At 39.6% G+C, this 57,671-nt stretch carries 55 protein-coding genes and 1 riboswitch (2 of these 56 cut by a window edge); of the genes, 32 read left to right on the top strand and 23 right to left on the bottom strand.

All coding sequences use genetic code 11. The features are described from left to right. On the top strand, positions 1-325 hold the final stretch of the coding sequence (locus N523_RS0102415; protein WP_013463085.1) for a cation diffusion facilitator family transporter. The gene continues 569 nt to the left of window position 1, outside the view; the window shows 325 of its 894 coding nt (coding positions 570-894); its start codon lies off the left edge, out of view; it ends in the stop codon at positions 323-325. Positions 326-367: 42 nt separating this feature from the next. Here the strand turns inward: N523_RS0102415 and N523_RS0102410 are convergent, their stop codons facing one another. Further along, a complete protein-coding gene (locus N523_RS0102410; RefSeq protein WP_028834160.1) occupies positions 368-4,867 on the bottom strand; it encodes an EAL domain-containing protein in 4,500 nt (1,499 codons plus the stop codon). A gap of 158 nt (positions 4,868-5,025) precedes the next feature. On the opposite strand from N523_RS0102410, the gene N523_RS0102405 reads away from it, so the two are divergent. The 3 genes from N523_RS0102405 to N523_RS0102395 all read left to right on the top strand — a co-directional run bounded on the left by N523_RS0102405 (position 5,026) and on the right by N523_RS0102395 (position 7,685). Continuing rightward, positions 5,026-5,580, top strand: coding sequence for an isochorismatase family protein (locus N523_RS0102405; protein ID WP_016899612.1), 555 nt, complete (start codon positions 5,026-5,028; stop codon positions 5,578-5,580). A 130-nt stretch (positions 5,581-5,710) separates the two neighbouring features. Next, complete coding sequence (locus N523_RS0102400) at positions 5,711-7,177, top strand: methyl-accepting chemotaxis protein (RefSeq protein WP_028834159.1); 1,467 nt, start codon at positions 5,711-5,713, stop codon at positions 7,175-7,177. Further along, complete coding sequence (locus tag N523_RS0102395; RefSeq protein WP_028834158.1) at positions 7,161-7,685, top strand: DUF6436 domain-containing protein; 525 nt, start codon at positions 7,161-7,163, stop codon at positions 7,683-7,685. Before N523_RS0102400 ends, N523_RS0102395 begins: the two co-directional genes overlap by 17 nt. Positions 7,686-7,791: 106 nt before the next feature. Here N523_RS0102395 and N523_RS0102390 read toward each other — a convergent pair whose 3' ends face one another. Then, positions 7,792-8,349, bottom strand: a complete 558-nt coding sequence (locus N523_RS0102390; RefSeq protein ID WP_024601069.1) for a TMEM165/GDT1 family protein — start codon at positions 8,347-8,349, stop codon at positions 7,792-7,794. 83 nt (positions 8,350-8,432) lie between these two features. Beyond that, a riboswitch (yybP-ykoY riboswitch) is annotated at positions 8,433-8,535 on the bottom strand. Between the two features lie 178 nt (positions 8,536-8,713). On the opposite strand from N523_RS0102390, the gene N523_RS0102385 reads away from it, so the two are divergent. Continuing rightward, positions 8,714-9,025, top strand: coding sequence for a hypothetical protein (locus N523_RS0102385; RefSeq protein ID WP_013463090.1), 312 nt, complete (start codon positions 8,714-8,716; stop codon positions 9,023-9,025). A gap of 95 nt (positions 9,026-9,120) precedes the next feature. Here the strand turns inward: N523_RS0102385 and N523_RS0102380 are convergent, their stop codons facing one another. The 5 genes from N523_RS0102380 to N523_RS0102355 all read right to left on the bottom strand — a co-directional run bounded on the left by N523_RS0102380 (position 9,121) and on the right by N523_RS0102355 (position 12,814). Continuing rightward, a complete protein-coding gene (locus N523_RS0102380; RefSeq protein ID WP_028834157.1) occupies positions 9,121-10,746 on the bottom strand; it encodes a methyl-accepting chemotaxis protein in 1,626 nt (541 codons plus the stop codon). A gap of 450 nt (positions 10,747-11,196) precedes the next feature. Further along, the gene (locus tag N523_RS0102375; protein ID WP_028834156.1) at positions 11,197-11,826 is read right to left on the bottom strand and encodes a LysE family translocator; all 630 of its coding nucleotides are present in this window, start codon (positions 11,824-11,826) and stop codon (positions 11,197-11,199) included. 25 nt (positions 11,827-11,851) lie between these two features. After that, positions 11,852-12,022, bottom strand: a complete 171-nt coding sequence (locus N523_RS19455) for a hypothetical protein (protein WP_155949119.1) — start codon at positions 12,020-12,022, stop codon at positions 11,852-11,854. Positions 12,023-12,129: 107 nt separating this feature from the next. After that, entirely contained in the window at positions 12,130-12,372 is a 243-nt protein-coding gene (locus N523_RS0102360) for a hypothetical protein (protein ID WP_028834155.1), read from the bottom strand. A gap of 4 nt (positions 12,373-12,376) precedes the next feature. Then, complete coding sequence (locus N523_RS0102355; RefSeq protein ID WP_028834154.1) at positions 12,377-12,814, bottom strand: hypothetical protein; 438 nt, start codon at positions 12,812-12,814, stop codon at positions 12,377-12,379. Between the two features lie 61 nt (positions 12,815-12,875). Here N523_RS0102355 and N523_RS0102350 point away from each other — a divergent pair, with 61 nt between their 5' ends. The 4 genes from N523_RS0102350 to N523_RS0102330 all read left to right on the top strand — a co-directional run bounded on the left by N523_RS0102350 (position 12,876) and on the right by N523_RS0102330 (position 17,298). Next, a complete protein-coding gene (locus N523_RS0102350; RefSeq protein ID WP_028834153.1) occupies positions 12,876-13,313 on the top strand; it encodes a MarR family winged helix-turn-helix transcriptional regulator in 438 nt (145 codons plus the stop codon). A gap of 692 nt (positions 13,314-14,005) precedes the next feature. Next, a complete protein-coding gene (locus tag N523_RS0102340) occupies positions 14,006-15,469 on the top strand; it encodes a serine hydrolase domain-containing protein (RefSeq protein WP_036949680.1) in 1,464 nt (487 codons plus the stop codon). Between the two features lie 213 nt (positions 15,470-15,682). Further along, positions 15,683-16,450: a DUF1883 domain-containing protein gene (locus tag N523_RS0102335; protein WP_028834151.1), complete on the top strand. Its 768-nt coding sequence runs from the start codon at positions 15,683-15,685 to the stop codon at positions 16,448-16,450. 653 nt (positions 16,451-17,103) lie between these two features. Then, a complete protein-coding gene (locus N523_RS0102330) occupies positions 17,104-17,298 on the top strand; it encodes a (2Fe-2S)-binding protein (RefSeq protein WP_013463106.1) in 195 nt (64 codons plus the stop codon). Between the two features lie 107 nt (positions 17,299-17,405). Here the strand turns inward: N523_RS0102330 and bfr (N523_RS0102325) are convergent, their stop codons facing one another. Together bfr (N523_RS0102325) and bfr (N523_RS0102320) are read right to left on the bottom strand one after the other, a co-directional pair. Continuing rightward, positions 17,406-17,870, bottom strand: a complete 465-nt coding sequence (gene bfr / locus N523_RS0102325) for a bacterioferritin (protein ID WP_008112262.1) — start codon at positions 17,868-17,870, stop codon at positions 17,406-17,408. Positions 17,871-17,881: 11 nt separating this feature from the next. Beyond that, positions 17,882-18,355 carry a bacterioferritin gene (gene bfr / locus N523_RS0102320; RefSeq protein ID WP_024602407.1) on the bottom strand — a complete coding sequence of 158 codons (474 nt, stop codon included), beginning with the start codon at positions 18,353-18,355 and terminating at the stop codon, positions 17,882-17,884. A 381-nt stretch (positions 18,356-18,736) separates the two neighbouring features. Between bfr (N523_RS0102320) and N523_RS19510 the strand changes: the two genes are divergently transcribed. Continuing rightward, the gene (locus tag N523_RS19510; protein ID WP_013463108.1) at positions 18,737-18,898 is read left to right on the top strand and encodes a hypothetical protein; all 162 of its coding nucleotides are present in this window, start codon (positions 18,737-18,739) and stop codon (positions 18,896-18,898) included. A 135-nt stretch (positions 18,899-19,033) separates the two neighbouring features. Here the strand turns inward: N523_RS19510 and N523_RS0102305 are convergent, their stop codons facing one another. Continuing rightward, positions 19,034-19,888, bottom strand: coding sequence for a cation diffusion facilitator family transporter (locus N523_RS0102305; RefSeq protein ID WP_028834150.1), 855 nt, complete (start codon positions 19,886-19,888; stop codon positions 19,034-19,036). Between the two features lie 266 nt (positions 19,889-20,154). Between N523_RS0102305 and N523_RS0102300 the strand changes: the two genes are divergently transcribed. The 4 genes from N523_RS0102300 to N523_RS0102285 all read left to right on the top strand — a co-directional run bounded on the left by N523_RS0102300 (position 20,155) and on the right by N523_RS0102285 (position 23,195). Beyond that, positions 20,155-20,643 (top strand): GNAT family N-acetyltransferase, encoded by a 489-nt coding sequence (locus N523_RS0102300; protein WP_016899173.1) that lies wholly within the window; start codon positions 20,155-20,157, stop codon positions 20,641-20,643. Between the two features lie 70 nt (positions 20,644-20,713). Continuing rightward, on the top strand, positions 20,714-22,066 hold the full coding sequence (locus N523_RS0102295; protein WP_028834149.1) for a DNA-3-methyladenine glycosylase 2 family protein: 1,353 nt from the start codon (positions 20,714-20,716) through the stop codon (positions 22,064-22,066). Next, a complete protein-coding gene (locus N523_RS0102290; protein WP_028834148.1) occupies positions 22,063-22,530 on the top strand; it encodes a methylated-DNA--[protein]-cysteine S-methyltransferase in 468 nt (155 codons plus the stop codon). Before N523_RS0102295 ends, N523_RS0102290 begins: the two co-directional genes overlap by 4 nt. A gap of 80 nt (positions 22,531-22,610) precedes the next feature. Further along, positions 22,611-23,195 (top strand): thymidine kinase, encoded by a 585-nt coding sequence (locus tag N523_RS0102285; protein ID WP_028834147.1) that lies wholly within the window; start codon positions 22,611-22,613, stop codon positions 23,193-23,195. On the opposite strand, the gene ltaE is transcribed toward N523_RS0102285, so the two are convergent. Then, positions 23,178-24,182, bottom strand: coding sequence for a low-specificity L-threonine aldolase (gene ltaE, locus N523_RS0102280; RefSeq protein WP_028834146.1), 1,005 nt, complete (start codon positions 24,180-24,182; stop codon positions 23,178-23,180). The two genes, N523_RS0102285 and ltaE, sit on opposite strands and share 18 nt — an antisense overlap. An 18-nt stretch (positions 24,183-24,200) precedes the next feature. Next, on the bottom strand, positions 24,201-25,133 hold the full coding sequence (gene rlmF / locus N523_RS0102275) for a 23S rRNA (adenine(1618)-N(6))-methyltransferase RlmF (RefSeq protein WP_028834145.1): 933 nt from the start codon (positions 25,131-25,133) through the stop codon (positions 24,201-24,203). Between the two features lie 129 nt (positions 25,134-25,262). Here rlmF and N523_RS0102270 point away from each other — a divergent pair, with 129 nt between their 5' ends. Beyond that, the gene (locus N523_RS0102270; protein ID WP_028834144.1) at positions 25,263-26,171 is read left to right on the top strand and encodes an alpha/beta fold hydrolase; all 909 of its coding nucleotides are present in this window, start codon (positions 25,263-25,265) and stop codon (positions 26,169-26,171) included. Here N523_RS0102270 and N523_RS0102265 read toward each other — a convergent pair. The 3 genes from N523_RS0102265 to N523_RS19245 all read right to left on the bottom strand — a co-directional run bounded on the left by N523_RS0102265 (position 26,140) and on the right by N523_RS19245 (position 30,788). Next, complete coding sequence (locus N523_RS0102265) at positions 26,140-27,582, bottom strand: tetratricopeptide repeat-containing sulfotransferase family protein (protein WP_028834143.1); 1,443 nt, start codon at positions 27,580-27,582, stop codon at positions 26,140-26,142. The two genes, N523_RS0102270 and N523_RS0102265, sit on opposite strands and share 32 nt — an antisense overlap. A 144-nt stretch (positions 27,583-27,726) precedes the next feature. Further along, positions 27,727-30,297 (bottom strand): TonB-dependent receptor plug domain-containing protein, encoded by a 2,571-nt coding sequence (locus N523_RS0102260; RefSeq protein ID WP_028834142.1) that lies wholly within the window; start codon positions 30,295-30,297, stop codon positions 27,727-27,729. Positions 30,298-30,629: 332 nt separating this feature from the next. Continuing rightward, positions 30,630-30,788, bottom strand: a complete 159-nt coding sequence (locus N523_RS19245) for an oxidoreductase-like domain-containing protein (protein WP_076921669.1) — start codon at positions 30,786-30,788, stop codon at positions 30,630-30,632. 104 nt (positions 30,789-30,892) lie between these two features. Between N523_RS19245 and N523_RS0102255 the strand changes: the two genes are divergently transcribed. Beyond that, complete coding sequence (locus N523_RS0102255) at positions 30,893-31,315, top strand: hypothetical protein (protein ID WP_013463120.1); 423 nt, start codon at positions 30,893-30,895, stop codon at positions 31,313-31,315. An 83-nt stretch (positions 31,316-31,398) separates the two neighbouring features. Next, positions 31,399-32,760 (top strand): leucyl aminopeptidase family protein, encoded by a 1,362-nt coding sequence (locus N523_RS0102250; protein ID WP_013463121.1) that lies wholly within the window; start codon positions 31,399-31,401, stop codon positions 32,758-32,760. A gap of 39 nt (positions 32,761-32,799) precedes the next feature. Here N523_RS0102250 and gloA2 read toward each other — a convergent pair whose 3' ends face one another. Together gloA2 and N523_RS0102240 are read right to left on the bottom strand one after the other, a co-directional pair. After that, positions 32,800-33,186, bottom strand: coding sequence for an SMU1112c/YaeR family gloxylase I-like metalloprotein (gene gloA2, locus N523_RS0102245; protein ID WP_008464296.1), 387 nt, complete (start codon positions 33,184-33,186; stop codon positions 32,800-32,802). Positions 33,187-33,268: 82 nt separating this feature from the next. Further along, positions 33,269-34,348 (bottom strand): ketoacyl-ACP synthase III, encoded by a 1,080-nt coding sequence (locus tag N523_RS0102240; protein WP_028834141.1) that lies wholly within the window; start codon positions 34,346-34,348, stop codon positions 33,269-33,271. Positions 34,349-34,728: 380 nt separating this feature from the next. Between N523_RS0102240 and N523_RS0102235 the strand changes: the two genes are divergently transcribed. The 5 genes from N523_RS0102235 (at position 34,729) to N523_RS0102215 (ending at position 38,175) form a co-directional block, all read left to right on the top strand. Then, positions 34,729-35,967, top strand: a complete 1,239-nt coding sequence (locus tag N523_RS0102235; RefSeq protein WP_028834140.1) for a sensor histidine kinase — start codon at positions 34,729-34,731, stop codon at positions 35,965-35,967. Then, positions 35,964-36,488 carry a response regulator transcription factor gene (locus N523_RS0102230; RefSeq protein WP_028834139.1) on the top strand — a complete coding sequence of 175 codons (525 nt, stop codon included), beginning with the start codon at positions 35,964-35,966 and terminating at the stop codon, positions 36,486-36,488. Before N523_RS0102235 ends, N523_RS0102230 begins: the two co-directional genes overlap by 4 nt. A 23-nt stretch (positions 36,489-36,511) precedes the next feature. Beyond that, positions 36,512-36,931: a thiol-disulfide oxidoreductase DCC family protein gene (locus tag N523_RS0102225; RefSeq protein ID WP_013463126.1), complete on the top strand. Its 420-nt coding sequence runs from the start codon at positions 36,512-36,514 to the stop codon at positions 36,929-36,931. A gap of 78 nt (positions 36,932-37,009) precedes the next feature. After that, positions 37,010-37,288 (top strand): peptidylprolyl isomerase PpiC, encoded by a 279-nt coding sequence (gene ppiC, locus N523_RS0102220; protein ID WP_008464312.1) that lies wholly within the window; start codon positions 37,010-37,012, stop codon positions 37,286-37,288. A gap of 77 nt (positions 37,289-37,365) precedes the next feature. Continuing rightward, positions 37,366-38,175, top strand: coding sequence for a substrate-binding periplasmic protein (locus N523_RS0102215; RefSeq protein ID WP_028834138.1), 810 nt, complete (start codon positions 37,366-37,368; stop codon positions 38,173-38,175). Positions 38,176-38,212: 37 nt separating this feature from the next. Here N523_RS0102215 and N523_RS0102210 read toward each other — a convergent pair whose 3' ends face one another. The 5 genes from N523_RS0102210 to N523_RS0102190 all read right to left on the bottom strand — a co-directional run bounded on the left by N523_RS0102210 (position 38,213) and on the right by N523_RS0102190 (position 42,091). Next, entirely contained in the window at positions 38,213-38,872 is a 660-nt protein-coding gene (locus N523_RS0102210) for a DsbA family oxidoreductase (protein WP_016899162.1), read from the bottom strand. 119 nt (positions 38,873-38,991) lie between these two features. Continuing rightward, positions 38,992-40,212, bottom strand: coding sequence for a M24 family metallopeptidase (locus N523_RS0102205; protein WP_028834137.1), 1,221 nt, complete (start codon positions 40,210-40,212; stop codon positions 38,992-38,994). Between the two features lie 138 nt (positions 40,213-40,350). Then, positions 40,351-40,959 carry a flavin reductase family protein gene (locus N523_RS0102200; RefSeq protein WP_024600947.1) on the bottom strand — a complete coding sequence of 203 codons (609 nt, stop codon included), beginning with the start codon at positions 40,957-40,959 and terminating at the stop codon, positions 40,351-40,353. A gap of 11 nt (positions 40,960-40,970) precedes the next feature. Further along, positions 40,971-41,696, bottom strand: a complete 726-nt coding sequence (locus N523_RS0102195) for an SDR family NAD(P)-dependent oxidoreductase (protein WP_028834136.1) — start codon at positions 41,694-41,696, stop codon at positions 40,971-40,973. Continuing rightward, on the bottom strand, positions 41,693-42,091 hold the full coding sequence (locus N523_RS0102190; protein WP_024600945.1) for a thiol-disulfide oxidoreductase DCC family protein: 399 nt from the start codon (positions 42,089-42,091) through the stop codon (positions 41,693-41,695). The genes N523_RS0102195 and N523_RS0102190 overlap by 4 nt, the downstream gene beginning before the upstream one ends. Positions 42,092-42,211: 120 nt before the next feature. On the opposite strand from N523_RS0102190, the gene ppc reads away from it, so the two are divergent. Both ppc and cdd read left to right on the top strand, forming a co-directional pair. Next, complete coding sequence (gene ppc / locus N523_RS0102185; protein ID WP_028834135.1) at positions 42,212-44,857, top strand: phosphoenolpyruvate carboxylase; 2,646 nt, start codon at positions 42,212-42,214, stop codon at positions 44,855-44,857. 124 nt (positions 44,858-44,981) lie between these two features. After that, entirely contained in the window at positions 44,982-45,911 is a 930-nt protein-coding gene (gene cdd, locus N523_RS0102180; protein ID WP_024600943.1) for a cytidine deaminase, read from the top strand. Here the strand turns inward: cdd and udp are convergent. Further along, on the bottom strand, positions 45,900-46,655 hold the full coding sequence (udp, locus tag N523_RS0102175; RefSeq protein ID WP_008112319.1) for a uridine phosphorylase: 756 nt from the start codon (positions 46,653-46,655) through the stop codon (positions 45,900-45,902). The genes cdd and udp overlap by 12 nt on opposite strands. A 412-nt stretch (positions 46,656-47,067) precedes the next feature. Between udp and N523_RS0102170 the strand changes: the two genes are divergently transcribed. The 8 genes from N523_RS0102170 to N523_RS0102135 form a co-directional block, all read left to right on the top strand. After that, a complete protein-coding gene (locus N523_RS0102170) occupies positions 47,068-48,177 on the top strand; it encodes an arginase family protein (protein WP_013463135.1) in 1,110 nt (369 codons plus the stop codon). Between the two features lie 145 nt (positions 48,178-48,322). Continuing rightward, entirely contained in the window at positions 48,323-48,976 is a 654-nt protein-coding gene (locus N523_RS0102165) for a substrate-binding periplasmic protein (RefSeq protein ID WP_231485748.1), read from the top strand. Between the two features lie 120 nt (positions 48,977-49,096). Continuing rightward, positions 49,097-50,386, top strand: coding sequence for a hemolysin family protein (locus N523_RS0102160; protein ID WP_013463137.1), 1,290 nt, complete (start codon positions 49,097-49,099; stop codon positions 50,384-50,386). Between the two features lie 201 nt (positions 50,387-50,587). Then, positions 50,588-51,751 (top strand): efflux RND transporter periplasmic adaptor subunit, encoded by a 1,164-nt coding sequence (locus tag N523_RS0102155; RefSeq protein ID WP_013463138.1) that lies wholly within the window; start codon positions 50,588-50,590, stop codon positions 51,749-51,751. 11 nt (positions 51,752-51,762) lie between these two features. Then, positions 51,763-54,894: an efflux RND transporter permease subunit gene (locus N523_RS0102150; protein ID WP_013463139.1), complete on the top strand. Its 3,132-nt coding sequence runs from the start codon at positions 51,763-51,765 to the stop codon at positions 54,892-54,894. Further along, positions 54,894-56,303, top strand: coding sequence for an efflux transporter outer membrane subunit (locus tag N523_RS0102145; protein WP_028834133.1), 1,410 nt, complete (start codon positions 54,894-54,896; stop codon positions 56,301-56,303). Before N523_RS0102150 ends, N523_RS0102145 begins: the two co-directional genes overlap by 1 nt. 138 nt (positions 56,304-56,441) lie before the next feature. Beyond that, positions 56,442-57,062 (top strand): TetR/AcrR family transcriptional regulator, encoded by a 621-nt coding sequence (locus N523_RS0102140; protein ID WP_008464339.1) that lies wholly within the window; start codon positions 56,442-56,444, stop codon positions 57,060-57,062. Positions 57,063-57,370: 308 nt separating this feature from the next. Next, a protein-coding gene (locus N523_RS0102135; RefSeq protein ID WP_024600939.1) for a diacylglycerol kinase family protein crosses the window boundary here: on the top strand, positions 57,371-57,671 show its 5' portion. It continues 1,322 nt past the right edge of the window; the window shows 301 of its 1,623 coding nt (coding positions 1-301); it begins with the start codon at positions 57,371-57,373; its stop codon lies beyond the right edge, outside the window.

Raw genomic sequence — 57,671 nt, 5'->3', positions numbered from 1 at the left:
GTCTTTTGTCTTGTTTACCGGTATTAAGGTCATTATTAGCTGTCTCAAGGGGTTGCGTTCAAATAAAGCTAAGTTACCTAAAGTGGCCGATATTGAAACAGAAATAACCACCATGGAACATGTTGCAAATGTGCACAATGTCACTGTTGTTCGTAAAAACAAAAAGGTTATTGTTGGTGCTCATGTTGTGCTAAAACAACACTGTACTATAGAAAAACATGATGAAGAGTGCCGCTTAAAGGTAATTAAACTGCTTGCAGATAAATTTAATGTGCGCAACAGCGTATTACAAATAGAAAGCTACGAATGCAAGCACATACACTAATGCGTTAAACCTAAAAGCGACTTAACTAAGTCGCTTTTAGTTTCATATCAAATCAATAATTTTTTCGAAGCATTCTGGGCTCATTAAATCGTTAGCACTCATAGGGCGAGCAAGGTAGTAACCTTGTAGCTTATGACAGCCAATATTTTTTAAAAACTCTAGCTGCTCCCGCGTCTCTACCCCTTCTGCAATACAATATAACTCTAAGTTTTCAGCGAGTGAGTAAATCGTTTTAATAATAGATTCATCCCCTTTATCAATACCAATACTATTAACAAAGCTTTGATCTATTTTTATCACATTAATTGGAAATTGACTCAAATAAGTTAACGATGAATAGCCAGTGCCAAAATCATCAAGAAACAGTTTGAACCCAGCAGCCTGTAAGCTTTTTAGTTGCTTAGCTGCTTTGTATTTATCTTCTAATAGCGTGTTTTCTGTAATTTCTAAACGAAGTTGTTGTGGTTTTATCTGTGCTTTTTCTAGTATGGAGCTGAGCTGCTGCGTTATGTTGGCCTTTAAAATATGTTTTGGAGACAAATTTAACGATATGTAAAACAACGGGTTAATGTTCAAAAGTGGAGCAAGCTCAGTAATTGCACGCTGTAATGCTTGCTCAGTTAACATATCAATTAAGCCAGTCTCTTCAGCAATAGGTATAAATAAAGCGGGAGAAACCGGGTTGCCTTGGTTTTCCCAGCGCATGAGTAATTCAACCCCACTTATTGTTTTATCTAGTGTATTAACAATAGGTTGATAGTGATTAAAAAACAGATTATCCCTAGCAGCATCTTTTAAGTCGTTTTCAAGAATAAGCTTTTGTTTAATTTGCTCATTCATTTTTTCATTAAAAAACTGAAATCCATTTCTGCCTGCTTGTTTAGCATGCATCATGGCAATATCTGCGTTACGTATGAGGGCATCGGTCGATGTTGCATCGTATGGGTACAATGCAATACCAATACTGGCTGATATATTAATAGCGAAGTCTTCAATAATAACCTTGTTAGCCAGCTCTTTGCTCATTCCGTTGAGAGTGTGTTGTAAAGAGGCCATTGAGGTAACGTTTTCAACTAACACTAAAAATTCATCACCACTTTGGCGGCCAAATGTAGCGTCATCACCTAAGTATTGGCTCACTCGCTCGGTAATATTGCACAATAGTTTGTCACCCACTGCATGGCCAAAAGAGTCATTGACGGGTTTAAATTTATCTAAATCTATAAATATAACAGCGCATTGCGAATCGTCTTTAGCGGCGCTTGTAATGGCATTTTCGATTTTTTGATTCATTAAACTACGATTAGGTAAGCCCGTTAACGCATCGTAATTAGCAAGGTAGCGTAACTCATTTTCAGCGCGTTTCTGCTCTGTTAAATCGGTAATAACAATAACATAATAACTGACTTTATCTTTTTCATTAGCAACGGCTGTGGCACTTAAATGAATAGGGTGTTTTTCAGCTTTTGTGGTCTTTACATAAGCATTTGTTCGCCAGTTTTCTTTTGGTTTAAGTGCTTTTAAAATTGTTGCAAACTCTCTACACTTAGCTTGACCAATGGCATTAATAAATAATTTTGAGGTAACAACCCCCTCTCTGCCTTCATCAGAAAACACATCCATAAAGCTGTTATTTGCTGAAAATGGCACGAGGTCTTCATCTAAAATAAGTAAAAAGTCATTTATTTGACTAAATGCTTCGCCTAATATTTTGGCTTGTTGTTCGTTTGCCAGCTGCTCGGTAATATTAGTAAAAATACCCGACACATAAAGAGGCTCTTTAGTGTCTTCATTATAAATAGTTTGCCCCAAATCATGAAACCATAACCAGTGCCCATCTTTGTGCCGTAAACGATAAGTAGCTTGCCAATGTTTTTGCTTAGTTTGGTTTGTAAAAGTATTCCATTTACTTCGTAGCCTGCGACGCTCATCAGGATGCATAATATTAAAAAAACTACTTATATCGATGCGTTCAGGTAAGTTCTCGTAGCCAAGCTCTGCGCCTCTATCTGTATTTACTGAGTTATCTGCAAAGCTATAGTTCCATACACCGCTTTTATTACTTTTTAGTGCCAGCTCAGTTTGTGTTTTAGAGTGCACAGCGGCGCGGTGAGCTTGTTCAATTGCAATTTTACGGCTTCGGTATTGCCAGAAAAATAAAAACAAAATAACAACAATAGCAATAAAATATAAAGTATATGCAATAGGAGACTGCCAAGGGGCGTAAGCTACACTAAATTTTAACTGTATGGGGTCACTTGTGATCACCCCATTTCGCTGTTGAGTAGACACAGACAAAATATAATCACCAGGTTGTAATTTAGTAAAAAACACCTGGTTAGATTTTAAATCGTTGTAGCTCAAAGACGAAGGGCCTGTAAGCTCAACTTTGTAGTAGGTTTTATTAATATTTTTATAATCAAAATTTGAAAACCGAACCGTTAAGCCCATATCGTCGTGCTTAAGCATTAATGGATCAGTGCTGTATTTTGAAGGGGAGTAATTAAGGGCTTGTGAAAACAAACTAATATTAGTAATTGCTAAGTTATTATTGATTTTTCGCTGTTCACTATCAAATTGCTCTGGGTCAAACATTAGCACGCCGCTACGGTTACCAAACGCTAACTCGTTGTTGTGTAACCTTAATGCTGCTAGAGCTGTAAAGTGATTGTTACTTAAGCCATCTTTTATTGTGTACGTGGTGATGTTAAGCGTATCTAAATTAAGTTGATAAAGACCGTTATCAGTACTTATCCATAAAAAGTCTTTATTATCTGCAATAAGTTTAAAAATAGAGTTAGTATTTAATGAGTTGTGTTTATCAAATACATGCACTTGCTGATATGTTTTAGCGTTTACTGCAATTAAGCCTTCTTGGGTGGTGGCTAACCACAGCAGCCCTCGCTTAGCATCGTAATAATAATTCTCTACTGTATGGTAAAGATTGTTTTTTGCTGTTTTAGATTTAAAAATAGTAATTAAAGTCGCTGTTTCTTCGTTGTATCGATAAAGTGTGTCAGAGGTACTTAACAGTAATTCGCCAGGGAAAGCCTCAGAGGGGGTATGAAACGTATATGCAAGCATAGGCGATACCTGCTCTTTTAGTCCATTAATAACTCGGTTTTCGCCTGTGTTACCATTAAATATATAAAAGTTATCATTGTTTATATAAGCAAAAGTATCGGGTGCAACTTGTGCAATGCCGAACGTATAGTCGGTATTTAACTTGTACTGAGTAATGTATTTGTTTTTTTCAAATGTTGTTGTTTCTTTATTAAAGAGATCGAGCCCGGAAAAAGTTGCTAGCCATAGGTAGTTATCGCCTTTGCCATATGCAGGGAAAATATCACCTATAGCCGATAGGCCATAGACCGCTTTGCTATCTTTAGATTGTAGATATAAGTCACTCTTTTGGGTTTCTAAGTTATACTGAACAAGCCCATCGTCAGTGCCTATCCACAGTAATTTACTATTATCTTGGTAAATAGTGTTTACAATATTATTTTCAGGTAAGGTTATTTTTTTAAACTTTTTTGTTTGTGCTGCCCAAGTAAATATTCCATGTGTTCTAGAGCCTAACCAGAGTAAGCCCGACTCATCAAACATAATATCGTTTATCGTGTTTTCTGTTACGTTGTAGTTACTATCTTTGAAGTTTAAAATAGGGCTAATGCTTGTGTTTTTTCTATCGAATTCAAATAACCCACTTTCTGTGGCAATAAACTCACCATACGGTGTGTTTATATAATCCCAAATATTATAGTCACTTATCAAAGTTGTTAATGCTGAAGGGTTTATATTTTTAATTTCATCAAAAGCAATCCGATACATTCCTTCAACCGTACCAACTAGCAAACCGAGCTCATCATCTATGGATAAAAATTTAACATTGTTGCTATCGTTTGTAACTTCTTGAATGTCGTTAAGTGTTATTTGTTGTAGGTCGTTATTGGCAAAGTTATAAACATATAGCCCCTGATCGGCACCAATATACAATGTGTTTTGGTATAATGATAATGCTCTAATAAACATATTTTCATCGGGCAAAGATGAGATGAGTGTTAGGCCTTTTGATGTTTTACCATATCGGTAGATGTGCGAATCAATAGAAAAATAAAAATGCGCCGGTTGTTCAGCAACAGCCTGAACAGGAGAGAACTTTTCTTGATTTTGGTTTAAGTGCCCTGAATATATTAGCTCTGCTTGCAAGGTATTAGGGTTAATCAAATAACTTCCTGCAAGTTGAGTATTAACCAGAATTTGGCCGTCAATTGCTTTATAAATACTATTAATGTAGTTATTTTTTAAACCCAATTCGCTCTCGTAAGGCGTGACTTGGTATCCGTCGAATCGGTATAAACCTTCAGTTGTAGCAATCCATACATAGCCCATGTCATCTTGGAGTGATTTCACTATAAAGCTTTGCGACAATTGTTCGTTGTTAGTGATACGTTGTAATTGTTCTGAATAAGTTTGTGAAGCAAAGCTATGCTGCGAGCAAACAAATAAAAACATATAAACAATAAAGAAAAACTTACTCAAAAGCACTTACCCTTACAACGAACAAGGTTGGTATTAAATATTGGCGTAATATAACATGAGTTTAATTCAAAAATTACAAAAAGCATTAAATGTAAACTGTTTGTTGTGTTTTTGTTGTTTGTTACAAGGTTAATCTTGTTATAACGTAAGGACATAGTATGAATTACGCAGGAAATATTAAAGCAGAGCACAGTATACTTTTAGTTATCGACTTACAAAGTAAGTTAGCACCAGCGATTGCTTCGTTTAATGACACGCTAGATTGTGCTTTGCAGTTAGCAAAAGCAAGTGCTATTCATCAAATTCCTTCAATAATTACAGAACATTATAAAAAAGGACTAGGTGAAAGTGATGAGAAAATAAAATCTGTGTTACCTAATGCTCGCTATTTTGAAAAAATTAACTTTAGTGCCTGTGCACAAGAGGGGTTTTTAGATACTCTTGCGCAATTAAATCGCCCACATATAGTTGTAATTGGCACTGAAGCGCACGTTTGTGTGTTACAAACATGCTTAGATTTATTACAGCAGGGTTATGCGGTCACTGTGGCAGCTGATGCAGTAGCATCAAGAAACACAGAGCACAAAGCTATTGCACTAGAACAGCTTCGTCAAGCCGGTGCTATAGTCTCTTGTGTAGAGACCATCATATTTCAATGGACAACAAAAGCAGGGACGTCTACCTTTAAACAAATACTACCAATTGTTAAGTAGCGCATTAAAAACGGTTTTAAATCAAATAATTTGTACTTTGTTTGATTTGAAATAATAAATAGCTAGCTGTTTTGAGTTTAAATATCAGCTGAACGTGTTTAAATTAGAACACAATTAATTTAAGGTTTTTATGTCTAGTGTAAGTCGGTTATTTTCAATTATTTTTAGTCTTTTGTTTATTGAGTCTATAGGTATTGGTCTTTATTTTGGCACCCTGACAGAAGCATTTCTTGTCGGCTTACCGTTATGTTTGCTCCCCATTTGGCTTTTAAAAACCCAACCCGATAGCAAAATGACACCGCATGTTGTTGCGGCTGCAATTATGATGTTTTCATTTTTACATATTCAACAAGCCTATGGCCTTATTGAAGTGCATTTCGAAATATTCATTTTCTTAGCCATGCTAATAATGTTCATAGAGTGGCGAGTGTTTATTACCGCTATTGTGTTTGTAGCTATACACCACTTATCTTTTTACTATTTGCAAACACAAAATACTGGTTTTTACGTATTTGATCCAGACCGACTCGCCTTTTCAACAGTGCTTATTCACGCAGCGTATGCCATTGTGGAAGCGCTTGTAGCTGGTTTTATTGCCGTAACATTAAATCGCGAACGCCGTGCGGGTCTATCGTTAAGTTATGCCACAGAGCAAATAATGCAAGATCCAAATCAAGTTAAGCTTTCTATGCGAGCAGATGACACAACAAGCAAAGCGGTAGTTGGTTTTAATACTTTGCTTGAGTACTTATCAGATGTGATTAAGCAAGTTCAAGTTCAGTCTGACTCTTTAAAAAATAACTCTAAAGAGCTTATTCATGTTCATGATGAGTTAGCCAATAGCGCGCAGCAACGAAACGCGCAAACAGATGATATTGCTAATTCAGGTGCACAAGTTGCGCATGGTTTTAAGTTAGTTGAACAAGAAAGCGATACTTTAAAACAACAAGTTAATAGCATTACTGAATCAGCCAATGTTGCGCTGGAAGAAGTATTACAAACCGACAGAAAAAGCACCGAGCTACTCACCTTGTTAACAAATACTGAAGAGCAGTTAAGCCATTTAGTGGCCGCTGGCGATGTTATTACTAGTTTACTCAATGAAATTTCAGGCATAGCCGACCAAACTAATTTATTAGCCCTTAATGCTGCAATAGAGGCCGCACGAGCGGGTGAGCATGGCCGAGGGTTTGCTGTTGTTGCCGATGAAGTACGCTCGCTTGCAAATAGCAGCCAAGCAACAACAACCAAAATAGCGTCTACGCTTACAGATCTGGTAAATAATAGTCGCACGTCAACTCAGTCGATGAATCAATGCGTAGAATTTGTGGTTGATTTAACAAAAATAAGCGCAACGATGAAAGAGAATATTTCGTCAATGAGTGATCAAATTCAAGCGGTATCTGCCAGCACTAACTCAGTAGCTCAAGTGGTTGCCGAACAGGCTGGAAATACAGAGCAAATAGCAATGAGTACAGATCAAATGCGCCAAAACCAGTATCAAGAGACTAAAATAGTTGAGCAGTTAACGGCTAAAGTGCAGCTGATAGACGTAAGTATTGATGTATTAGAGCAAAGTATTGCAAAATTTAAATAAGTCTCGTTATTTCACCATTAGCTTAATTTGTATATGGCTTGCTTTTGTTGTGTCGGCACTTGTTTACTTTCAGCTAGGGCAGCTAAAGCCCTTTGATGAGGGTAAAATGCTTAAACAACAAAACTGGTTTTCGCAATTTAAAAACCAAGTACTGTGGCAAAACAAAGACAGTGCTCAACTTGTGATTATTACGCAAGAAAATTGCGGCTGTACAATTCAAGCACAGCCTCATTTATCAGCCCTGCAACGCTTTGCTACAAACCAAGGCGTTGAAGTGCAAAATTTTGTATTAAATAATGAGTTAAAGTCAGTGATCCCTGCCACACCTGCCGCCGTTTTAATTGATAAAAATGGTGAGTTTGTTTATGCAGGGCCTTTATCTGAAGGGCTGGCATGCTCTCAAGGTAGTGGCTTTGTGGAAACCGTTATTAGTAATTTACAGGCCGGATTTAACTCATCATTATTAATAGCGGATACAAAAGGCTGCTATTGTGTAAATAACGCCTAAATCATATACCCTTATATAAAAAGCGCTTACAACTAACTTGTATAAAAGTAGGCAAGCGCTTTTTATTGTTTAACGATTAAAGAGTGATTTAAACGTTATTTAATCATTATATAGTCACTAAACCATAAATACCCAACAGTACAAAAACACTGGCTGCTATCGCTCTTACGGTATTTAATGGAATTCTTTTTAGTAACGCCTTACCGGCATAAATAACAGGGACATTGGCAATTAACATGCCTACTGTAGTACCCAGCGTAACCCAAAGTACTGATTGATATTGTGCACCGAGCAACACGGTTGCAATTTGTGTTTTGTCCCCAATTTCAGCAATAAAAAATAAGATTAAGGCCACTAAAAATGCACCATAGCGGTCGTATTTATGGCTCACTTCTTCATCTTTATCTGGAATAAGTAGCCACAGCCCTACCACAATAAAGCTTATATTGACTATCCAAGGTAAGTATTCGACGGCAAAGTTTCCGCTTAGCCAATCACCAAACCATGCAGATAAACCATGATTAATAATAGTAGCAGCGAGAATGCCTAAAATAAGTGCAATTTTATTATGAAAGCGAGCAGCTAATAGTAAAGATAAAAGCTGGGTTTTATCGCCTATTTCAGCAAGGGCAACAGTGACGGTAGAGGTTAAAAAAATATCCATTAATATAATCTTCAGGCGGGAATACTAAACCAAGGCAAACAGCTATCTCCCGCCATGAGGATAGTGTCTACCTAGGTCTCGCCGATAACGCTTGCTACAACATTACAAACTTACCATGCACATGAGGTGCAATTATGTTGATAAGTTTACTCATTACTGAGCGGGCTACTCCCCTAAGAGGGCAGCGATTATCCCACAAAGTTTAAAGTAGGTAAATATATGCGGGTAACTTTTAAATTTAAAAGGTGGCTTTGTGGCGTTAGTGCACAAATAAACTTGCTTTTGGCTATCAAGTTAGCTGTAATAATAAACAGAAGGAAGTTGAACAATTTGAAATTATATGCACGTGTAAAGGAATTTAAATATGCAATCAACAGTCGTTAAATCAACAATGGCAACCATTCAAAATGGAGTTATGAAAGCGGACGGAAAGTTTTGGATTACGCAAACCGACTTAAATTTTGAACCTTTTAATGAAAAATTAGGGTTAGAACCATATACAATTGCCCGTGATACAATTTTAAAAGTGGTTGAATGTAAAGGCAAAGGCGCAGGCCTTGTTCCAATAACAGCTGATGCGATAGAGGTTTTCACGCAAGATGGCAGCTCGTATCAGTTTATACTCTCAAACCCCAGTGATTGGATAAATATATTGTCAAATCAAACTAGTGCTTAAAGTAACAAGCATGCCATCAATTAATAATTTTAAATGATGGCAAATAAGGCTTTCATTTAAGGTATAACTCCTAACATGCGGCAAAATGAAAGTACCTAAACTTTAAATACATTAACTTGCCCTTGTAGCATTGCCGCAAGCTGTGCAAGTTCTTGCGATGCCTGTGCATTTTGCTGTGAGCTTTCGCTAACCGACGTGATACTCGCGCTAAACTCATTAATATTACTGCTTAGCTCATTTGCGACCATTTTTTGCTCCTGTGTTGCGGTTGATATTTGAGTATTCATATCTGCAATTTCAGTAACTTCACGGTTAATTTCGCTGAGCACCTGCGAAGAATAATTAGCATGGTCAACACTCTCTTTAGCGCTGCTTTCTGCGTTACCCATGGCATTAACAGCTTGCTGAGCCATGCCTTGTAGTTTAGTGATCATTTCATTAATACTAGCGGTTGCCTTTTGAGTATTGTGGGCAAGTTGCCTTACCTCATCGGCTACAACGGCAAAACCACGACCAGAACCGCCAGCTCTTGCTGCTTCAATAGCTGCATTTAAAGCTAACAAGTTAGTTTGCTCAGCAACGCTTTGAATCATCATAACAACTTGGTTTATATCATTGGTTTGTGTGTTTAGATCTGTGATGAGCTGCGTATTTGTATTAACTAAAGCTGAGAGAGTATTTATTGACTCTATATTATCAGCAACAGCTTGCTGCCCTTGGCCTGCCTTAATATCGGCACTTGTAGCCTTGTCGGAGGTTGTTTGCGCGTTTTGAGCAACTTGTTCTATTGCACTGCTCATTTGAGTAATTGCAGTTGCAATCATAGCCGATTGTTGCTCTTGCTGCGTTGCTGTACTGGCAACCTGAATACTAATAGAGTTCATTTCTTCAGCTGCTGAGGCAAGTGTCAGCGTTGCGCCTGCCATATCTTTTACTAAACCTTGGATCCGAAGTAGCATATCATTAAAGTTAGATGCGGTATCTGCAATCTCATCCTTACCTTGAACCTCAGCACGAGCTGTTAAATCAGCATTGGTCGCAATGTGCGTTATGGTATCGCGTAATGACATTAGTGGATTTTGTATCGAAGAATAAATAAAGTAAGCAACAATCAGTAACAGTAAAATTAATATTGCGATCGTGGCACTCATAATCAACTTTATAAACTGATAATTCTCATCGGCTTTAACTTTAAAATCACTCGCTTCTTTAAGCTGTAAATCAATTAAAGCTTGGTAGCTGGCACTTAGCGGATCAAAGAGTTGGTAAAGCTCATAAACAAATTGATTTTGTGGTAGTGATAAAAACTCACCACTATTAATGCTTAAAATTAAATTATTTAAGTGCGTAAGCACGGGCTGTAGTTTACTTTCTACATTGTCTACTAAGCGCTTCTCTTCAGCTGTTAGCTGTGTGCTCAGGTAGGCTTTCCATTCATCATCAGCCGTATTTCTAGCATCATTAATATTAGCTAAAAGCGCTGATTTGGTAATAGACTCAGCACGATACTTGTGAAGTAAGTCAACAATATTTACAGCGTAATTATCAGACACATGTTTAATTTGCTTAAGTGGTACGACACGATCGTCGTATAAACTATCAATCCCTGCTACTAACCTTCCCATTGTGTTTATTGAAAAAAACGATGTAATTAAAAAAATCATAATTGGTAGCAATGCAAGCACTGCTAAACGGGTACGCACAGAATAATTGTTTAACATAGTTATCCAAAATTACAGCAATAATAAAAAAGTATAATATGGATAAAAAATTTTACTGAATTTTTATATGAAAATTATTCAGGGTTTATAATTCTTGCGCTTTAAGTTAATAACTCAAGTCTCATTTCAAAAAGCTTTTACTCGCATAATCCAATCAATCTTTATTATTGTTACTGCAGATAGGGGGGTAGGTAATCTTGTCATTTTTTGCAAAACGCCAAGCAAATTATGTGTGATTGAACTGCGCTTAGAGCGAGAAACAGACGGTCGCTCAAACTCGTTTTTGGACAGTTTCGTGTTAGATCATTTGCTCCACTTTTTGGCTTTAGATCAGTTCTGGTAGGGCAACTTACCAGAACTCGTTGCTGAGACTGAGAGCTTTTTTTGCTTGCTATCGGGAAGAAGCGAGCGTCACTAACCTAAGAAAGTTAAGCATTCAAGAACAGGACGCTATCCATTTATCGCTAGATAAGAGCCTGCTGCTATCATAATCCCCCCCGCACTTTGATTTAATCTCTTATGTGCAAGTGGTGTCTTCAGCATTTTTACCATTCGACCTGCCCCAAAAGAAGTCAGCATTAGCCCAGACATCAAAGCAACAAATGAAAGTATTGAAACGAGAACAATATCTTGAACTTGCAAAACTGTCAGATCAACGAACGTCGGTAAAAACGAGATGTAAAAAAGTATTACTTTAGGGTTTGACGCTGAAATCAGAAAGCCTTGAGTAAAACTAGCCAATATCGCATTTTTTTTTTGCTCTTCTGATTCGGCCTGAACCGTGTCCTTAACATGAGGCAAAGCTTTAAACATTTTATAACCAAGATAAATCAAATATGCTGCGCCTAAATAACGAATAACAACAAATACTACCGACCAATTTTCAGCAATGGTAGCGAGACCAAAACATGCAAAAATCAGGTAAATAAGATCACTACTAACCATGCCCATCGCTAGCATGAAGCATTTCTGCGGTCCACACACCATGGCACGAGCCAAAATGGCAAAAACCCCCGGTCCAGGAGTAATACCAAATATAAACATAGCTACAAAAAATGTAGCTGCACCTTCTAGTGACATTTTTCGTCCTTACTAATCAATCAATTTAATAGATATACCAAAGAGCATCAGCAATGATATGGACAACCAAACGGTCCACCTTGAGATCAAGTTCGTAGGAAAGTGATGCAATATCAAACCCCATAAACAGAGCAATCATAATAAATAGGGCTAATACCCAATGCAGCACCACCAAAACTGTAGAATAGCGTTTCATCCTAGCTCCTTATTATCATTCATTTAGTATTTGCAAAAATAAAGTCCAGAGCCCCGTTGTTCTCATCATCAGAACAGTTTTTGCAACCACCTTTTACCTTGTGATCATTAAGTCCATTCATCACGATGGTTCTCCTCTTCATTATGGCTCTGATGATACTCAGCCCACTCTTGCGCTTTCTTTACATTCGGTGCGCCAGAAATCCAACCTTTCACACCTCCAGGGTGGCAGGAACTGCATTCTTTTTTAAATGCTGCTTCATCTGCAAATGCCGTAGCACTAGGAACGAGCAACAGTGCTGACAACGCCATAATTTGGGTTGCGTGACCAAAATGAATCGCGTTATTCATGAGCTTACCTCTTCTTATGTATAAATTTCTTACCGTCGATGATGTTCATTGCCATAAGTACCAAATTAACTGCGCCAGCTATCAGTTCAGCCGCTTGAAGTAAAAAGAACTGAGTATCCAAGTTTCCTTCAGTAGCCCATTGATTAAGGAAAATAGCGGCGGGAATTAGGATGAAAACACCATTCATAGCAATGAAAGGCATGCGCTTTTTCTTTCTATTTATTATTCGCCCTGAGCGTTGTTTTGCCAATGAGAACCCTGTAGCTCCCGTTAGGGCAATAGCAGGAGCCAAAATAAATAAACCTGGAGAAACGATAAGGGACTTCACTTGCCTAATCGCTTCAATAGAGCCAAACAATTCAGCCAACAAGGTGCTGCTAAAGAAAGTAGCGACACATATAGTTGCCGTTATTGCGGCGGTTCGGTGGATTATCTGTTTCATATTATTGACCTACGGACTATAATTGACAATATGTTGTCAATTTAGCATGGGAGATAGTTTCATGAATTCAGATGGCGAAGCCTTCACTAAGGTCGTTCTGGCTATATTTAAAGTAAGCGGCTTACTAAACACGGAAGGCGATCGAATTAGTGAAGAATTCGGTTTAAGCAGTGCTCGCTGGAAAATTATGGGCGCAATAGAAAAGTCAGATGTACGGCTCACCGTGCCGGAAATAGGTAGAGAAATGGGGCATAGTAGGCAGGCTAGCCAAAGAATTGTCGATGTGATGGCAAAAGATGGTCTAATCAAGTTTGTTGATAACCCAAGCCACAAACGGGCGAAGCACGTCACTCTGACTGCTGAAGGTAAACGCATTTATGATTTTCTCGATAACAAACAAGCATTATGGGCAGCGAAAGCGGCGATAGAACTCACTCGAGAAGAGTTGGATATTACGTTTAATACCATCCAGAAAATGGTCAAATATTTTGACATGTAGCATCCCCGTGGAAAGCCACACACCTTAATTACAGCGTGGGAATATTCTTACTTGCTATTTTAGGCATTCAGATATTTAATTTTGATAATATTAGATTGCCTAATTTATTATTAGCTTGGTCAAACTCACTTTGGGGCAGAGACGAGTTATACCGGAATAGCTGTTTTTGGCACTCAGGCGTACTTCGGCAAAGAGCGATAATCGGACATTGAGATTGGCCAAATATCGTCGTTAATTGATTGGTTAAACTGCTCTTTGCGCATATATTCATGAAAATGAGCGCTGCGCGCATATTAGTTCATTTAACTTTACCTAAAAAATTTACAAAACTTAGTAATAGTAATGCCTTAGGTAATTTGTTAAAACTATACAAAATAGATAAATGAGCGTTCAGTCGGTAGAAATATGCGCGATGTGCGCACTATTAAATTGTTAGCTTTATACTGAGTATATTGCAATCATCAATAGTATCATTCTATGTGGGGAGCAGTTTTGGTTTATTAGAACTGTTAATTGTCTCTTAATATAAAACATCTAAGTTATTATTATTAATTCGAATTTCGGTAGACTATGAGCGCCGATATTCGAGCATGAATGTATAACTAACTTCGAGCCATATCTGCATCTTTTAATATTTTTACTTATAAAAGGTGTTTCATCTCAACCATTACAATTAAGGAAACCGCGTTCCAATGTTCAGGAAAAGCATTCGTAACCACTTACACATTCTCTCATTAAGTATATTATTACTAACCAATGCACTGCCACAGGTAAAGGCCGATGAAATAGACGATTTTCTGCTGGAGAAAATGCGCACAGCCAATATTCCAGGATTACAACTGGCAATCGTCAAAGACAATAAGCTGATAAAAAAAGCCAGCTACGGTCTGTCAAATTTGCAAGACCAAGTTACGGTAAAAAACCATACCCCTTTTCCTATTTTTTCGATGACTAAAGCCTTTACCGGTGTTGCAATTATGCAACTTGCGGCAGAAAACAAGTTATCAGTTAACGATCCGCTTTCAAAGCATTTAGATGATTTGCCAAAAGGGTGGCAATCACTAACTATCCGCCAATTGCTAAGCCATACCTCTGGTCTCCCCAAAATATTAAATGGTCATTGGGTTGATTTAATTGCCAATGGTCAACCCGAACCGGCGTGGCAGGAAGTACTTACTTTACCGATGCGTTATGAAACCAATACCCGTTTTGAATACAACCAAACAGGTTACATTTTGTTGGGTAAAATTATTGATAAATTATCGGGCCAGCCGTTTACCAACTATATTCAGCAAAATCAGTTAGCTAAACTCGATATGCCTATCACCTTAGCGGCAGGTTTTGCCCATACTGAATCCATAGTTGCTAATCAAGCTCGTCCATACGTTGGGGGCAATCAAGGAAAGTTTAAGGCGGTACAGATCACTTTCGACCCATTTTTTAGAACCGCGGCGGGTATGAGTGCAACGGCGACTGAGCTTGCTAATTACGCGATAGCGCTTCAACAACAAAAACTCCTTGATAAGGATCATCTTAAAGAGTTGTGGACACCTACTCGTTTAAATAATGGTAAAACCGCAGGCTTTAGTAATTTAGAAAATGGCTATGCTCTTGGTTGGCAAACGATTGGGCGAGAACAACATCCAGCAGTGAGTGCCAGTGGTGGCGATGCTAATTCTATGGTGATTTATCCTGAAGATAACTTAACCATCATTGTATTAACCAATAGGATAGGTAGCTTACCGATATTCTTTATCGATGAAATTGCTGGCTTTTATTACCCGGAGATGAAAGCTGAAAACGGTTGGGGACTGTCAAAAGACTTATTCACACTTTTCCAAGGAATGAAAACACAGGGCTTTAGCCAAGCCATTGCTCTAGCGGATAAAATGAAAGCAAGTGCACAGTTTGATGTGCAAGAAGTTAACCTTTTGGGCTATCGCTATGTCGCTAAAAATGAACTGGCAAAGGCATTAGAGATATTTAAGCTAAATGTTCATCTGTTTTCCGATAATGCCAATGCCTACGATAGCCTAGGTGAAACCTATGCTGCGCTTGGCAATAAGCCAGAAGCGATAGCTAATTACGAAAAAGTGCTGGAGTTTTCACCGAACAATCAACATGCCCTTAAGCAGCTAGCCGGTTTGAAACAATAACCTAGCAAAGGGGAGCCAATAAATATGATAACAACACGCTGCTTTATGTCACTAATGCAGCGTTTAATTAAGTTAGTTAACGACGACGCAATTTTAGTTGTATCATTAGTTAGGCCGTGGATATGGTAAAAACAGCTAACAAACGCATCAAAGGCGACGCTCGTATCTCGCGCGCTTTATGCGGGCGTTATGCCCTATCAGGAGTAAGCAGGTTTGCAATTCATTCATAATGATTTAGGTCAAAGGAAGGCGGGCGAGATTGTTGAGGTTACTTTAACCAGTGGCGCTAATGTTCGTCTAATGAACAGTTCTGACTTCAATAATTATAAGAGCGGAAGGCGACACCGCTATATCGGTGGCTTGGCAAAGAAATCGCCTTTAAGACTTCAGATTCCTCATTCTGGTCACTGGCATGTTGCTGTTGATATGCAAGGGTTGAGGGGGAGTGCTAAAGCATCTGTACGAATACTGCCGGGTGCACTTCCCGCAATTCAAGATCGTCCACTGGCGGAAGTTCCAAGCTTAGTTCGTGACAATATCCCACCTCCGACAGAATCTGGCGGAGATACTCATGACGTTTTCATTTCACACGCGTCCGAAGATAAAGATGATTTTGTTCGTCCTCTAGCAGATGCGCTTATAGCTCAAGGGCTGAATGTTTGGTACGACGAAATGACGCTTAGAATTGGTGATAGCCTGAGACAAAAAATAGACAAAGGACTTGCCAATAGTAAAGTAGGGCTGGTTGTTCTATCACCTTCGTTTATAAAGAAAGGCTGGACGAACTATGAGCTTGATGGAATCGTTACGAGAACTGTTTCGGGTGAACAAGTTCTTCTCCCCATTTGGCACAACATTACAAAACAGCAAGTAGTAGATTTTAGTCCCTCAATTGCAGACAAAGTCGCTCGCAGTACAGCCACTCATACAATTGAAGAGATTGCTTTAGAAATTGCTGAGCTAATAAAATCAAAGGTATAATCGGGTAGCCGGAGATCTCTAACCCCCAGCCCTCACACCACCCATCATGCGGGCCCGCAATGGGCGGTTCATCTCCCGTAATGAATATTGATCCAAATATCTTTCAATGACACCAAACCTTGTGACGCTAAGTAGTAATTGCCTAGCGCAATGTTAATTCCCTTTGTTTTTGAGCTTCTACAAGGGCCTTTACTGGTGATACCACATGCTATGGCGAGTCGTTCGCAAACACCCAATTGGACTTCCCATAGTTTGCTAGACGGTACCCGCTAACTTACTTTGGGGCAGAAACAGAAACGAGTTAATCATGAATGACTGCTCATGGCACAAACCGGAAATAGTCCACGCACTAATTCTATATTTATACATTAAGGTTTCTTCAGACTTAATGTAATTCATTTTAATCATTCAACTATTTACCTAAATCTAAACTTACTTAAATTTAAGGCGAGACTTTAGTTAATAAATCTCAATTTAAGTGCCATAGTTCGAATGAAATTCAAACAATTCTCAAGCTGCCGCGAATTCTCAATTTAAGTGGCGATGGCCAAAAAAAATGCAAAAAATTCAAATTTTATAAAAAACCAATTGATAACTATTTTCGTTTAGATTAGTATAAACCTACTAAATGAAAGTAAGAGTTGTTTGTATTCATGTATATTTGTCTTTGTCACGGTGTGACCGATAAAAAAATTGAGCAAACCATCGACGATGGTGCTACTACCATGCGCGAGCTAACTAAAGAGCTTAAAGTGGGCAGCCAGTGCGGTAAGTGTTGTTGCTGTACTAAAAAGATCCTCAATCGTAAACTGATTCAAATTGCAGATATAACCGATCAAGTGGCTTAATAGTAATCTACATAAATAGGCCTACCTAAACGAATTGGTTTAACATTTAAAAATTAAACATAAAAAAAGCAGCCTTAGCTGCTTTTTTTTGTATTTATAACTTTAGCTTACAGTTGTGATTGTAAGTAGTTTTCAAGCCCAGTATTTTTGATCAGTAGTTGCTGTGTTTCTAGCCAATCAATTTGCTCTTCTTGCTCATTTAAAATGTTGTCGAGCGCTTCACGGCTAATGTAATCTTTCTTACTTTCAGCGAGTTTAATGGCAGCACGTAGCTCGTCTACGGTATCAAGTTCAAAGCTCATGTTAGCGGCAATCATTTCTTCGCTGTTTTCGCCAATGCGTAAGCGTCCTAAATCTTGAAGATTAGGTAAGCCTTCTAAAAATAAAATACGCTCAATTAAACGGTCGGCGTTTTTCATTTTTTGTATCGATACTTTGTAATCAGCTTTGTCTAGTTTACTAAAACCAAAATCTTTAAACATACGTGCATGTAAAAAGTATTGGTTAATACCCACAAGCTCATTAGCAAGTACTTTATTTAGTGCTGCAATAACGTCTTTATCGCCTTTCATAATATAAGTCCTTATTCGCCCATTTGAGCTTGGTGATAGTTTTGAGTGCCAATTTTGTCAATCAGACCCAATTGTTGCTCTAACCAGTAGACGTGATCTTCTTCGGTATCAAATAATAGCTTTTCTAGAATTTCACGTGATTGATAATCTTGCTGTTGTTCACAGATGGCAATAACTTCTTTAACACACTCAACCACTTCAAGTTCTAAGGTTAAGTCGTTTTGCATCATGCTTTTTACATCGCTACCAATTAAGAGGTCACGACGTTTGGTCATGTTTGGTACGCCTTCTAAAAAAAGAATACGTTTAATTAACCAATCAGCGTGATCTTTTTCTTCTTCCATTTCATGGTTAAGACGCTCATAAAGTTTGTTTAAGCCCCAATCGTCGTACATACGAGAATGAATAAAATACTGGTCAATAGCAGCTAATTCGTTAGCTAACAATGTATTGAAGGCGTCGATTACTTTTTGATTACCTTTCATAGCGCTTATCCTAAAAATTCTAATTGTGGCTAGTCTAGTATATAGGCACAGAATTGCAAGTAATTTACTTATAAATCATATGGTTAATATTGAGTTTGATTCTCGTTTAAGTTTGCATTGCTGGCTGACAAATGGACAAGTTGTTATTTGTATTTTAGATCAGCAAGTTACATTTTTTATAACATAAAAAGGCATACTTACTAAGGTTATTAAGTAAAGTATTGCAGCTATTCTAAGTGTTGAGGTTGTTCTTTTACGCTTTATTACTTCGAATTCTGGGATGAATACAGTAAAACTGAAATATTTACACAACTGAGTTTTTTCACTCAATTTATTTTGTAGCCACTCTCGTAATCTAATTATTGCTATTGTAGCGGGGGGATGTCTTTGCACCCAGCTCACGGCTCTGTAATTAATGAAGTAAGAAAGGCTAAGGAGCAGGGAAGTGGACATTTATTGTTTACACAAATATCCGTGAAAAAAGCAGATAAAGCTGAAAACTTAATGCTGCCCCTTGCAGCAGCAACTATCAGTACTCTTTAATTTAATTAATTTGTGATAATACTTATCTATCGTATTTTTGTAGCGGTTTAAATAAAAACCGCTGAGAAGTCTATCTAATATAAGTAAACCTACTTAGAGCTTTAATGTAATCATTTTGGTTATTGAAAACAGTGATTAGTAACACTCGATTACACAGTGCTCAATTGCAAATTCATCATGTAAATAATGTTTAATGGCGTTAAGCTCAATAAGGGTATCTGTTTGCATCACAATTTCACAGTGTGTGGTGTTATCGTCGAGTTGCCATGCTTTTATTGATTTTATTTGAGTAATGGCAAACTGTTGCAGTAACTTTTTACTGATAAGTTGCTGGTCAAAACCAATGGGGGCTGCCTGCATTAAAATGCTGCAGCTGGCTTTAAGTAATAATACGCCGTGATAAATAACATACAGTGATATCAATATCGTCGCTATTAAATCAACTAGATACCACTGGTATAAAATAATTAAAGTACCGGCAATAATAACCACAATAGAGGCCATGGCATCAGACACATTATGAATAAACGCCGCCTTTATATTCATGTTGTTTTTAGCGCCGGCTTTAAAGGTTAATAATGCAGTGACTAAATCAATGAATAGCGCTACTGCAGCAACCCACACAATGATCCAGCCATTGATAGGTTGAGGGTTTAAATAACTACTTATGGCCTCAAAAATTAAATAACCACCGATGACTATTAACGTGGTGCTATTAAAAAGAGTTGCTAGAATTTCTGCACGTTTGTAGCCAAAATGGTGGGTTGTATCAGCTTGCTTATTGCCAATTTTTCGAGCAACGAGGGCAATAAAAATTGAGGCCGCATCACTTAGGTTATGTAATGCATCGGCAATTAATGAAAGACTGCCGGAAAATACGCCGCCAACAACTTGCACTGCAGTCAGTAAAACATTTATAAATACGGCAAGAGTGAGCTGTTTATCACTTTGGTTATCATCAACGTGACTGTGTGAATGACCATGACCCATTTTAGTTAAACTTCCTCATTGCTTTACTGTGTACTCATAATGACAACTTTTTGCCATATATAAAAGCGTTGTTTTAATTTGTTTTTTTAATGCCCTAATGAATAAATTGAAATAAGCTCATGAACGTTACTTATTGAATATAAAACGATATGCTAGGGTATAAATAAATGTATTAATGGCTTAAATTATCATAATTAGTTAAGCACTTTTTATATTAAATTAGATGCTTACCAGGCATAAAAGTAGTTTTTTAAGGGTCAATAACAATGAACACAGCAATAGAAATTCGCGATGCAAAGCCAAGTGATGCAAAAACAATTCTACACTTTATCAATGAGCTTGCTATTTACGAAAAAGAACCTGATGCAGTTAAAACCGATGAGCAAGCCATTTTAAACACCCTGTTTTGTGAAGGCGCAACGGCGCACAGTTTAATATGTTTACAAGATGATGAGCCAATTGGTTTTGCCGTGTATTTTTACAACTACTCGACTTGGTTAGGTAAAAATGGCCTCTACCTAGAAGATTTATACGTGAGCCCAGATAGCCGCGGAAATGGGGCTGGTAAAGCCATTATGAAAGAACTGGCAAACAGAGCAATCAATAAAGACTGTGGTCGCTTTGAATGGGTGGTACTTGATTGGAATAAACCCGCGATTGATTTTTATAATAGCATGGGCGCTGAGCCACAAAATGAATGGATTATATATCGTTTAACGGGTCAGGCATTAATTGATTTTGCAAATAAAGATTAGTGCCGAATATGGCCAGTAATACGCTTAGTTTTTGCTAAGCTAAGCGCTACCTAATTTACAAGAGCATTTTATGGGTGATCAGCACTGGCAAAAAGCACGTCAAAGTCGTGATGCGCGTTTCGATGGGCTTTTTTATGTAGCCGTTAAAAGTACCGGTATTTATTGCAGGCCAATTTGCCCTGCGCCCACAGCTCACGAAAAAAATGTAGTCTACTATCAGTTTGCGCACTCTGCCGCGCAAGCTGGTTTCAGGCCTTGTATTCGTTGTCGGCCAGATAGTGCACCAGGAAGTGCGGCTTGGCAGGGAACAAAAACAACGGCTCTACGAGCCAAGCAATTAATTGATCAGGATAATCAGCACGACTGCGAAAAGCTAGCCACGCGTTTAGGAATAAGCAGCCGTTATTTAAGGCGATTATTTTCTCAATATTTTGGCATTTCTATCACGCAATATCGATTGTTTAACCAATGTCATTTTGCAAAAAAATTAATTCAAGAAACTAGCTTACCGCTTACCGAGATAGCGTTTGCCTCAGGCTTTAAAAGTGTTCGGCGTTTTAATGATGCTTTTTTAAAACAACTTAATATTGCGCCCTCAGCACTCAGAACCGCCAAGCACCCAACTGATATTGGGCTCACCTTAATTTTGCCTTTTCGTCCGCCGTATAACTGGCAGGCATTGCATGGGTTTTTAGCAAAACGATTAATTCAGCCAATAGAGTGGTTAACGCCAACCAGTTATGGGCGTACTTTTACTTATAAATCGTGTAGAGGGCGCTTTGATGCTGAGTTTGTTGCAGATAAACATCATTTTCGGGTGCAAATTGATATAGATAATACGCAATATTTACAGCCAGTTATTAACAACATTCGCCGTGTACTTGATTTAGATGCAGATACTTATTTAATTGAGGCGCATTTAAGCGAACACATTAATAATGCATTTCCACTTACTAAAGGCTTAAGGCTACCGGGTATTTGGTCAAGTTTTGAGGCGGGAGTTAGGGCTGTACTTGGGCAACAAGTCAGTGTAGCGGCGGCGCACAACCTAGTGACTAATTTAGTAACACAACTTGGTGAAAAGCAACACCAACAGGTCTATTTTCCTGAGCCTGAAGTGTTAGCACACAGTGATTTTGCATTCTTTAAAATGCCACAGGCGCGTAAAAATGCCCTGCATAACCTCGCTGAATTTTGTGCCGTGAATCCCGATTGTGATGACTTAGATCAATGGCTTAGTTTAAAAGGGATTGGCCCATGGACGGTTAATTATGCAAAGTTACGCGGCCAAAGCCAGCCCGATATTTTACTCGATGGTGATTTAGGGGTTAAAAAAGCCCAAGCGGCAGCAAGCTCTTTTGAATCTGCGAACTGTGCACCATTTCGATCTTACTTAACTTTTCAACTTTGGCAGCAATTATGATAGTGCAAACCAGTTTACCAAGCCCGATTGACGATATTATTATTCAGGCAACTGAAAAAGGTATTAGTTATGTGGGGTTTTATCCACCGACCAGTTATATCAGTACGCCTTTAAATAAGGTGACTAATTCACATGTTTTATCTTGTGTGGCGCAGCTTAATGAGTACTTTGCTCATTCGCGTACCGAGTTTGATTTAGAACTCGATACTGGCGGCACGCCATTTCAGCAAAGCGTATGGCAGGCATTGTGTAGTGTACCCTTTGGAAAAGTGGCGACTTATAAAGATATTGCCGAGCAGTTAAACAACCCTAAAGCTGTGAGAGCGGTAGGGGCTGCAAATGGTAAAAACCCAATCAGTATTATTGTGCCGTGTCATCGTATTATTGGTGCAAATAAAAAACTAACTGGTTATGCAGGTGGTTTAGAGCGCAAGCAATGGTTACTAGAGCATGAAGCAAAATAAATAGCTAAATAACGTATCCAAATTTGTATTCTGAGCACTTTAAGGTAGCATAAGCGCACTTTTTATTTGAAGGCACGACAATGGCGCAACTATACTTTTACTACTCTGCAATGAATGCAGGTAAATCAACCACCTTACTACAATCTGCATTCAATTATAAAGAACGTGGTATGGAGCCGGTGATCCTCACGGCGGCTATCGATGATAGAGCCGGAGTAGGTAAAGTATCCTCACGTATTGGCTTGCAAGCAGATGCGCATATTTATGATGCAGATATAGATGTTTTTGCGCTGATTCAAGTTCTTAATGCAGATAAAAAACGCCATTGTGTGCTGGTGGATGAATGTCAGTTTTTATCAAAAGACCAAGTTATGCAGTTAACCGATGTGGTTGATGAGTTAGGAATACCCGTATTGTGTTACGGATTGCGCAACGACTTTAGAGGGGAGCTGTTTATAGGGTCACAGTATTTACTTGCTTGGGCTGATAAGCTAATTGAGCTTAAAACGGTGTGTCATTGTGGGCGTAAAGCAAATCACGTATTACGTACCGATGAAAATGGTGAGGCTATTGCCGATGGTAAGCAAGTAGAAATTGGCGGCAACGACCGTTATGAGTCGGTGTGCCGCAAGCATTACAAAGCGTCGTTAAATATGGGCCGTTAAGGCTTTAATAAAGGTATCTATATCCGCTTTAGTAATATCTAAATGGGTTACTAGCCTAAGTTGCTTACTTGGGCTAAACACAATGCCTTGTGCTTTTAAATCGGCTGCTAGCTTTGTGATGTTTATGCTGTTATCAAACGTAGCGTAAACCATATTTGTGGTATTACTCATATTTACTTCAAAGCCTGAAATTTCACTTAACTGCTGTGCTAAATAACGCGCATTAGCGTGATCATCGACTAAACGTTGAGTGTTATTTTCTAACGCATATTGCCCCGCAGCAGCTAACATACCCGCTTGGCGCATACCGCCGCCAAGCACTTTACGCCAGCGTCTTGCTTTAGCGATTAACTGCTCAGAACCTAATAATAATGAGCCAACTGGCGCACCTAAGCCTTTCGATAAACAAATAGAGACTGAATCAAAATGTTTGGTGATTTCTTTAATATCAAGGTTAAGCTCGGCTGCGGCATTAAATGCTCGCGCGCCATCTAAATGCAGTGCTAAGTTATGTTGATCAACAAATTCACGTGCTTTAATTAAATAATCAATACCCAGTACTTTGCCACCTATGGTGTTTTCAAGGCTCAGTAATCGCGTTTTCGCAAAGTGGCTATCATCGGGTTTTATTGCAGCAGCAATTTTAGTAAAACATAGGCTACCATCGGCTTCATTTTCAATAGGTTGTGGTTGAATAGAGCCTAAAACGGCAGCGCCACCGCCTTCAAACTTGTAGTTATGAGCACTTTGCCCACAAATATACTCATCACCTCGCTCACAATGCGCCATTAATGCCAATAAGTTTGTTTGCGTGCCGGAGCTACAAAACAATACATCGGCCACATTAAAGCGCAATCTAGCATAGGCTTCCAATTGGTTAACGCTTTCATCATCGCCGTATACATCATCGCCAACCGGGGCATGATACATAATATCTCGCATTTTATTGCAAGGCTTGGTCACTGTGTCTGAGCGAAAATCTATCATGAGTGGTCCTTATGGTTGTTATATGAATTCTTCACAAATTTGTTCACGGGTCGTTTTATCAAAATAACTCCACGCAATAAAGCGACTGACTTTTTGCCCCTGTGCCATTTCAACGATTTTATAGTCGCAAATAGGAAGCTGTTTTAGCTGTGTTTGTAAAGCAGCAAGGGTCTCTTTTTTAGAAACCAACGAGGTGAACCAGATCACTTGCTCACTGTACTGAGCGCTTTCTTTGATCATGTTAGAAATAAAGGCCAGTTCGCCGCCTTCACACCACAGCTCATTACTTTGTCCGCCAAAATTAAGTGCTTGCGAAGGCGCTTTGCCTAAGTTTTTCCATTTACGTTCACTGCCTTTATTGGCTTCTTCTGCACTGGCGTGAAATGGCGGGTTACACATCGTTAGGTGATATAAGTCTTTCGCAGTAATCACTCCTTTAAAAATATGCTCGGGATTTTTTTGCTGCTTAAGGGTTATTTTTAAATCGTTAAACTGAGCGAGTTGTTTGGCTATTTTTATTGCTGCTAAATCGATGTCGCTACCGGTAAAATGCCACTGGTACTCGCTACTGCCTGTTAGTGGGTAAACTAAGTTAGCGCCAGTGCCTATATCAAGCACTTTAATTTGTCGGCCAGTGGGAATAACCTGCTGATTATCTTCGCTGAGTAAGTCAGCTAAGTAATGAATATAATCTACTCTACCTGGAATAGGTGGACATAAGTTGTGCTCAGGAATGTCCCAAAAGTTAATGTTGTAATGACTTTTTAATAGCGCCTGATTTAAGGTTTTTACAGCTAAGTTATTACTAAAATCAATACTTTGATTGCCTGCTGGCGTCGTAATTAAAAAAGCAGTTAACGAAGGGGTTTGCGAGGTAAGCAAATTAAAATCGTAACCATTTTTGTGTTGATTGCGCGGATGTAATTTAGAACGAGTTGATTTTGCTTTCATGAGGCTTTTTTAACAACAGGAATAAAAGCCAATAGTAACAAATACAGACAGAAAAAGTGCATAATTTTCCCTTTGGCTTACCAGACATTACTGGTAGGATGAGTTGTTAGCAATTATAAGGAATTCGCTTTGGCAGTTACTCAACAATCTGTTTTTATTAAATTAGATGACCATCAAACACTGCATTTGCGCCGTATCGCCAATCAACAGCCGAGCGGCCCTGTGGTGTTATTAATTCATGGTGCGGTAGAAAATGGCAAAATATTTTACACTCATAGCAATAAAGGGTTAGCGCCTTTTTTAGCTGAACACGGGTATTGTTGTTATGTCGCTGATTTACGCGGGCGTGGTGAAAGTAAACCTGCTATTTGTAAGCAAGCACGGTATGGACAAACTGAGGCGATTGTTGAAGATATTCCGGCATTTATTGAAAAAATTGAACAGTTAGAGAGTAAAAAACCTGGCTTTTTAGTTGCTCATTCTTGGGGTGGGGTGTTGCTTAATAGCGTGTTTGCTCGCTATCCTGAGCTGATAAACGATGTAAAAGCGTGTGCCTATTTTGGTTCAAAGCGTTCGCTATTTAATAACCACCCTAAAAAGTTATTTCAGGCCAATTTAATTTGGTATTTTATGGCGCCAATATTAGCGAAAAAACACGGTTATTTACCAGCAAAACGCTTAAAGTGGGGCAGTGATGATGAAACTCAAAAGTCGCATTATCAAAGTATGCAGTGGGCTAAGAAAAATCCGTGGATAGACAGTGATGATGGCTTTGATTACGCTAAAACATTAGCAAATCTCACGCTTCCTCCAACGTTACATATTGCGGCAGTAAAAGATAAAGCATTGGCACAGCCTATCGATATTCAAAAGTTTATTGATGAGTCAGGTACTGGGGTGCAAAAAATGCAAATATATGGCCGCCGCTTTGGGCACAAAGTAGATTACGACCATATTAATATGCTTACCCATCCACAGGCACGCCAAGAACAATTTATAGATGTGCTTAATTGGTTTGAGGCAACGAGAGCAAACTAAGTAAAGGGGCTTCATAACGCTGCCATTTATCAAGGCTTTTGTTATTTACAGGTTGCCTGATGGCATGTTTACTGAGCGTTGTAACGGCGCTTTTATTTTTGTAAAAGTCTAAACAAGTCTGTTCAAATTCACAGCCAGTAAAACTCAATAGTGTGGTTAATTGATCTTTAGGGTTTTCAATTAACTGCTCATAACTTAAATTATAAATAGCTAAGCGGTTAAATTGCTGCCAATGGCTCATCAGTTTTTCATAAAGCTGATGGTACAAAGTAAATTCATTTAAATCACAAAAATAGGGTTCGTTTTCAGCAAAGTAATTAGTAAACACTGAAAATGCGGTTGCATGAAAGTTGCGACTCAGATTAATAAACTTAGCATCTGGGAATAAAATATAAATTAACCCTAAGTTTTGGTAGTTGCTAGGCAGTTTATTGATCACAAATGCGCAATTGCTCCCAGAAGAACTTAAGGTATCTAAATATATAGCTCTGGCTTGGTTAATTAAAGGCGTTGTTAGCTTAGTTAAGCATTGAGGGTAGCGTAACCCTGTTTTATGCTCTAAAAAAGCGACTACCTTATTACTAATACTGGTGTCTTCTCCAAGCGTTGCCCATTGACTGTGTCCTGCTAACATCTGCTCCAGTAAGGTTGAGCCGCTTCGTGGCATACCAATAATAAACACGGGCGTAACAGGATACTGCTTATTTAGGTTTGCTAAATTGAGCACACTTTCATTGTTATATTCAATAAGTTGATCATAAAACCCAATTAAATCTTCAGTATTAAATTCACTGAGTTTGTGTTGTTGCTGATTGGCAATCACAAAATAGTTAAATGCTTGATCAGTATCGTCTAACTTGTCGTAACTTTTAGCTAAAGCATAGTAGCAGACCATTTTTAAGCGTAGGTTATTTGTTTGCGTTAAAAAGTGGTGTAACTGATCGATGTAATTATTTGCTTTATTAAAGCGCCCTAATTGTACCAATTCAAATAAAACATAAGCCGTAACTGGTGCTACTCCAAGCTTTAATGCTTCCTCAAACGTGGCATGCGCTTTATCAAGCTCGCCAAAGGTTAAATAGTGCTGGGCTAAATAATAATGAGTGTCTGGGTTGTCTGCGGCAATACTGGTTGCGTATTCGAGTACTTTTTGCGCATCTTCAGGAGAGTTGACCGCATTAAATGCATCACTTAGTGCATACAAAGGTTCTAATGCATAAGGGAGATGCTGACACGCTCGTTGTAGTATATAAACAGCGGCATCAAATTGTTCTAAACGCAGTGCTACTTTACCTAAGCCAAACAGGGCGTCACCATTATCAGGCTCTGCTTGTAATAGCATTTTGTAATGAAACTCAGCTTCTCTGAGCTTGTTTTGTGATAATAACTGGTCCGCTTTTTTTAGTAGCATAATACAACTAATATTCTTTTTAATTACTATAACCCCAAAGTCACAAAAAATGCGAGTGTAAAAGTCATTTTAAATGGGTTTATAAAGGGCAATAAAAAGGCGAAATGCATTACACATTTCGCCTTTGATTATCATTAACACATGTTAGAAAGTATAGGTTGCTTTAGCGTAGTAAAAGCCACCATTAATTCCGTATGGAGATGTTTCGTAGTACTTACCACCCCAGTTGTTATTTGGTGCCACTGTGAAATCAAGTTTCTCTGCTTCTTGATCCAGTAAGTTTTGTGCACCCAATGAGAAGCTAATTGAGTCATTCATGAAGTAGGTTACTTCTACATCTAACGTGACTGCTGCGTCAGCCATTTTAGCTGTTTCATCATAATCTACGTGAACGCCTTGGTATTCGCCAAAGTAGTTAAGGCGAGAAAATGCTGAAAAGCTTTCCCATTGTTGTGCCCAGCTCAGTGTTGCACGGTGATTAGGTAAGTCATTTTCAAGACGACTTACTTTAAATGCACCAGTTATATTACTTGAGCGTGTTACTTCTGTTTCATTCCAGTTGTACGCTAAGCTAAATGTAGAGCTACCACTGAACAATTCAGCTGAGTAGTTAGCAACTAAATCAACACCTTGTGTAGTGGTGTCAAAGTCATTAGTAAAGAAACTAACTTGCGCAAGGTTTTGTACGTTAGGTACGCCCGCAGCTTCAAGCGTGTCTTTATCTGCTTGGCTAAGTTCAATTTTATCTGATTGGCTAATACGGTCATCTACTTGGATGTTGTAGTAATCAACCGTTAAGAATAAATCGCCAATAGTATACACCGCACCAAAGGTATAGCTTTGTGATTCTTCAGGCTCAAGTTCAGTACCACCTAGTTGGATAGCAATTGGGTTTGTAGGTGGTAACAATGCCGAATCTACTAGTACACCACTGCTTAAGTTAGTTTGTACGTTACTAACATTCGCTTGGCCAACGGTAGGCGCACGGAAACCGGTGCTGATAGAGCCACGAATATTTAGATCTTCAGTCAAGTGGTATTGACCCATTAACTTATAGTTAGTGGTTGAACCAAAGGTATCGTAATCTTCGTAGCGAAGCGCTAAGCCCATTAAGAACTCTTCAGTAAATGGCGCTTCAATATCAATATAAGCTGCATAGTTACGACGGTCATATTCGCCTGCATCTGATGGTTTAAATCCAGGGAAACCGTTAGAACCTATACCAAAACCTTGATCAGTTAATGGACCTGCAATAAACGAAGCCTCATCACCTGCCACTACGGTAAAGGTTTCTTCATGCCACTCTAAACCACCGGCAATGTTTACATCGTAAGCTAAATCAAAGTCAAACCCTTTTGAAATATCAAAATTAAAGTTTTTCTCTAATTGTTCATATTTACCTGGGCTAAAATCACGCGGGCTATCTGGACCCAGTGAAGCATTGATTGTGTCGTATATAAAGTAGCGAGATTCGTTATACCCTACCGTACCACTTAGATCATAATAAGCGCCTTCTAAAAAGCCGCCAGTAAACTCACCTTTAGTACCGATAGTAAGTGACGTATCTGTAATATTACCACCAAAGTTTGGTGTAAAACCGCCCGGAAGCATTTCGTTAAATGCGAAACAATCAGGGTTATTTGCTACACCATTAATGTAGTCAGGGTTATCAAGAACGTTGTCATCAATCATAATGGTTGGACAGTTACCGCTCATATCACCGGTTAAATCACCAACAAGCAGTGTTTCGCCACCATCGTTTGAGTATGCACCAGGGCGAGTATGCGGGTTACGGTAATAAAAACCACCACGTACATCACGCTCAGAATAGTTACCAAACATATAAAATTGTGAGTCATTAGTTAGCTCTAAACCAACATTACCAAAGATAGAGATGTCGTCATCTACCTCTGGTGCACCCCATACTTGAGTGATCGGAGCAATGTCTGGTACTCCAGCCTTGATAAGTTGAGTTGCATCGTAGCGTTGAACTGAACGGCTGGTCGCATCGGCTGTTTTGTACTGAAAGCTTAAATTTGCAAAACCGCTATCGGTAAACGGTAAACCCACATTACCTGAAATTTGGGTTGTATCACCGTCGCCCTCGTAATATTGGCCTTTACGAACTTCAAATGACCCGCCTTCTGAGGCATCTTTAAGTTGGAAATTTAAAACCCCAGCAATCGCATCAGAACCATATTGTGCAGCGGCACCATCACGAAGTACTTCTACTTGTTTCAGTGCAATACTTGGAATTACTGAAATATCAGCACCTTGCGCACCATCGTTAATACCACCACCTAAAAAGGCGATAACTGAAGCACGGTGACGACGTTTACCGTTAAGTAAAATTAGTGTGCTATCTGAAGGTAGTCCGCGTAAGTTTGCAGGGCGCACTAATGAAGCAGCATCACTGATTGGCATTGAGTGTACGTTTAAAGAAGGAATAGCCCCTTTTAATAGCTCTAGCATATCAGTGTTACCTGATTTACTTAGCTCTTCACCACCAATAATATCGATAGGTACAGGAGAGTCACCAATAGAACGAGGCGCAGAGCGCGTACCTACTACGGCAATTTTTTCTACATTTTTGTTAACTTTAACTTCGGTTTGCTCTTCTTGAGCAATTGCTGAACCAGAAACAAATAAGCCTGCGGCTGTTGTTGCTAGAGCAAATTTGATGGCCTGTTGAAGCGCATTGCTTTTTAATTTCATTCTAAATATCCCCAGTTAGAATTGATTTGTATAGTCTATTTAATGACTTTATTGTGGACGGTTCACATTCAATGGGGAGCAGATATTGCTAACTCACTCCTAAAAGCTTAATAAACTAAGCGCACCTCCTGTGAGTCCTCGAAATAGACTATAGATAAAAAAACTAAAGAGGGCAATGGGTAATTAACCACTATTTAACAAGTTGAAACAAATGATTTATCTAAAAATAACGCAGAGTTAATCATAAGTAGGGCAGGGAAAAGGTGTAAAAGCAGGCATTGATACATAGTTATTAATTAAATAAGCTATTTTAGCTACTTTCTATTATTGAATTAAACTGACTTGCTATTGATATTTTCACCATGATGTTTTTTCCACTGTGCAAGTTTTTCTTTGTACTCATCCCATACACATGGACAGCAACTACCGCCGCCGCAGCACTCATCAGATTTTGGCCTTTCGGGTTTAGTGTTGGGTATGTTTTTTTGCATGTTTTTAATTAAAACTGAGGAAAATGAACTTTAAGAATAAATGATTGAATAAAGCGTGTAAATTATTCTTTGTGAACTGAAAGCGCTGTGTGAGAATACAGGCTATGCGATTATATAAAGTTATCCATCGTGCACCTTGGCGGGTTGCTAAAATAAGTAAAAAGCGACAACAACTACGCTTTCGTCGTGCTATGGTCGCGCTTAAAATTGCGCTTGCCCAAGAAAGGCAAGAAACCAAAGAAATGCTAATAATTTATAGGCGTTATACCCAAGGGCAAACAAATAAAGCAGAACTAAAACGCGCCAACGAACAGTTTGTTGATATATTAAAAGGACTAGGGCTAGGCGTTTTTGCGTTATTACCGTTTGCACCATTAACTATTCCACTGGTTGTTAAACTAGGTCAGTTAGTAGGTGTTGATGTATTGCCGAGTTCTTTTAGTATGAATAAGCCGATTAAAGAAATTGATCAAGAAATTGCTCAACAAAACCAAGAGCAAGACTCAACGCCCTCAAAGAAGAAGTAAGCTAGCAGAACATAATTAGCTATACCTTTTAATAGTGCTTATTGTTATGCTAAGGCATCATTTTCTATTATGTGAGTCATTTAATGAGTGCTTTACTTCGTCATACCTCTTCAGGAATTCCTCTATCATTTATCGTTAAAAACGAACTAACCGATTGGCTTACGCAGCAACCGAGTTTTGTACAGCGCTGGCTAGCAAACACAGATTTTGAAAAATCAGGACTCGCACTAGTACCAAACCCAGAAACGGGTGAACTAAGTCAGGTATTTTGTGTAATGCAAAGCACTGATGATTTTTGGGCCGCTGGCGAGCTTGCCAGTAAATTACCTGCGGGTTGTTATCAAATTCAAGGTGATGAGTCTTTAGTTGCTCAACTTGCTTTAGGCTTTGTCTTAGGTGGTTATGAGTTTAGTGAGTACAAGCAAAAAGCCACAGCAAAAGCTCAGCTTGGCATTGCTGATAAAACATTATATGAACAAGTAAAACAACAAGCGGACGCCATTAATTTAGCACGCGATTTAGTTAATACCCCAGCTGCTGATATGATGCCGCAGCATTTATCGCAGGTAATGAGTGACCTAGCAGATACATTCGACGGTGAATTTTCGCAGTGGATAGGTGATGAGTTATTAGAGCAAAATTACCCAACTATTCACATGGTAGGGCGCGCGAGTGAAAATAAACCACGATTACTTGACTTGAAATGGGGGGCAGTCGATGCGCCACAAATTACGTTAGTCGGTAAAGGCGTGTGTTTTGATTCCGGTGGACTGGATTTAAAACCTAGTTCAGGCATGCGCAACATGAAAAAAGACATGGGTGGGGCCGCGCATGTTATTGCCCTGGCTCAGCTAATTATGGCCGCTAACTTACCAATACGCCTTCGTGTTTTAGTGCCTGCGGTTGAAAATGCTGTTTCGCGTAATGCATTTCGCCCTGGCGATGTAGTAAAAACCCGTAAAGGTATTATGGTCGAAATAGACAATACCGATGCAGAAGGGCGACTAGTGCTGTGTGATGCACTAAGCGAAGCACAAAACGATGATCCTGAATTAATCATTGATTTTGCTACACTAACTGGTGCGTGCCGTATTGCGTTAGGTACGGAGTTACCGGGGTTTTTCTCAACGGATCGCGCTGTAGCAAATGCCATTATGGACTCGGGAATGCAAGTTAACGACCCTGTTTGGCAATTGCCGTTATTCGAACAATACAAACCATTTTTGAAAAGCGATGTGGCTGATATGGCTAACTGTGCAAGTACGCCATTTGGTGGCGCAATAACCGCTGCGCTTTATTTGAAAGAGTTTATAGAGCCAAATACACCATGGGTTCACTTTGACGTAATGGCATGGAATTTACGTGCATTACCCGGGCGTCCAGCTGGTGGTGAAGCACTGGGTATTCGTGCAGTATTTACTTACCTACAAAATCGATTTAACTAACCTGAACTTGGATTAAGGTTTACCTTGAGTTATTTGATGTTAAAGTGCATATAACTCAAGGGGTAAGCCATCTGGATCGGCAAAAAAGGTGAATTTTTTGCCGGTTATTTCATCTTCTCTAATATTTTCGACGATGACATTGTGTGACTCTAAATAATGTTTAGCAGTATTAATACACCCAACTTTAAATGCTAAATGTCTAAGTCCTTGTGCTTCGGGGTAGCTTGGTCTACTTGGCGCATCATTAAACGAAAATAATTCTAACTGACTACCATCAGGTAAAGCTAAATCGAGTTTGTAAGACTGACGCTGTGCACGATAATGCTCATTAATAATCGTGAGTTTTAATATTTCACTATAAAAATGTTTAGAGCGTGGGTAGTTGCTACAAATGATGGCTACATGATGAATGCCTAGTAGTTGCATATATTTTCCTTAAAAAGCAAAAAGCGCACTAAAAGCAGTGCGCTGTTTATCAATACATGTGCATGGTCATATATATTAGCTTTTAGCTAGGCTCTGCGTCTTTACACGCTTTTACAGCCGGTGCAACAAGCTCTAAACCCGTTTTATCACACGGTGGAAGCTCAGCATCACTAATAGCAATAGGCGTTACTCGCTCGCCCCATTTTATATAGCTTGCCGCCCAAGTAAGGCCAGCCCCAAATGCCGCCGACATAATGTTTGCATGCGGTTTAATTAAGCCTTGCTCAACGGCTTCGCACAATGCAATTGCAATGGTGGCAGCAGAGGTGTTGCCATATTCACCAATATTGACCATTACTTTTTCGTCATCCACTTTTAAGCGATTTTGAATAGCTTGAATAATGCGTAGATTGGCTTGATGCGGAACTAGTACATCGATATCGTCTAACTTAAGATTGGCTTGTTCAAGCACGTCGTCACAGGCTTCACTCATGCCTTTAACGGCACGTTTAAATATTTCACGGCCTTCAAATAAAAGGTCTGATGGACCAATTGGCTCATATTTATTTAAATCACTGCCAAAATTAGTAATGTGTAAAATATCACGATCTTCGCTGTCACAACCGGTTTTAGTCCCTAATAAGCCTGCAGGTGTTTCTGCTGCTTCAAGCACAACGGCACCGGCACCATCACCAAATAATACTGCGCTGTCGCGTCGTGCCCAGTTTACATACCACGTCATGCGCTCAGCCGCGATAACGACAGCTTTTTTGATCATGCCAGCTTGAATTTGCGCTGTTGCAGCTTGTAAAGCATATAAGAAACCAGAACATGCAGCGTTAGTATCCATGGCTGCAGCGCCTGTGGCACCAATATTTTTTTGTACTAATGAGGCGGTGTTTGCAACTACTGTTGAGGGGGTGCACGTTGCTAAAATAACTAAATCGATATCTTTTGCATCTACGCCAGCACAAGCAATGGCATGTTTTGCAGCCACACTAGCAAGTTCAGCAGTACTTACATGGCTAACTCTTCGTGCCTTGATACCTGTGCGTGTGGTGATCCACTCATCGGTTGTATCTACAATTTCACTTATTTCGTCGTTGCTGATGCTTGCTGGTGGAATGCATTTACCCCAACCAGTGATATGTGCGTAAGGCATAGTGTGTTCTCTTAAAAGTGGTATGACGTGTTCGTCTAATGAGGACGTTATATCAAAAATTAGCTGTTAACACTAGTTTATAGCATGGTTTGCTTAGTAATTACTGCTATTTTACGGACTATTTGCTGCATTTTTGTTTAAAGGTAAGTGGCTTGTTTTTATTGTGTTAATTAAATGCTTTTAATGATTTTGCGTGTTTTACACTATAGCTCATAGGCTTTCTAAGCTTAATAGAATACGAATACTTTGTTGACCATATATGCTTGAGTGCGGCTGAGTGAGCAGCTAATATGGGGCGCATATTATGAAATCATTATTATAAAAAGCGTTATTTATAATGGATAACAAAGCAATGTATATTCAGTCAGGTGAATCTTATTGTGTTAATTAAAACCGATCCTGCTATTAGCCGGTTATTAATGCTACGCAGTGACGCCATTGCTGTGCAGCTTATTGCGGTGTTAAGCGTTTATTTTTTATTAGAGCATCAAATTGCGCTCATGCCGTTGCTAGCCGTTATTACGCTTGAGGCGGTTTTTCAGTTAGCAAGTATCTTTGCTTATAGAAATGTTAGCCAAGCAAAGCCTGTTGGCATGCTGATGCAACTGACCGCTGACGTACTTTTTTTAACTATTTTGTTGTCTTTAAGTGGCGGTGCAACTAACGCATTTGTGTCGTTATTATTGTTACCTATTATGATAGCGGCAATTACATTGAGCGCTCGTGGGCTTGCCTATATTGCTGTGCTGGCTATCGCTGCCTACAGCATGCTACTGATTAAAATGCCAGAGCATAGCATGCACCAAATGAACATGAGTGGCCACTTTATTGGTATGTGGGTTAATTTTGTTATCAGTGCCTGCGTGATTGCGTTGGTTATTGGTGCAATGAACCGTGCTTTACAACAACGTGAGCGCACTATTGCCAAAGTTAGAGAGAAACAGTTGCGTAGTGAACAACTGGTTACTCTCGATGGCGCAGCGGCGCAAATTACTCATCAATTAGCAACGCCTATTGCTAATTTACAATTATTGTTTGAAGAGCTTGTAGAAGAGTATCCCAACAATGAAATTATTCAGCAAATGCAATCACCCTTGCTGCAATGCCGCACTCAGCTTAATGATTTTAGAAAGCTCTCTATGCAGCTACGAGATAAAAACACGCAAACACCTATAAAAGCAGAGCAGCTGCAAAATCAAATTCATGATACGTTGCTATTACAATACCCTAATCAACAAATAAACTGGCTTAATGAGGCGCCTAAAGCCACATTAAAAAGTGATGCCATGCTGCTACCTGCTATTTTAAACTTATTACAAAATGCAGCGCTTGCTAACGAAAAAAAAGGCCAAATGCAATTAGAGTTGAGTTGGCAACAGCCAGATGCGCAAAGTATTGCGTTAATTATTCGGGATTTTGGCTCTGGTTTTTTATCCTCAGAGTTAGCGGAGTTAGGCGGGCAGCTCATGCCCAGCGAGCAAGGCATGGGAATAGCGGTTATGCTATCAAATGTCACGTTTGAGCGTTTAAATGGTTCGTTAACTGTTTATAATCACCCCGATGGTGGGGCGGTGGCCAAGATACAAATGCCACTATTAATAACCGAGTCGGCGCTATGAAGCTGCTAATTATTGAAGATGACATTAACCTTGCTACCACTTTGGCAAGGCGCTTAACAAAACACAGCTTTAACTGTGAGGTTGCACATAACCAAACAGAGGCTTTACTTAGGGCTCGCCAGCAGCAACCTGATTGTATTTTATTAGATATGAAGTTAGAAGATGAAAATGGGCTGGCGCTTATTGCACCGCTGCGACACTTGTTACCCAAGGCGCATATTGTATTGCTTACCGGCTTTGCAAGTATAGCTACAGCCGTAGAGGCGATGCGCTTGGGCGCTAATGACTATTTAACTAAGCCTGTCGATATGGCAAGCTTATTAAAAGCGCTAAAAGTAGAGCCGGTATCGACAGTAACCGAAATTCCTGAAGAGGTTATGTCACCCGAGCGTTTAGAGTGGGAGCATATTCAACATGTATTACACAGTAACAACGGTAATGTATCAATGACTGCAAGGCAGCTTAATATGCATAGACGCACTTTGCAGCGCAAGCTACAAAAAAAACCTGTGCAGCAATAAGCCCTCACTTGAGCAAGCAATTAATGACTCATACCGCCGCGCTAATAAAAAGCCAAAAAATTATACTGTTCGACGCCCAGTGCAAGCTTTGTAGTGCGTGGTGTAATTTTATTATTGCTCACGATCCTCAGGCCATGTTTAAACTGTGCAGTGTACAATCGCCAAAAGGACAACAAATATTAATGCACTTTGGCTATTCGACAACTGATTTTGCCTCTATGGTTTACATTGAAAACGCTCAAGCATTTATACAAAGCCATGCATTTTTTGAGGTGATTAAACAGCTAGGCTATCCGTGGAAACTTAGTGGTATATTTAGTGTGTTGCCAAATCGTTTTAACAATTGGCTTTATGATAAAATTGCATCAAATCGATATACCTTATTTGGTAAATATCACTATTGCAGGATCCCTTCAAAGCAAGACCAAGCCCACTATTTATAAGTGCTTTAATAGATGCCTGAATGTATTGGCTGTGCTAAAATCGCGGCGTTTAAATTTAAGCATTAAAAAGGCACTTACATGGCAAATACGGCGCACGCACTGCATATTTTAGTAAAACATAAAGAGATTGCAGAAGACATCATCAAGCAATTAGGCAAAGGCGCAAAGTTTCAAACTTTAGCTAAAAAGTATTCGTCATGCCCATCGGGTAAAAAAGGCGGTGATTTAGGTGAGTTTAGACGAGGCCAAATGGTTCCACAGTTTGATAAGGTTGCCTTTAGTGGTGCAATTTTAGAACCGCATTTAGTAAAAACGAAATTTGGTTGGCATGTGATTAAGGTGCTTTATCGTACATAAACTAACGCAATTTTAAGTTGCCGCTATACTTATCATTTGTTTAGTTTGTTACATTGCTAAAGCAACTTGGAATAACTATGAAGCTTATTATTTTATGCTGCAGTTTAATTTTAATGGCAGTGTCATTTTTTGCCAGTAGCACTGAGCAAACGATCACCCTTAAGCTTGGCAAACCAAGCACCCAAGACATACCAAAAAACCACTATATTTTAACATTATTAGAAAAGAGCTTTGCAAAGGTTAATGTAAAGCTCAATATTGCTTATAGTCTTGAGCCAATGAATACTAAAAGAATTTTAGAAGAGCTCACACGTAACGATGATGTTAATTTAGCTTGGTTAACTTTGCCAAACTCCCTTGCAGAGCAAAGACATTTAATCCGCACAAGTTATCCTATTTATAATGGGCTGCATTCAAAGCGCTTGCTCATGGTTAAACAAAGCCGGTTGGGCGAATTTTCAGATATAAAAACCCTTGAACAACTAAAGCCGTTCATAGCCTTACAAAAGCAAAGTTGGTCTGATTATTATGTATTAAAAAACAATGGCTTAACAGTTAATGGTGATTTGAGTTATGAAAGCATGTTAAAAGCGTTAGATGAAGGACTTGGCGATTATTTTCCGCGTTCAGTAACTGCTATAAAAGCCGAAATACGTAAACATCCTCAGTATAACTTTGTTATTGAGCCTCATATTATGCTGCAATACGATAATTACTATTATTTTTACGCAAACGAAAATAACAAAGCAATCATTGAGTTATTAGAGCAAGGCTTAACAAAGTTAGCAGATAGCGGCGAGTTAAATGCGCTTTATGAGCACTATTATCGTGATGTTGAGGACGGGCTTAATTTAAATAACAGACGGGTGTTTAACTTAAAAAATTAATAAGGTTAGGCCGCAAAATGTAGCCTAACCCGAAAAATTATTGCTCCTGCTTGGCTTCTTCTTCACTTATTTGCTTAAGTGCTTGAATAAACGATTCACTCGGTTGCCCACCGGTAAGCGCGTACTTATCATTTATAATGAAAGTAGGTACTGAGGTTATTCCCATTTGTTTAAAGTTATTTTGCTCTTGGCGTACCGCTTGTACGTATTTATCTGAGTGTAAAATTTCTCTGGCTGTGTCTTTGTTAAGGCCGACTTTTTCTACCACATCCAGTAACGCATCTTCTTGATTTAAATATTTTAAATCGGTGAAGTGTGCTTCAAAAAACGCCAATTTCAGCTCAGTTTGTTTGCCTTCTTCACGCGCCCACATTAGCAAGCGGTGTAGATCAAAGCTGTTGATCATGATGCGTTTACCGTCAAAATTAAAGGTAAACCCAGCTCGTTCACCCGCATCCGCCATGTTTTGACGATTTCGCGCACTTTCTTCTTCAGTTAAACTGTATTTTTGCTGCAAGTGCTCGTTTAAGTCTTGTCCTTCAAGTGGCATATCTGGATTAAGCTCAAAAGGGTGCCATGTAATATCCGCACTCATTTCGTCTTTTAATTCTGCCAATGCGGTTTCTAAGTTTTTATACCCAATAATACACCATGGGCACATTACATCTGAGACGATATCAATTTTTAAGTTTTTCATAGGGATCCTTGAAGGATTGCTTTTTAATAACAATGGATATTGGGATGAAGTTTAGTTTATCAATCATTGAACATAAAAAGAGCAGCGAAAGTGCTGCTCGTTTATTGAATGTTTTCAGGTTAGCTGTTCAAGCCAAATGGGTCGTCAATGCTGTGGCTTGGCTGGGTAAACCAACGCGGGCCGTCATCTGTCATATAGAAGTGATCTTCTAATCTCACACCAAATTCATCTGGAATAACCAGCATTGGCTCGTTACTAAAACACATGCCTGTGGCAAGCGGGGTTTTATCGCCGCCCACTAAGTATGGCCATTCATGAATGTCTAAGCCAATACCATGGCCTGTGCGGTGTGGGCAACCTGGTGTTTGGTATTCAGGGCCTAAGCCTTGAGCTGCTAAGTAGCTGCGAGCTGCTTCGTCAACCGATTCACAGGTTTCGCCAAGGGCGGCTTGATTGAAAGCTGCTAACTGGGCCGCTTTTTCAAAATCCCAAAATAGGCGTTGGCGGCTGTTGGCTTCACCAAATACATAAGTGCGGGTAATATCAGAAAGGTAATCGTGTACTTTGCATCCGGTATCAATAAGCACCATGTCGCCTTTTTTCAAAATTTGTGGATCTTTTACACCATGTGGGAATGAGGTAGCAAGGCCAAACAATACAATACAGAAGTAATTTCCCGGGGCACCTACTTTTTGATGCGCTTTTTTTATAAATTCTTCGACTTCTACGGTGCTAATACCTTCATAAAGCATACTAGCGGTGGCTTTATGAACCGCTAAAGTCATATCCATGGCGCATTGCATTAATGCTAATTCATTGGCTGATTTATGCATTCTACAATGTGCGGTTACAGGTTGTGCGTTAACTAGTTTTAATCCTGAACTGGCTTTATTGATGCCATCAAAAATAAAAAACTGTGCGCTTTCATCAATGCCCACGGTAGCGGTGTCGCTAATATTAAGCTGTTTCAGCACTTTAACGAATAGCTCAAAAGGGTTCTCGTGTTCCTGCCAGCCGTGTATTGGGCCATCAATGACTTTAAAGCCATTTAAAGAGCCAATTTCAAAATGGGGGGCAATGTATTGCACCTCACCCATAGCGGGTAAAATAGCGCCGACTAGTCGTTCACTGGCGTACCATTTCATACCGGTAAAATACGTTAAGTTGGTACCTGCATTTAAATATATCGCATCAATATTATTAGCTTGCATATAAGCTTGCGCTTTGGCCATACGCACTAAATACTCATCGGCCTGAATTGGCGTTACTGAGTGGGTCATATTGCTTAAACTAGCAAGTGCTTGTTCGGGTGTGTGTGTACCAATACCAACTGTGGTCATATATTTCTCCTACAAAATTTTGCATAGTGTGTAGGCTAAATGCGTTCAATTCAAATTAATTGCGATTAGTGAACAAGGGATTGAACAAATAGGGGGAGTTATCAAGTCCCTCATTCCCAGGGACTTGATAACCTTGGGCTACTTTTTCGCGTAGGGTAAACGATTGAGCTTATTCGCCGTGTGGTAGCTATCTAATCCGGTTACTGCAACGGTATCGATGGCTTGTAAGTCTAAAAAGCCATCACTTTGGAGTGCTGATTTATCTACGTACACGTCCATTATTTCGCCAATAACCAGCTCAGTGCCATTAACAGCTAAATGCTGATTCTCTACAAATTTTACTGCGTATTTTAGTCGGCTTTGTGCAACAAAAGGCGCTTTAAAGTCGTTTAAGTACTCTGTTTTTAAACCCGTTGCATCAAACTCAGACTCATCTTTAGCGTAACGTGCCGATGTTTGGTGTGCCTGCTGGTAAATATCACTATTTACTTGGTTAATAGTATAAACGCCTGTTTCTATAATATTTTCGAATGTATGCCTTGGTACGCTGTGTGGACGCATTATCATGCCCACTAGTGGTGGGTGTGCGCCTAAATGAATAACTGAACTGACAATGGCTAGATTGGTATTACCTTGTAAGTCTTGTGTGCCAATTAAGTTTGCACTTTTAAACCCTGAAAGTGAGTTGATAAAGTGTGTACGGGTATGTTTTTCAAGTGCGGCTATGCGGTCTTTCGAAAAATGCATGTGTTTGTTCCTTACCATTTTATGGTGTTTCCTTGCCAATCTAGGTAGGCAGGTTCGCCGTTGAGTTCTAGCTGTGGGTTTTCGTAAGTAAATTTAAATAATTGCTGCGCGACAAAATCAGGGGTAAACAGTTTATCTGCGGGCACATTTTTTTGAAATGGCTTAGAGAGCTGTGTATCTGTAGTACCCGGGTGAAATAAAACAAGTTTGGTATTTTTAGCGCGACGAGCAAGTTCAATGGCGGCTGTTTTAAATAACATGTTCAGCGCAGACTTAGATGCGCGATAGGTATACCAGCCACCCAATTTATTGTCGTTAATACTGCCTACACGAGCGCTCAAAGCAGTAATTGTGCAGTGAGTTTTATGATTAAGCAGCGGCACTATACTTTGTAAGCACAGCAGGGGTACAAGCGTATTAGAGTGCAAAAGCTGCATAAAATAATCACTGTTAATTTCTTCGAGCTTTTTTTCCGGCATGTGCTGGTCGTTATGTAATTGACCATTAAATATTATTACCTGAGCAAGCTCAATTTGTTGTGACTTTAACGACTGGGTTAGCTCATTTAGGCTTTGCGCCGAGTAGTCGCTGTTGAAATAGGTTACCTTGTCATCATTATGCTCAATATTCGATGAGCTGACACAAATTATATTAAATTGTGTTGCTTGCTGATTTAAATGATTTACGTAGGATTGTGCAATGGCGCTACTGGCGCCAAATAAAATCACTGTTTTCATTTTTCACCTTTAGATTTCATATTGCATTGACCATTACTACACTGCGCATTGGGCATTAAAAAACGGCTAATGTGGTGACGATATTTTGCAAAAAAAGTGTAAGCATGATCGGCAAAAAAGCGAATTACTGGCAAACGAATTATTTTAAGCCAGCGGTATTTTCCAACGATGCGCCAAGCTTGATAAGTGACGTCTAAGCCGTAAATCATCTGCCCCTTATCAGTTTGGGCGTGCAATAAATCCATGGCATTTTGTTTATCAATTGCGGGAAAACGCTCACTAAAATCATCAGCGTTTAAATCTTCTAGTGTAATTTTATGATCAACATCGGCACGTTTTAAATGTTGCATTTCTGCATTGCACAGTGGGCAATTGCCATCGTAAAAAATGATCATGTTATCGCTTTGTGTTTATTTTACATATGCTTTTTTACGACAAGACAATGCAAATGGATCTATTAAATATTCCCTCTTAGTGATATTAATAGGTCTCCAAGAAACGAAGGAGAGCTAGAAATGAGTGAACAATATGCCGCCTTGCGAGGTAATGTTAATCTACTTGGTCAATTATTAGGACAAACTATTAAAGATGCCCAAGGACAAGAGATTTTAGATAAAGTAGAAGAAATTCGGGCTTTATCAAAATCATCTCGCAGTGGCAATGAAGCCGATCGCCAAGCGTTAATTGATGTACTCCATGCGCTCAGTGATGAGGAGCTTTTACCGGTTGCCCGTTCATTTAATCATTTTTTAAACTTAGCTAATGTTGCAGAGCAGTTTCATACCGTATCACGTTTTAATGATGTTGGTTTTTGCCAACTAAATCCTCTCACTCAAACATTAAAAACGTTAGCAGCAAAGGCCGAACAAGGTCAGCTTAATCATAATCATTTAGCCGACACACTCTCAAAACTCCACATAAACTTAGTACTAACCGCTCACCCAACCGAAGTGACTCGCCGTACTATTATTAACAAACATGTTGAACTAAGCGACTGTTTAGCATCACTTGAGCGCACCGATAACCTTGCGCAAGAGCGCGAAGCGATATTAAATCGAATTGCGCAGCTAATTAGCCAAGCTTGGCATACTGACGATATTCGTCGTTCTCGCCCAAGCCCTGTTGATGAAGCTAAATGGGGCTATGCGGTAATTGAAAATAGCTTATGGGATGCCGTGCCACGTTTTTTACGTGAGTTTAGCCAGCATGTTAAACAGCATTTGAGCCTTGAGCTACCAGCTAACTACAGTCCGATAGAATTTATGTCATGGATGGGGGGGGATCGAGATGGTAACCCGTTTGTAACCGCCGAGGTGACAAAGCAAGTACTCGATCATGGCCGTTGGATGGCGCTGGATTTATACCAGCGTGATTTAGAAACTTTGTGTGCTGAACTTTCTATGTCTGATGCCAGCGATGAGCTTATTAAACTGGCAGGGCAAGAGTTTGAACCTTATCGAGCCGTGCTTAAAGAGCTTAAAAATCAAGTGGCTGAAACAGTAATGTACTTAAGCGCTAAAATTAAAAATAAGCGTACTGAGTCGCAAGATTTAATTACTGATATTAACCAAATTAAGCACCCAATTGAGGTGTGTTATCGCTCATTATTAAAATGCAATATGCAAGTGGTTGCTGATGGCTTGCTATTAGATGTGATCCATCGTGTAAATAGCTTTGGTTTGCGTTTGGCTAAACTGGATGTGCGACAAGATTCGTCAAGACACAGCGATGTGTTTTCAGAATTAACTCGTCATTTAGGTATTGGCGATTACAATCAATGGGAAGAGCAAGACAAACAAGCTTTTTTACTGACAGAGCTAAATTCACGTCGTCCGCTTATTCCTAGGCATTGGCAACCAAGTCCAGAAGTGCAAGAGGTGCTCGACACCTTTGATGTTATTGCACAGCAAGATGAAAAAACCTTTGGTTTATACATTATCTCTATGGCACGAACCGCCTCTGACATATTAGCAGTGCAGCTATTACTTAAAGAGTCTGGCTGTGGTTTTGAACTGCCCGTGGCGCCTTTATTTGAAACCTTGGACGATTTAAACGATGGCCACAACGTCATCACTACGCTTTTAAATAACGAGTGGTACCGTGGACACATCAAAAACACCCAAAATGTAATGATTGGCTATTCAGACTCAGCCAAAGATGCAGGCATGATGGCTGCTGGTTGGGCACAATATGAGGCAATGGATAAGCTCGTACAACTAGCGGATGAACGCGGTATTGAGCTTATTTTATTCCATGGACGTGGTGGTACGGTTGGACGTGGTGGTGCGCCTGCTGCACAAGCATTGCATTCTCAGCCGCCGGGGTCGTTAAAAGGCGGGCTTAGGGTAACAGAGCAAGGTGAGATGATCCGCTTTAAGTTTGGATTACCCAATGTGGCATTACAAAGCTTAAATATTTATGCAGGTGCGGTACTACAAAGTAATTTATTGCCACCACCAGAGCCTAAATCACAGTGGCGCGAAGTAATGGCATTAATTAGCGATGTGTCGTGTGAGCATTACCGTAATGTGGTGCGCCACGATGAAAACTTTGTGCCTTACTTTAGAATGGCGACACCTGAATTAGAACTGTCAAAACTACCGTTAGGCTCAAGGCCTGCAAAACGAAATCCAAATGGAGGGGTTGAGAGCTTACGTGCTATTCCATGGATTTTTGCGTGGAGTCAAAACCGGTTAATGTTACCTGCATGGTTAGGTGCATTAAGTGGACTTAAAGCCGCGCTTGAAAAATATGGGATTGAAACCTTAAGCGAAATGAGTTTGCAATGGCCGTTCTTTAGAGCACGTTTAGAAATGCTAGAAATGGTATTTAGTAAAGCGGATAGCTGGTTGAGTGAGCATTACGATAATGCGCTGGTGGAAGAGATGTATAAGCCTTTAGGTGTTGCCTTGCGAGAGGAACTTGGTGAGGCGATGACGTTAGTGCAATCATTAAGCCCACAAAAAAGCTTATTGGCTGATCAGCCTTGGATCAAAGAGTCTATTGGGCTTAGAAATCCATACACCGACCCGCTTAATGTATTACAAGTTGAGTTATTACGTCGCTCTCGCGGCGATGATAAAGGCAATGAAAACGATATAGACAATGCCTTGATGATCACTATGACCGGTATTGCAGCGGGTATGCGAAATACAGGTTAATTTTTATTTTAATAAAATAAAAAAAGGGAACACGCGACGTGTTCCCTTTTTTTACGTTGAATAGGCTGGTATTTAGTTTGCCAACCTTTTACACTACTTAGCCATTGAACAAATAAAAACTATTATGGCTTCAGCAACTTTTAAAGTGCAACATAATACAGCACTTAGCAATTCACACATTTCATTAAACGTAGCGCAAACTCAAGCTCTACGCAGTCAATTAAAAACTCAACGCGGTATTTTATATTCAAGCGATATTAAAGCGCTTTGCACCGAGCTTAATGTTAGCGACGATGCATTATTACAAGGCTTAGTGCCTATGGCTTCAGAGTTTTCGGTTGCACCTATTTCCAAATTTCATGTCGGCGCAATTGTAAAAGGGCTCGATTCACAAGGAAACACCACTTTTTACTTTGGCGCTAACGCTGAGTTTGACCATCAAGCACTTAGTTTAGTGGTGCACGGTGAGCAATCTGCAATTAATAATGCCTGGTTAAATGGCGGTAAAAAAATTCTTAAAATAGCGATTAGTGATGTCCCATGTGGGTACTGTCGTCAATTTATGAATGAACTCGCTGATGCGAAAGAGCTTGATATTTTACTGCCAGCACAAAACTTTAAATTGGCAGAGTTATTACCTCATTCATTTGGACCAACCGATTTAGGCAATGAGCACAGCTTATTTAACCCAGCAGAGCAAACTAATTGTTTTGAAAACAAACAACTTGATGAAAAGCTGATGAGCTATGCTTTAGCGGCTTATGTGCCATACAGCCAAAATTACAGTGCAGTAAAAATAAGTACGTTTGAAAACGGTGATTTTTATGGCAGCTATGCAGAAAATGCAGCGTACAGCCCGAGTTTATCGCCATTACAAAGTGCTGTGAGTCAGTTGTTTTTAGCAGGACTGAGCTTTGATAAGCAAACAGTTAAATCAGTTACGTTATTAGAAACGGCTGGTCATGAAAACCAATCAGGGGTGGCAAAAGCCGTGTTAGCAAGCTTTACTGGCTTGCCAACACTTGAGGTTATTAGCGCAACATTAGCCAAGTAACACTTTAGCGGCTTCAAGTACCACGGCAACCGATTTTTTCTCAATCTCGCCGTGGTCTACGTTAGGAATTTCTTGACGTGTTCTATTTACTAATACACCTGCAACACAGGCTGCTTGTAGGCCAAGAGCGGCACACATAGTAAATAAAGTAGCCGATTCCATTTCGTAGTTCATCACGCCTAGTTTTTGCCATTCTTCACAGCTACCCTGTAATGACTTAGGAACATAACCAGAATGCGTATCGTAACGCTCTTGTCCTGGGTAGAAGGTATCGCTTGAAGCGGTGATACCGATATGAAAATCGATGTTTAGGTTTTCACAGGCTTTTACCATCGCTTGAGTGGCAAAAAAATCAGAAACAGCAGGGTAGCACAGCGGTGCAAAATGCTGACTCGCGCCATCCAAACGAACTGAGGCTTGGCTAATTAAAATATCGCCTTCGTTAATGTGCGGCTGAATCGCGCCTGTTGTGCCAATGCGAAGAAAGCTACGTACGCCAAGTTGAGCCAGTTCTTCAACCGCAATTGACGTTGAAGGGCCGCCGATACCGGTTGAACATACAACCACTGAGTGGCCGTTTAATTGGCCTAAATAAATGTGAAACTCACGCGTTTGAGCAAGGCAGGTTGGATTATCTAAGAACTGTGAAATGCGCGCTGCACGATCTGGATCCCCTGGAACAATAGCCAGTTTTGCACCTTTTAAATCATCAATACACAGTCCTAAGTGAAATACCTTTTCCATAACTAAGCCTTTTTAATAAGAGTTGTTGTCAATTTAACATGATTACGAGAAACCTAAATGAAGTACAGGACGGATGTCCGTATTGATTTATTCATCAACTCTGAATATTCAATCAATGGCTAAAATTACTAACAAAATGAGCCAGTTGACTTGTTTGCTCAGACACTATATTCATACCTCAGAGCAAACCAGTAGCTAGCCAAAAGAGTTGTTAGCTAAATTTTAAATTGTTTATATTCATAAGGTTAGTTAGTAGGTTTTGTATTGTTTTGCCACTGACCTAACCTCGCAAAACACAACGTTCAGTGATTTTTATAACCACAGACAATTAATTTTTAATTTATTCAGCGTTCGTCGTTTTGCATAACTACTCAATAATAGACAAGATATTCAGATTGAAAAAGGGTTTACAATGAGCACACAATTTCAAGCATTTAAAAATAAAGTTGAACACTGTTTATGTGCACCTGGCGACGGTGTATTTACGGTTAATACGGCAAAAGAACGCAAAGCAGCACTCAGAAATAAATTATATGGCCAAACTGAAAATGTCGATGCTTTATGGCGTGACTCGCTAAATGAATTACCTAACTCACCCCACAAAGCGGTTATGCTGGGGATTAGCTCTGATTGTGGTGGTGGTATTTTACGCGGTGCAAACTGGGGGCCTTTATTTTTACGTTCAGCTTTAATTGACCAGCAAACACAGTGTCGTTCATTTGATTTAGGTGATGTGCGCGTAATACCGCATTTATTACACGATAAATACTTAAACGAGGCAACAATTACCAATTGCCAAAAAGCGCTTTATGGCAATGACAATAACGATCATTTCGTAAGTCCACTGTCTATTACCGAAGATGTATGTGACAGCTTTTATGCAACATTCCAAGATAAAGGCATTTTTGGCATTGGTGGCGATCATTCTATTAGTTACCCGCTGACAAAAGCGTACTTAAAAGCCAAACGCGAGCAAGGTAAACGTACGGCAATTATTCATTTTGATGCTCACACCGACTTACTCGTAGAGCGTTTGGGTATCGATTTATGTTTTGGCTCTTGGTGTACCCATATTTTAGAATTTTTACCCGCGCCACATCATTTAATTCAATTTGGTATTCGCTCAAGTGGTAAGCCTAAATCACATTGGGAAAGTACCTTTGGCGTTAAACAGCACTGGGCTGCTGAAATTATTGAGCGTGGCGCAGCCGCTGTTGCTGCCGATACAATCGCGCAACTAAAGGCTGACAAGGTTGATGAAGTGTATGTAAGCTTTGATATTGACGCACTAGATGCTCAATTTGCCTCAGCAACAGGTACACCTGAAGAAAATGGATTAACACCACAGCATGCGCTTGATATTTTGTCAGCCATTGCCGATGAGTTTCCAATAACCGGTGCAGATATGATGGAAATCGCGCCGTTTACCGACAGCTCATTAGTGGGTCAATCAAGCTCAGAGACGACGCTTAGAGAAGGCGCTAAAATTTCAGCATTCTTAATTGCAGCAATGAATCGTTAATCCTAAAGGTCAAAATTGGCTATTTGTAAATAATCCGCTATATTAAATTTGCTTTTATCAAAAAAGTAACATCTTAAATTTTATATAGTGGGTTATTGTGACTAAGTGGTATTGTGTATTATTGCTCATTGTAAGTCATCATTGTGTGGCTAAACTTACTGTTGTAACAGAGAACTTCGCGCCTGCGCAGTATCTGGACGCGAATAACAATTTAGTAGGTGATGCTGCCGATAAAGTCCGATTAGTGCTTGATAGCGTAGGTATTGATTATTCAATTTCTGTAAACGATTGGAGTATGGCTTACAATATTGCACTGAGAGATCCCCAAACCTGTATATTTTCTATTTCTCGTTCGCCTGAGCGGGAACATAATTTTATTTGGTTTGCTAAGCTTGCCCAATTTGACACTAATTTTTACTCCCTTAAAAGCAAAGGTATTTCCTTAACTAATTTAGAGCAGGCAAAGCAATACCGTATTGCGGTTTTAAAAGATAACTACAGCCATCATTACTTACTTTCAAAGGGCTTTAAAGAAAACGAAAATTTAATGCTGTTTAGTAGTTTTGATAATATTTTTAAGATAATCCAAACCCGAAGTTCGAGTATTGATTTAGTTGTTATACCAGCGCAGCGAATAAACCATGAACAATCTCATTTATTAAATAAATTACAACTCGAATTACTCATGCCCATCAATGCCCATCAAGCCCCTTTATATTTCGCCTGTAATAAAAATCTACCCGATAACGTAAAGCAACAACTTAGCGCGGCTTTTTCTTCATATGAGTCTAAACTATAAATATTAAGCTTTTGATTTTTATTAGTTATTAATATTATTTAAATATCAATTGCCCTGTCTATAAAAGCGTCTATAATCCAGCTGCTTTTGCTTGTAAAAGCGATTATTTTGGAGTTATAAATGGGTGATTTAATCGGGATTGCGTTATTAATCTTGATGAGTGCGTTATTTGCGATGTCAGAAATTTCGATTGCCGCTTCACGCAAAATTAAGTTAAGAGTAATGGCGGACGAGGGCAATGTGCACGCTTTGGCGGTTTTAAAGCTGCAAGAGCAGCCTGGGGCTTTTTTCGCCATGATCCAAATTACGCTCAATGCGATTGCGATATTAGGCGGGATTGTTGGCGAGCAAGCATTGTCTCCTTACATGCAAGAAATACTACAGCTGTTTTATCAAGGTCCATTACTTGGGCAAATTAGCTTTGTATTATCGTTTTTAATTATTACCTCGTTATTTATTTTATTTGCCGATTTACTACCAAAGCGTTTAGCGATGATTTTACCTGAGGCCGTTGCCGTGAGGGTGGTGACAATTATGCGCTGGGTTACTTTTGCGCTCACGCCACTGGTATTATTTTTTAATGGCTTAACCAATATTGTTTTACGGGTGTTTAAAGTGCCCAGTGAACGTGAAGATATTGTGACCACTGAAGATATTGTTGCGATGATGGATGCTGGTGCTGAATATGGCAGTTTACAGCAACAAGAGTATGATTTAATAGGAAATGTATTTGATTTAGAAGCGCGTTTTTTATCAAGCGTTATGTCACCGCGTGAGCAAATTGTTTATTTTGATATTGATGAATCTAGCGACGATATAGCAAATAAAATTATAGATCATCCGCACAATCACTTTTTAGTGTGCAAAGGTAATCTTGATAAGTTAATTGGCTCTGTTGAGTCTAAAGATATTTTACGCCAAGTACTCAAAGGTGAGGCGGCAAATATTAACGATGACATGCTTGATAAAGATATTTTTTACTTGCCCGAAACATTGAGTTTATCTGAAGCGTTAAATGCGTTTAAAACCGCTGTGCATCCTTTTGCGGTGGTAGTTAATGAGTATGCTTTGGTGGTTGGGATTGTTACGGTTAAAGATTTAATGAAAGGTTTTATGGGCGATTTAATTACTCATCAAAGTGAAGAGTTAATTATTGAACGCGACGCGAGTTCTTGGTTAGTGGATGGCTTAACCCCGATTGTTGAGCTGGCGAAGGTACTTGAAATTGATGAATTTCCTGATCAAAATCATTATGAAACTGTGGCCGGATATTTAATTTATACCATGAAACATATTCCTAAACGCGCAGAGTTTGTTTTATTTGCAGGTTTTAAATTTGAAGTTGTGGACGTGGAAGGAATTCGTATTGAGCAGTTACTAGTCTCTAGAGTTAATACTGACAACGAATAATGACAGCCAACATAGCTTAATAGCAGCCAATGAAAGTTCATTGGCTGCTTTTTTTATGGGTGTTGCTTAAATAACTCAGCTATTGTTTGTGTTACTTATCTATTCAATTGTAAAAATGTGTAAATGTTGCTCAGTGGCTATTTTTAATTGCTGTACTATAGTTTAGAATGATCGTTCATTCTAAACTAAAAGGTATTTGACATGCAGCGTTCCCGCATCGCTTTTTTTGTATTTTCGGCCCTCGTTGGTTCTGTTGCTTTAAGTGGTTGTGATCAGGTAGCTGAACAACCTAAGGCTTCTGCTCCTGCAGCGACACCTGTTGGTGTGGTCACCTTAACAAGCCAAGCTATTACACTTAAAAAAGAATTACCAGGGCGTGTTAGTGCGTTTCAAATTGCTGAAATTCGTCCTCAAGTCAGTGGTATTGTTCAATCTCGCTTATTTGAAGAAGGCACACAGGTTGAGCAAGGCCAAGCGCTTTATCAAATTAATCCTGACATTTTTGAAGCAGAACTCGCAGCCAGCAAAGCGGCCGTTGCGCGCGCAGAGGCTAGTATTGCAAGCAGTAAATCTAAAGCGTCGCGTTATAAAGAATTGCTAGAAATTAAAGCGGTAAGCCAGCAAGACTTTGATGAAGCCGATGCAGCATACAAGCAAGCATCTGCAGAACTATTAACGGCAAAAGCACAGTTACAAAGCGCGCAAATTAATCTTGATTATAGCCATGTTTCTTCGCCAATTAGCGGCCAAATTAGTAAATCAAGTGTCACTGTCGGGGCACTAGTTAGCGCAGCTCAAACCACAGCATTGGCAACCGTTACTCAGCTTGATCCAATTTATGTAGATTTAACCCAATCAAGTAATGAACTAACTAAGCTAAAAAGAGCATTGGCATCGGGTTCTTTAGGGGTTGATTCAACCACGCAAACAGATGTTGAACTTATTATGGAAGATGGCTCTGCGTATCCTCATAAGGGAACATTACAGTTCTCTGAAGTGACGGTTGACCCAAGTACGGGTTCGGTAACGTTACGCGCGAAGTTTCCAAACCCTGAAAAACTATTGCTACCTGGTATGTATGTACGTGCTGAGGTTGTTGAAGGGGTGAAATCTAATGCAATTCTCGCTCCTCAACGCGGCGTTAGCCGCAATACTAAAGGCGAACCTACGGCTATGGTTGTTAGCAAAAACAACACCGTTGAAAGCCGTGTATTAAAGGTAGAGCGTACTTTGGGCGCTAACTGGTTGGTAACCGACGGTCTAGCTGATGGCGATCAATTGATTGTAGAAGGGCTACAGAAAATTCGCCCTGGTGCACCGGTTGCTGCATCACAAGTACAGTCATCAGCAAATAACAGCCAATAACGGAGAATTTCATGTCACGATTTTTTATCGACAGGCCTATTTTTGCATGGGTACTGGCTATTGTGGTGATGCTTGCAGGTATTATTGCGGTTAAAAGTTTACCCGTTGCTCAGTATCCGTCAATTGCACCGCCTGCTATTACGATTACTGCTAACTACCCTGGTGCTTCTGCGCGTACTTTAGAGGACTCGGTGACCCAGGTTATTGAGCAAAAAATGAAAGGCTTAGATGGCTTGTTGTATATGTCATCGACCTCTGAATCAAGTGGTTCAGCAACATTGACTCTTACCTTTGATGCAGAAACTAACCCTGATATTGCACAAGTACAAGTGCAAAATAAACTAGCAACAGCTACGCCGTTATTACCTGAAGAAGTGCAACGACAGGGTGTGGTAGTTGCTAAGTCATCGTCTAGTTTTTTACTCGTTGTTGGTTTTGTATCGCAAGATGGCAGTATGACCAACATTGACATTGGTGATTATGTGTCATCAAACGTGCAAGATATTGTAGCGCGTGTCGATGGGGTGGGCGAAGTACAATTGTTTGGCTCTCAATATGCAATGCGTATTTGGCTCGATCCGGCTAAGTTACAAAGTTATAAACTAACGCCAAACGATATCTCTGCGGCAATAAAAGCACAAAATGCGCAAGTGTCGGCAGGTCAGCTCGGTGGTATGCCGTCATTGGCTGGTCAACAGCTTAATGCAACGGTAACGGCCCAAAGCCGATTACAAACACCTGAGCAGTTTAAAGACATTTTAGTTAAAACCAACAGCGATGGTTCGGTAGTGCGTTTACAAGATGTTGCTGATGTTGAACTCGGTGGTGAAAACTATGGTGTTGTAGCGCGCTTTAATGGTAAACCGGCATCGGGTTTAGGGGTTAAATTAGCCAGTGGCGCAAACGCCTTAGATACAGCACAAGGTGTAAAAGATGCACTTGAAGAACTTAAACCATTTTTTCCAGAAGGTTTAGAGGCGGTTGTGCCTTATGACACTACTCCTTTTGTTGCATTATCAATCGAAAAAGTAGTACATACCCTAATCGAAGCGGTTGTTTTGGTATTTGTTGTAATGTACTTATTTTTACAAAACTTCAGAGCAACTATTATTCCAACCATTGCGGTGCCTGTCGTATTGCTAGGTACGTTTGGTATTCTATTTACCTTTGGGTATTCCATTAATACCCTCACGATGTTTGCGATGGTACTGGCCATTGGTTTACTCGTAGATGATGCGATTGTTGTTGTCGAAAACGTTGAGCGTTTAATGACCGAAGAAAAGCTCTCTGCGGTTGAAGCAACGCGAAAATCGATGGATGAAATTAAAGGAGCACTGGTAGGTATTGCGATGGTGCTGTCGGCTGTATTTATTCCGATGGCATTCTTTAGTGGCTCTACTGGGGTTATTTATCGTCAGTTCTCTATTACCTTAGTGTCGGCGATGGGGCTGTCGGTACTGGTTGCGCTTATTTTAACTCCCGCACTGTGTGCTACGTTATTAAAGCCTAGCCATGTTCACACCGATGGTAGCTTTATTGGTCGTTTTTTCTCAGGCTTTAACCGTGGTTTTGATAAAACCAATAAAGGTGCGCAAGGTTTTGTTGGCCGCATGATCAAGCATTCTAAGCGCTACTTGCTTAGCTATGCATTAATTGTAGGCGGCATGGTGGCTATTTTTTCAAACTTACCAACGGCATTTTTACCTGATGAAGACCAAGGTATTTTGTTTAACCAAGTAATGCTTCCTGCAGGCTCTACTACAGAGCAAACGCTTGAAGTGGTTAAAAAAGTTGAAAACCATTATTTAGAAGATCAATCTGAAGCCGTTAGTTCAATTTTTACGGTAACAGGTTTTAGTTTTGCAGGCTCTGGACAAAACTCAGCAATTGGCTTTGTTAGCTTAAAGCACTGGGATGAGCGCCAACGTGACGACCTATCAGTGGGCGCCGTTGCAGGAAAAGGCATGGGGTATTTTTCAACGATTAAAGAGGCATTTGTATTTGCATTTCCACCTCCGGCGATTGTTGAACTCGGTACCGCAAATGGCTTTAATATGTTTTTACAAGACCGTGTCGGTTTAGGTCATGATGAGCTATTAAAAGCGCGTAATCAGTTATTAGGTATGGCGAGTCAAAGTCCAATACTGGCAGGTGTTCGCCCTAATGGGCAAGAAGATATGCCTGAGTTACAGCTGGATATTGATCTTGCAAAAGCAGAAGCGCTTGGTGTGTCGCAAGGTGATATTAATAGTACGCTTTCGACGGCGTGGGGTAGTAGTTATGTAAATGACTTTATCGACCGTGGTCGCGTGAAAAAAGTATACCTGCAAGGTCAAGCCGATGCGAGAATGGTGCCTGAGGACTTAAACAAATGGTATGTGCGTAATAAAAACGGCGATATGGTGCCATTTTCAGCATTTGCTAGTTCTTATTGGTCTTATGGTTCGCCTCGCTTGGAAAGGTATAACGGCTTTTCAGCAATGGAAATCCAAGGCAGTGCAGCGCCAGGCTACAGTACAGGTCAAGCCATGGATGAAATGGAGCGTTTAGTTAAGCAGTTACCACAAGGTATTGCTTCTGAATGGACTGGTATTTCATATCAAGAGCGATCAAGTGGCGGTCAAGCGCCGTTGTTATATGGATTATCACTGTTATTTGTATTTTTATGTTTAGCAGCGCTTTATGAAAGTTGGTCAGTACCATTTGCAGTAATGATGATTGTGCCACTGGGTATTTTTGGTGCGATTGTAGCCGCCTTTATGGGTAACTTATCAAACGATATTTACTTACAAGTGGGTTTATTAACCACCATAGGTTTAGCCTCTAAAAATGCCATTTTAATCGTTGAGTTTGCGATTCATAAAATGGAAGAAGGCTTAAGCTTAGTTGACTCGGCGATTGCCGCTGTACGCCTTCGCTTACGTCCTATTTTAATGACCTCAATGGCCTTTGTGTGTGGTGTGCTTCCATTAGCTATTGCCTCAAGTGCTGGTTCAGGTGCACAAAATGCATTAGGTATTTCAATTATTGGTGGAACACTTGCCGCCTCGTCATTGGTTGTTATTTTTGTACCGTTGTTTTTTGTTTTAGTACGTAGACTGTTTTCAGGAAAGGCTAAAACCACCTCCGAGGAGGAAGTATAATGAGTTTAAGAGCAATCAGTTTTAGTGCTTTTACTTTAGCAATTTTATCTGGATGTCAGTTAGCTCCTCAACAAGAAGCGCTAAATTTACCTGTCCCTGATGCGTATGCATCAGAGACAGGGGATGAGCAGGTGTCCTCGTTAAAATGGCAGCAGTTTTTTAATGATGAAAAACTTAAAACACTGATATCACAAAGTCTTGAACATAATAAAGACCTACAAATAGCTGCTTTAAATGTTCAGCGCGTGCGTGGTTTGTATCAGATTGAAGATTCAGCGTTATATCCATCACTGGATTTTAATGCATCAGGAAGTCGTCAGCGTTTACCCAGCGATTTATCAGCAAGTGGTCAACCACAAATAAGTTCTCAATACAGTGCAACGGTAGGCATGACGGCTTACGAGTTAGATTTATGGGGTAAAGTACGCAATCAGTCAGAGCAAGCATTACAAACGCTTTATTCAACTCAGCTGAGCGAATACACCATGCAAGTGTCGTTAATTACAGAGCTTGCTAATGCCTGGTTAAATTACGCGACCGATCAACAGTTGTTAGCGTTGGCACAAGAGACGTTATCATCGCAGCAAGCATCCTTATCATTAACCCAAAAAAGTGTTGATTTAGGTGCCGCTTCTAAAATTACGCTGGAACAGCTTAAAAGTACGGTAGCCACAGCGAAAGTTGATATTGCTAAATACCAACGTTTAGTGAAACGCGATAAAAACGCGCTTGATTTATTAGTAGGTAAAACGGTAGGTGAGGATTTACTGCCAAGTAAGTCATTAAATTATTTATTAGACTTGCCTAGTGTGCCTGTGGGTTTACCTTCTGATTTACTAACGCAGCGACCAGATATAAAAGCAGCAGAGCATCAGCTGTTAGCCGCTAACGCTAACATTGGTATTGCCCGTGCAGCGTTTTACCCGAGCATTAGTTTAACTGCCAATGCAGGAACTGCATCACGTGATTTAAGTAATTTATTTGATGCAGGCTCAGGCACATGGAGCTTCATGCCATCGGTAAATTTACCTATTTTTAATATGGGTCGAAATCAAGCAAATTTAGATGTCGCTAACGCAGAGCAACAAGTTGCTGTAGCAACGTACCAGCAAAAAATACAGCAAGCATTTCGTGAAGTTGCTGATGTACTTGCGGATAGAGAAGGCTATAACGCACAGTTAATGGCTCTTGAGGAGTTATTACAAAGCCGAAAGACAACCTTTGAATTATCGCAGGCGCGCTACGACAAAGGGGTTGATAGCTTTTTACAAGTGCTTGACGCTCAGCGAACTTGGTATAGCGCAAGGCAGCAATTGATCACGGGCCAACAAGCTGTGCTTGCAAGCCAAATCAATTTATACAAAGCGGTTGGCGGTGGCTGGCAGACCACTACTTCAACCGTTAAGTAAATTAGTACGCATAAAGCCTGTTAACAATAAAAGGTTTTATGCGTGATTAAAGTAATGCCCGTTTAGCGTTTATTTTTTGTGATCAAAGCAGTAAACGCTAAATATTTCGAGTTGAGAGACTCGATACTGGAGTTTCAAATGAAACCTAAAAATAAAAAACACCTAGATCCGGTGCAAGCACAAGCGCGTCGCGAGCAGGTATTAACCGCCGCTGCTGATTGTTTTCGTCGCAAAGGTTACCATGGCGCAGGTATGGCAGAAATAGCTAAAACAGCAGGGATGAGTGCCGGCCATATTTATAATTACTTTGAAAGTAAAGAAGCCATAATTGAAAGTATTATTGAACAAGATATGGAAGAAATGTTTTCCATATTTCAAGAGTTTGAAGATCAACCTGGCGATATTTTAACAGTGTTACTTGATGGCTTACACCATGGTGTGCAGCGTCATATGGACACGGGGGCCTGCGTAGTTGACTTAGACATGATGGCAGAGGCCAGTAGAAACAAAAAAGTCGCTTTATTACTACGCGAGGCTGATACGCAAGCACGTAACAGAATGCGTGATTTATTAGTCAGTGAAAGTAGTTTAATAAAATCACATTCAGAGCAAGAACTCGAAAGCCGCATTAATGTGATTTTCTCAGTGATGGCGGGACTGCTATTACGAAAAATGTTATTTCCTGAATTGACCGAGGAAACCGTATTGATTGCACTGCGCCCAGCGATGAAAACATTACTTATGCCATTTGATAAATAATAAGTTGAAGCATTAAATAACTATGAATATTTGACTGATATTGTTGTAAATATGAAAGAGTTATATAAATTAAGCTGCTTTTATTTAAGCGTAATCAATAAAAACTGAGTATGATGTTTTAGCCTGAAGTCATTCCTTTTTATATTAAAAAAGCAATGATTAACAGTGTGTTATAGAAATTTTACGTGATATCGACGCCGGTGGCGAAACGACAACAAACAAGATAAATTGCTTTTTTGGCGTATTATTTGCAAATTAGGACTATATTAAAGGCGCTAATATGGCGCTGCCAACTTAAAGGAGAGCACATGTGGGCTGCAGTCAGTTATCTTGTAACAGCATTAGTATTTATAGTACTGGGATTGAAGGTTAATTCTGTTTACTTCGCGGTTGCATTTTTTTGGACGGCGCTGTCGCTGATATTGGTCAGCGGTGCTTATTTTTTTAATGCGGGGAAAATATTCAGAAAGCGAGAAAATGGCGTTATCCCTTTTTACATTCGTTGGGCATTTGTTCCTTTTTTGTTAGGTGCACAAATTTATAATGCATGGTCACGCAAACACGATAAGGTACCCCCAATTCAACAAATAAACGATAACTTATTTTTAG

The sequence above is a fragment of the Pseudoalteromonas sp. 23_GOM-1509m genome (assembly GCF_000518425.1).
GTDB classification, from domain to species: domain Bacteria; phylum Pseudomonadota; class Gammaproteobacteria; order Enterobacterales; family Alteromonadaceae; genus Pseudoalteromonas; species Pseudoalteromonas tetraodonis.
This window is presented reverse-complemented; position numbering and strand designations above follow the sequence as displayed.

Excerpts from the sequence above, each read along its gene's own strand:
- gloA2 (WP_008464296.1), bottom strand. The coding sequence starts at position 33,186 with ATGCAACTACTAGGCATTCATCATGTAGCCATCATTTGTAGCAACTAC.
- cdd (WP_024600943.1), top strand. The coding sequence starts at position 44,982 with ATGGCTTCAGCAACTTTTAAAGTGCAACATAATACAGCACTTAGCAAT.
- N523_RS0102240 (WP_028834141.1), bottom strand. The coding sequence starts at position 34,348 with ATGCCTTACGCACATATCACTGGTTGGGGTAAATGCATTCCACCAGCA.
- N523_RS19455 (WP_155949119.1), bottom strand. The coding sequence starts at position 12,022 with ATGAAACGCTATTCTACAGTTTTGGTGGTGCTGCATTGGGTATTAGCC.
- N523_RS0102305 (WP_028834150.1), bottom strand. The coding sequence starts at position 19,888 with ATGGGTCATGGTCATTCACACAGTCACGTTGATGATAACCAAAGTGAT.
- N523_RS0102380 (WP_028834157.1), bottom strand. The coding sequence starts at position 10,746 with ATGTTAAACAATTATTCTGTGCGTACCCGTTTAGCAGTGCTTGCATTG.
- bfr (WP_008112262.1), bottom strand. The coding sequence starts at position 17,870 with ATGAAAGGCGATAAAGACGTTATTGCAGCACTAAATAAAGTACTTGCT.
- N523_RS0102300 (WP_016899173.1), top strand. The coding sequence starts at position 20,155 with ATGAACACAGCAATAGAAATTCGCGATGCAAAGCCAAGTGATGCAAAA.
- N523_RS0102330 (WP_013463106.1), top strand. The coding sequence starts at position 17,104 with ATGTATATTTGTCTTTGTCACGGTGTGACCGATAAAAAAATTGAGCAA.
- N523_RS0102200 (WP_024600947.1), bottom strand. The coding sequence starts at position 40,959 with ATGCATTTTTCGAAAGACCGCATAGCCGCACTTGAAAAACATACCCGT.
- N523_RS0102295 (WP_028834149.1), top strand. The coding sequence starts at position 20,714 with ATGGGTGATCAGCACTGGCAAAAAGCACGTCAAAGTCGTGATGCGCGT.
- N523_RS0102285 (WP_028834147.1), top strand. The coding sequence starts at position 22,611 with ATGGCGCAACTATACTTTTACTACTCTGCAATGAATGCAGGTAAATCA.
- ppiC (WP_008464312.1), top strand. The coding sequence starts at position 37,010 with ATGGCAAATACGGCGCACGCACTGCATATTTTAGTAAAACATAAAGAG.
- N523_RS0102225 (WP_013463126.1), top strand. The coding sequence starts at position 36,512 with ATGACTCATACCGCCGCGCTAATAAAAAGCCAAAAAATTATACTGTTC.
- N523_RS19245 (WP_076921669.1), bottom strand. The coding sequence starts at position 30,788 with ATGCAAAAAAACATACCCAACACTAAACCCGAAAGGCCAAAATCTGAT.
- N523_RS0102170 (WP_013463135.1), top strand. The coding sequence starts at position 47,068 with ATGAGCACACAATTTCAAGCATTTAAAAATAAAGTTGAACACTGTTTA.
- N523_RS0102145 (WP_028834133.1), top strand. The coding sequence starts at position 54,894 with ATGAGTTTAAGAGCAATCAGTTTTAGTGCTTTTACTTTAGCAATTTTA.
- N523_RS0102360 (WP_028834155.1), bottom strand. The coding sequence starts at position 12,372 with ATGAATAACGCGATTCATTTTGGTCACGCAACCCAAATTATGGCGTTG.
- N523_RS0102260 (WP_028834142.1), bottom strand. The coding sequence starts at position 30,297 with ATGAAATTAAAAAGCAATGCGCTTCAACAGGCCATCAAATTTGCTCTA.
- N523_RS0102205 (WP_028834137.1), bottom strand. The coding sequence starts at position 40,212 with ATGACCACAGTTGGTATTGGTACACACACACCCGAACAAGCACTTGCT.
- N523_RS0102250 (WP_013463121.1), top strand. The coding sequence starts at position 31,399 with ATGAGTGCTTTACTTCGTCATACCTCTTCAGGAATTCCTCTATCATTT.
- ppc (WP_028834135.1), top strand. The coding sequence starts at position 42,212 with ATGAGTGAACAATATGCCGCCTTGCGAGGTAATGTTAATCTACTTGGT.
- N523_RS0102385 (WP_013463090.1), top strand. The coding sequence starts at position 8,714 with ATGCAATCAACAGTCGTTAAATCAACAATGGCAACCATTCAAAATGGA.
- N523_RS0102255 (WP_013463120.1), top strand. The coding sequence starts at position 30,893 with ATGCGATTATATAAAGTTATCCATCGTGCACCTTGGCGGGTTGCTAAA.
- N523_RS0102390 (WP_024601069.1), bottom strand. The coding sequence starts at position 8,349 with ATGGATATTTTTTTAACCTCTACCGTCACTGTTGCCCTTGCTGAAATA.
- udp (WP_008112319.1), bottom strand. The coding sequence starts at position 46,655 with ATGGAAAAGGTATTTCACTTAGGACTGTGTATTGATGATTTAAAAGGT.
- N523_RS0102155 (WP_013463138.1), top strand. The coding sequence starts at position 50,588 with ATGCAGCGTTCCCGCATCGCTTTTTTTGTATTTTCGGCCCTCGTTGGT.
- N523_RS0102265 (WP_028834143.1), bottom strand. The coding sequence starts at position 27,582 with ATGCTACTAAAAAAAGCGGACCAGTTATTATCACAAAACAAGCTCAGA.
- N523_RS0102210 (WP_016899162.1), bottom strand. The coding sequence starts at position 38,872 with ATGAAAAACTTAAAAATTGATATCGTCTCAGATGTAATGTGCCCATGG.
- N523_RS0102140 (WP_008464339.1), top strand. The coding sequence starts at position 56,442 with ATGAAACCTAAAAATAAAAAACACCTAGATCCGGTGCAAGCACAAGCG.
- bfr (WP_024602407.1), bottom strand. The coding sequence starts at position 18,355 with ATGAAAGGTAATCAAAAAGTAATCGACGCCTTCAATACATTGTTAGCT.
- N523_RS19510 (WP_013463108.1), top strand. The coding sequence starts at position 18,737 with ATGTCTTTGCACCCAGCTCACGGCTCTGTAATTAATGAAGTAAGAAAG.
- N523_RS0102230 (WP_028834139.1), top strand. The coding sequence starts at position 35,964 with ATGAAGCTGCTAATTATTGAAGATGACATTAACCTTGCTACCACTTTG.
- N523_RS0102215 (WP_028834138.1), top strand. The coding sequence starts at position 37,366 with ATGAAGCTTATTATTTTATGCTGCAGTTTAATTTTAATGGCAGTGTCA.
- N523_RS0102160 (WP_013463137.1), top strand. The coding sequence starts at position 49,097 with ATGGGTGATTTAATCGGGATTGCGTTATTAATCTTGATGAGTGCGTTA.
- ltaE (WP_028834146.1), bottom strand. The coding sequence starts at position 24,182 with ATGATAGATTTTCGCTCAGACACAGTGACCAAGCCTTGCAATAAAATG.
- N523_RS0102350 (WP_028834153.1), top strand. The coding sequence starts at position 12,876 with ATGAATTCAGATGGCGAAGCCTTCACTAAGGTCGTTCTGGCTATATTT.
- N523_RS0102290 (WP_028834148.1), top strand. The coding sequence starts at position 22,063 with ATGATAGTGCAAACCAGTTTACCAAGCCCGATTGACGATATTATTATT.
- N523_RS0102195 (WP_028834136.1), bottom strand. The coding sequence starts at position 41,696 with ATGAAAACAGTGATTTTATTTGGCGCCAGTAGCGCCATTGCACAATCC.
- N523_RS0102190 (WP_024600945.1), bottom strand. The coding sequence starts at position 42,091 with ATGATCATTTTTTACGATGGCAATTGCCCACTGTGCAATGCAGAAATG.
- rlmF (WP_028834145.1), bottom strand. The coding sequence starts at position 25,133 with ATGAAAGCAAAATCAACTCGTTCTAAATTACATCCGCGCAATCAACAC.
- N523_RS0102340 (WP_036949680.1), top strand. The coding sequence starts at position 14,006 with ATGTTCAGGAAAAGCATTCGTAACCACTTACACATTCTCTCATTAAGT.
- N523_RS0102150 (WP_013463139.1), top strand. The coding sequence starts at position 51,763 with ATGTCACGATTTTTTATCGACAGGCCTATTTTTGCATGGGTACTGGCT.
- N523_RS0102400 (WP_028834159.1), top strand. The coding sequence starts at position 5,711 with ATGTCTAGTGTAAGTCGGTTATTTTCAATTATTTTTAGTCTTTTGTTT.
- N523_RS0102355 (WP_028834154.1), bottom strand. The coding sequence starts at position 12,814 with ATGAAACAGATAATCCACCGAACCGCCGCAATAACGGCAACTATATGT.
- N523_RS0102405 (WP_016899612.1), top strand. The coding sequence starts at position 5,026 with ATGAATTACGCAGGAAATATTAAAGCAGAGCACAGTATACTTTTAGTT.
- N523_RS0102375 (WP_028834156.1), bottom strand. The coding sequence starts at position 11,826 with ATGTCACTAGAAGGTGCAGCTACATTTTTTGTAGCTATGTTTATATTT.